48 protein-coding genes (1 of these 48 running past the window's edge) are annotated in these 45769 nt (G+C 41.7%); 21 read left to right on the top strand and 27 right to left on the bottom strand.

The genetic code is table 11. The annotated features are described in order from the left end of the window. Positions 1-258 precede the first annotated feature (258 nt). From K1F36_RS13060 to K1F36_RS13045, 4 genes are all read left to right on the top strand, one after another. On the top strand, positions 259-777 hold the full coding sequence (locus K1F36_RS13060; protein WP_220114213.1) for a DUF6702 family protein: 519 nt from the start codon (positions 259-261) through the stop codon (positions 775-777). A 61-nt stretch (positions 778-838) separates the two neighbouring features. Next, a complete protein-coding gene (locus tag K1F36_RS13055) occupies positions 839-3157 on the top strand; it encodes a M1 family metallopeptidase (RefSeq protein ID WP_220114212.1) in 2319 nt (772 codons plus the stop codon). An 80-nt stretch (positions 3158-3237) separates the two neighbouring features. Beyond that, a complete protein-coding gene (locus K1F36_RS13050) occupies positions 3238-3513 on the top strand; it encodes a Sec-independent protein translocase subunit TatA/TatB (RefSeq protein ID WP_108247198.1) in 276 nt (91 codons plus the stop codon). Positions 3514-3519: 6 nt separating this feature from the next. After that, positions 3520-4092 carry a phosphatase PAP2 family protein gene (locus K1F36_RS13045; protein WP_220114211.1) on the top strand — a complete coding sequence of 191 codons (573 nt, stop codon included), beginning with the start codon at positions 3520-3522 and terminating at the stop codon, positions 4090-4092. On the opposite strand, the gene K1F36_RS13040 is transcribed toward K1F36_RS13045, so the two are convergent. Continuing rightward, positions 4058-4699: an O-methyltransferase gene (locus tag K1F36_RS13040; RefSeq protein ID WP_220114210.1), complete on the bottom strand. Its 642-nt coding sequence runs from the start codon at positions 4697-4699 to the stop codon at positions 4058-4060. The genes K1F36_RS13045 and K1F36_RS13040 overlap by 35 nt on opposite strands. A 65-nt stretch (positions 4700-4764) precedes the next feature. Here K1F36_RS13040 and K1F36_RS13035 point away from each other — a divergent pair, with 65 nt between their 5' ends. Genes K1F36_RS13035 through K1F36_RS13025 form a run of 3 tightly spaced genes read left to right on the top strand, consistent with a single transcriptional unit; the run spans position 4765 to position 7745 of the window. After that, on the top strand, positions 4765-5229 hold the full coding sequence (locus K1F36_RS13035) for a GNAT family N-acetyltransferase (RefSeq protein ID WP_220114209.1): 465 nt from the start codon (positions 4765-4767) through the stop codon (positions 5227-5229). A 57-nt stretch (positions 5230-5286) separates the two neighbouring features. Further along, on the top strand, positions 5287-6555 hold the full coding sequence (kynU, locus tag K1F36_RS13030; RefSeq protein ID WP_220114208.1) for a kynureninase: 1269 nt from the start codon (positions 5287-5289) through the stop codon (positions 6553-6555). A gap of 41 nt (positions 6556-6596) precedes the next feature. Continuing rightward, a complete protein-coding gene (locus K1F36_RS13025) occupies positions 6597-7745 on the top strand; it encodes an MFS transporter (protein WP_220114207.1) in 1149 nt (382 codons plus the stop codon). A gap of 129 nt (positions 7746-7874) precedes the next feature. Here K1F36_RS13025 and K1F36_RS13020 read toward each other — a convergent pair whose 3' ends face one another. Both K1F36_RS13020 and K1F36_RS13015 read right to left on the bottom strand, forming a co-directional pair. Next, positions 7875-9380, bottom strand: coding sequence for a S41 family peptidase (locus K1F36_RS13020; RefSeq protein WP_220114206.1), 1506 nt, complete (start codon positions 9378-9380; stop codon positions 7875-7877). Between the two features lie 135 nt (positions 9381-9515). Then, positions 9516-10205, bottom strand: a complete 690-nt coding sequence (locus K1F36_RS13015; protein ID WP_220114205.1) for a hypothetical protein — start codon at positions 10203-10205, stop codon at positions 9516-9518. A gap of 112 nt (positions 10206-10317) precedes the next feature. On the opposite strand from K1F36_RS13015, the gene K1F36_RS13010 reads away from it, so the two are divergent. The 4 genes from K1F36_RS13010 to K1F36_RS12995 all read left to right on the top strand — a co-directional run bounded on the left by K1F36_RS13010 (position 10318) and on the right by K1F36_RS12995 (position 12593). After that, the gene (locus K1F36_RS13010) at positions 10318-10920 is read left to right on the top strand and encodes an RNA polymerase sigma factor (protein WP_313790072.1); all 603 of its coding nucleotides are present in this window, start codon (positions 10318-10320) and stop codon (positions 10918-10920) included. Further along, a complete protein-coding gene (locus K1F36_RS13005; RefSeq protein WP_108247190.1) occupies positions 10921-11109 on the top strand; it encodes a hypothetical protein in 189 nt (62 codons plus the stop codon). A gap of 34 nt (positions 11110-11143) precedes the next feature. Beyond that, positions 11144-11971 carry a mechanosensitive ion channel family protein gene (locus K1F36_RS13000; protein WP_220114204.1) on the top strand — a complete coding sequence of 276 codons (828 nt, stop codon included), beginning with the start codon at positions 11144-11146 and terminating at the stop codon, positions 11969-11971. A gap of 76 nt (positions 11972-12047) precedes the next feature. Continuing rightward, positions 12048-12593, top strand: coding sequence for a ClpP family protease (locus tag K1F36_RS12995; RefSeq protein WP_108247188.1), 546 nt, complete (start codon positions 12048-12050; stop codon positions 12591-12593). A 143-nt stretch (positions 12594-12736) separates the two neighbouring features. Here K1F36_RS12995 and K1F36_RS12990 read toward each other — a convergent pair whose 3' ends face one another. From K1F36_RS12990 to K1F36_RS12980, 3 genes are read right to left on the bottom strand one after another with little or no spacing between them, the layout of a single operon-like run. After that, positions 12737-14269 (bottom strand): cryptochrome/photolyase family protein, encoded by a 1533-nt coding sequence (locus tag K1F36_RS12990; RefSeq protein WP_220114203.1) that lies wholly within the window; start codon positions 14267-14269, stop codon positions 12737-12739. 3 nt (positions 14270-14272) lie between these two features. Further along, positions 14273-15571, bottom strand: coding sequence for a DASH family cryptochrome (locus tag K1F36_RS12985; RefSeq protein ID WP_220114202.1), 1299 nt, complete (start codon positions 15569-15571; stop codon positions 14273-14275). Then, positions 15561-15710, bottom strand: coding sequence for a DUF2256 domain-containing protein (locus K1F36_RS12980; protein WP_220114201.1), 150 nt, complete (start codon positions 15708-15710; stop codon positions 15561-15563). The genes K1F36_RS12985 and K1F36_RS12980 overlap by 11 nt, the downstream gene beginning before the upstream one ends. A gap of 140 nt (positions 15711-15850) precedes the next feature. On the opposite strand from K1F36_RS12980, the gene K1F36_RS12975 reads away from it, so the two are divergent. Continuing rightward, on the top strand, positions 15851-17200 hold the full coding sequence (locus K1F36_RS12975) for an FAD-dependent oxidoreductase (RefSeq protein ID WP_220114200.1): 1350 nt from the start codon (positions 15851-15853) through the stop codon (positions 17198-17200). An 80-nt stretch (positions 17201-17280) separates the two neighbouring features. On the opposite strand, the gene K1F36_RS12970 is transcribed toward K1F36_RS12975, so the two are convergent. Further along, entirely contained in the window at positions 17281-18060 is a 780-nt protein-coding gene (locus tag K1F36_RS12970; RefSeq protein WP_207033480.1) for a zinc ribbon domain-containing protein, read from the bottom strand. 5 nt (positions 18061-18065) lie between these two features. After that, positions 18066-19160: a Nif3-like dinuclear metal center hexameric protein gene (locus K1F36_RS12965; RefSeq protein WP_220114199.1), complete on the bottom strand. Its 1095-nt coding sequence runs from the start codon at positions 19158-19160 to the stop codon at positions 18066-18068. A 48-nt stretch (positions 19161-19208) separates the two neighbouring features. Between K1F36_RS12965 and lpxK the strand changes: the two genes are divergently transcribed. Then, positions 19209-20207, top strand: coding sequence for a tetraacyldisaccharide 4'-kinase (lpxK, locus tag K1F36_RS12960; RefSeq protein ID WP_220114198.1), 999 nt, complete (start codon positions 19209-19211; stop codon positions 20205-20207). Here the strand turns inward: lpxK and K1F36_RS12955 are convergent. The 9 genes from K1F36_RS12955 to K1F36_RS12915 form a co-directional block, all read right to left on the bottom strand. Then, positions 20204-22363 carry an ATP-binding protein gene (locus tag K1F36_RS12955; RefSeq protein WP_258539064.1) on the bottom strand — a complete coding sequence of 720 codons (2160 nt, stop codon included), beginning with the start codon at positions 22361-22363 and terminating at the stop codon, positions 20204-20206. The genes lpxK and K1F36_RS12955 overlap by 4 nt on opposite strands. Before the next feature lie 59 nt (positions 22364-22422). Then, a complete protein-coding gene (gene gap, locus K1F36_RS12950) occupies positions 22423-23433 on the bottom strand; it encodes a type I glyceraldehyde-3-phosphate dehydrogenase (protein ID WP_220114196.1) in 1011 nt (336 codons plus the stop codon). Between the two features lie 17 nt (positions 23434-23450). Then, entirely contained in the window at positions 23451-24326 is an 876-nt protein-coding gene (gene lipA / locus K1F36_RS12945; protein WP_220114195.1) for a lipoyl synthase, read from the bottom strand. A 62-nt stretch (positions 24327-24388) separates the two neighbouring features. Beyond that, entirely contained in the window at positions 24389-24949 is a 561-nt protein-coding gene (locus K1F36_RS12940; protein ID WP_220114194.1) for an RNA polymerase sigma factor, read from the bottom strand. A 27-nt stretch (positions 24950-24976) separates the two neighbouring features. Continuing rightward, positions 24977-25186: a membrane or secreted protein gene (locus K1F36_RS12935; protein ID WP_220114193.1), complete on the bottom strand. Its 210-nt coding sequence runs from the start codon at positions 25184-25186 to the stop codon at positions 24977-24979. A gap of 84 nt (positions 25187-25270) precedes the next feature. Beyond that, entirely contained in the window at positions 25271-26029 is a 759-nt protein-coding gene (locus K1F36_RS12930) for an anti-sigma factor (RefSeq protein ID WP_207033467.1), read from the bottom strand. Further along, positions 26026-26592, bottom strand: coding sequence for an RNA polymerase sigma factor (locus tag K1F36_RS12925; protein WP_207033466.1), 567 nt, complete (start codon positions 26590-26592; stop codon positions 26026-26028). The genes K1F36_RS12930 and K1F36_RS12925 overlap by 4 nt, the downstream gene beginning before the upstream one ends. 203 nt (positions 26593-26795) lie before the next feature. Beyond that, positions 26796-27812 (bottom strand): UDP-N-acetylmuramate dehydrogenase, encoded by a 1017-nt coding sequence (gene murB, locus K1F36_RS12920; protein WP_220114192.1) that lies wholly within the window; start codon positions 27810-27812, stop codon positions 26796-26798. Further along, the gene (locus tag K1F36_RS12915; protein WP_220114191.1) at positions 27809-29002 is read right to left on the bottom strand and encodes a pyridoxal phosphate-dependent aminotransferase; all 1194 of its coding nucleotides are present in this window, start codon (positions 29000-29002) and stop codon (positions 27809-27811) included. Before K1F36_RS12915 ends, murB begins: the two co-directional genes overlap by 4 nt. Positions 29003-29197: 195 nt before the next feature. Here K1F36_RS12915 and K1F36_RS12910 point away from each other — a divergent pair, with 195 nt between their 5' ends. Further along, positions 29198-30493, top strand: a complete 1296-nt coding sequence (locus tag K1F36_RS12910) for a PDZ domain-containing protein (protein WP_258539063.1) — start codon at positions 29198-29200, stop codon at positions 30491-30493. Positions 30494-30554: 61 nt separating this feature from the next. Here K1F36_RS12910 and K1F36_RS12905 read toward each other — a convergent pair whose 3' ends face one another. After that, positions 30555-30941, bottom strand: a complete 387-nt coding sequence (locus K1F36_RS12905) for a DUF1573 domain-containing protein (RefSeq protein WP_220114189.1) — start codon at positions 30939-30941, stop codon at positions 30555-30557. Between the two features lie 197 nt (positions 30942-31138). On the opposite strand from K1F36_RS12905, the gene K1F36_RS12900 reads away from it, so the two are divergent. The 5 genes from K1F36_RS12900 to K1F36_RS12880 all read left to right on the top strand — a co-directional run bounded on the left by K1F36_RS12900 (position 31139) and on the right by K1F36_RS12880 (position 38479). After that, entirely contained in the window at positions 31139-33763 is a 2625-nt protein-coding gene (locus tag K1F36_RS12900) for a valine--tRNA ligase (protein ID WP_220114188.1), read from the top strand. A gap of 104 nt (positions 33764-33867) precedes the next feature. Beyond that, on the top strand, positions 33868-35256 hold the full coding sequence (locus K1F36_RS12895; protein ID WP_220114187.1) for a Gfo/Idh/MocA family protein: 1389 nt from the start codon (positions 33868-33870) through the stop codon (positions 35254-35256). A 12-nt stretch (positions 35257-35268) separates the two neighbouring features. Continuing rightward, positions 35269-36321 (top strand): GHMP family kinase ATP-binding protein, encoded by a 1053-nt coding sequence (locus K1F36_RS12890; RefSeq protein WP_220114186.1) that lies wholly within the window; start codon positions 35269-35271, stop codon positions 36319-36321. Between the two features lie 5 nt (positions 36322-36326). Further along, on the top strand, positions 36327-37154 hold the full coding sequence (locus tag K1F36_RS12885) for a sugar phosphate nucleotidyltransferase (protein ID WP_258539062.1): 828 nt from the start codon (positions 36327-36329) through the stop codon (positions 37152-37154). Between the two features lie 56 nt (positions 37155-37210). After that, on the top strand, positions 37211-38479 hold the full coding sequence (locus K1F36_RS12880; RefSeq protein ID WP_220114185.1) for a sterol desaturase family protein: 1269 nt from the start codon (positions 37211-37213) through the stop codon (positions 38477-38479). On the opposite strand, the gene K1F36_RS12875 is transcribed toward K1F36_RS12880, so the two are convergent. From K1F36_RS12875 to rsfS, 6 genes are all read right to left on the bottom strand, one after another. Beyond that, entirely contained in the window at positions 38476-38739 is a 264-nt protein-coding gene (locus K1F36_RS12875) for an acyl-CoA-binding protein (protein ID WP_220114184.1), read from the bottom strand. The genes K1F36_RS12880 and K1F36_RS12875 overlap by 4 nt on opposite strands. Next, positions 38732-39397 (bottom strand): phosphatidylserine decarboxylase family protein, encoded by a 666-nt coding sequence (locus tag K1F36_RS12870; protein WP_220114183.1) that lies wholly within the window; start codon positions 39395-39397, stop codon positions 38732-38734. The genes K1F36_RS12875 and K1F36_RS12870 overlap by 8 nt, the downstream gene beginning before the upstream one ends. Beyond that, on the bottom strand, positions 39387-40190 hold the full coding sequence (locus K1F36_RS12865) for a phosphatidate cytidylyltransferase (protein ID WP_220114182.1): 804 nt from the start codon (positions 40188-40190) through the stop codon (positions 39387-39389). The genes K1F36_RS12870 and K1F36_RS12865 overlap by 11 nt, the downstream gene beginning before the upstream one ends. Before the next feature lie 4 nt (positions 40191-40194). After that, positions 40195-40803, bottom strand: a complete 609-nt coding sequence (locus K1F36_RS12860; RefSeq protein WP_220114181.1) for an LUD domain-containing protein — start codon at positions 40801-40803, stop codon at positions 40195-40197. A gap of 65 nt (positions 40804-40868) precedes the next feature. Then, a complete protein-coding gene (gene ftsH, locus K1F36_RS12855) occupies positions 40869-42818 on the bottom strand; it encodes an ATP-dependent zinc metalloprotease FtsH (RefSeq protein ID WP_220114180.1) in 1950 nt (649 codons plus the stop codon). Positions 42819-42824: 6 nt separating this feature from the next. Continuing rightward, positions 42825-43202, bottom strand: coding sequence for a ribosome silencing factor (gene rsfS, locus K1F36_RS12850; protein ID WP_108247160.1), 378 nt, complete (start codon positions 43200-43202; stop codon positions 42825-42827). 82 nt (positions 43203-43284) lie between these two features. Between rsfS and K1F36_RS12845 the strand changes: the two genes are divergently transcribed. Continuing rightward, the gene (locus tag K1F36_RS12845) at positions 43285-44028 is read left to right on the top strand and encodes a biotin--[acetyl-CoA-carboxylase] ligase (RefSeq protein WP_220114179.1); all 744 of its coding nucleotides are present in this window, start codon (positions 43285-43287) and stop codon (positions 44026-44028) included. Here K1F36_RS12845 and K1F36_RS12840 read toward each other — a convergent pair. Together K1F36_RS12840 and pyrE are read right to left on the bottom strand one after the other, a co-directional pair. Beyond that, the gene (locus K1F36_RS12840; RefSeq protein WP_220114178.1) at positions 44022-44420 is read right to left on the bottom strand and encodes an SRPBCC family protein; all 399 of its coding nucleotides are present in this window, start codon (positions 44418-44420) and stop codon (positions 44022-44024) included. The genes K1F36_RS12845 and K1F36_RS12840 overlap by 7 nt on opposite strands. Before the next feature lie 6 nt (positions 44421-44426). Beyond that, complete coding sequence (gene pyrE, locus K1F36_RS12835; protein ID WP_207033432.1) at positions 44427-45068, bottom strand: orotate phosphoribosyltransferase; 642 nt, start codon at positions 45066-45068, stop codon at positions 44427-44429. Positions 45069-45075: 7 nt separating this feature from the next. On the opposite strand from pyrE, the gene K1F36_RS12830 reads away from it, so the two are divergent. Further along, positions 45076-45675, top strand: a complete 600-nt coding sequence (locus K1F36_RS12830; protein ID WP_220114177.1) for an NUDIX hydrolase — start codon at positions 45076-45078, stop codon at positions 45673-45675. On the opposite strand, the gene K1F36_RS12825 is transcribed toward K1F36_RS12830, so the two are convergent. Further along, positions 45668-45769: the 3' end of a M14 family metallopeptidase gene (locus K1F36_RS12825; RefSeq protein WP_220114176.1), read on the bottom strand. 1671 nt of this gene lie beyond the right edge of the window; 102 of the gene's 1773 nt are visible here — the last part of the coding sequence; its start codon lies off the right edge, out of view; the stop codon is at positions 45668-45670. The two genes, K1F36_RS12830 and K1F36_RS12825, sit on opposite strands and share 8 nt — an antisense overlap.

Genomic DNA, 45769 nt, shown 5'->3' with positions numbered 1-45769 from the left:
GGTGACAAACTTCAAATCTTGGATATCATGATACAAAAGAGCAGGGCATACCGGGAGAGCAATAATTTGGATTGATTTTTTTAGATGTCTGATGTCTGATGTCTGATGTCTGATGTCTGATGTCTGATGTCTGATGTCTGATGTCTGATGTCTGATGTCTGATGTCCGATGTCCGATGTCCGATAAAAGTTTGGCAGGTAAATTGCAGAAAGATTTCTAAAACTGTAACATTGCTGTGCAATTAAAGCCCAATACCACATGATGACACTAAAAAAAGGAAGGATGGCATTTTTACCTTTGGTAATGTTGTTGTTGCTATCCTTTTCATCCGCCCATAAATATTATGTAAGTGTTACCAATATCGCCTATTCCAAAGATGATAGCGCGTTCCAGGTTACCAGTAGGGTCTTTATAGACGACCTCGATAAATTGCTGAAAGAACGGTATGACATTGAGGCGAAATTGGCCACGCCAAAGGAATCCAAGTTGGCGGACGAGTACATCGAAAAATATTTTAGGACAAAGTTTGCGATAGAACTGGATGGTGAGCCTGTTCAATATAATTTTTTGGGAAAACGCTACGATAACGATATGGTGATCTGTTATCTGGAAATTCCCAATGTAAAGTTATCGGAAACAAAAAGCATGACCATACAGAACGAAGTGCTTATGGATCTCTTTGATGATCAGCAGAATATAGTACATGTCAAATGGAACGGAAACAAAAAAAGTTTTATGCTGATCCGTCAGAACAACAAAGGAATGTTAAACTTATGATGTATTCTTAACAATTGGTTAAAATATGTTATTTTTCACCGCTATTAAATCAGATAAAAAAATGAACAGATTCAAGTATTGCTTAGCTTCTGTCTTGTTCCTTGTTGGAGCCGTCGTTATGGCTCAAGAAGAAGGGGACGTGAAAGAAAAGCGGGAGCCCGGTCATTACAACCAAAGTAGATTCAAACAATTGTATGAGGAGTTTTCCACTCCCAACACGTACCGTTCCGCCTCAGGTGCCCCAGGCCCTGATTATTATCAACAGCAGGCGGACTACGTAATGGACATCCAGTTGGATGACAAGAACGCGAAGATCAGTGGGGAAGAAACGATTACGTACCAGAATAATTCGCCGGACGATTTGGAGTTTCTTTGGGTGCAATTAGATCAAAACGTGCGGGCCAAAGATTCTAAGTCTCCTTTGCGGGACGGCAATGGTGTAAATATCGCCTATACGGCGGACAACTTTGCCCAGACCTATATAAGTGAGCCGTTCGATGGTGGTTTCAATATACAATCGGTTACCGATGCCAGCGGAAAGCCATTGTCTTACACCATCAACCAGACCATGATGAGGATCAATATCCCCGAACCGTTAAAAAGCGGGGAGAAAGTTTCATTCTCCATCAAATGGTGGTACAATATTCCAGACCATACTGTGGATAGGGCACGTTCCGGTTACGAGTATTTTCCAAAAGACGGGAACCGTGCTTATGTCATCGCACAGTTTTTCCCAAGAATGGCCGTTTACAGCGATGTAGAGGGATGGCAGAACCACCAGTTCTGGGGAAGCGGAGAGTTCGCGTTGCCATTTGGTAACTACGAAGTAAGCATCACTGTACCTGCAGACCACGTATTGGATGCAACAGGAGAACTTCAAAACAGAGATGAAGTGTTCTCCAAAGAAATGATGAAGCGTTACAAGCAGGCCAAAAAATCATACGATAAGCCCGTGATCATTGTAACCCAAGAAGAGGCAGAAGCAGCGGAAAAAGGGTTTTCTACCGACACCAAGACATGGAAGTTCAAAGCAGCCAATGTGAGGGATTACGCATTTGCCTCGTCCAGAAAATTTGTTTGGGACATGCAGGCCGTTAAAATAGGCAACAAAGATGTAATGGCAGTTTCCCTTTATCCAAAAGAAGGAAACCCACTTTGGGAGGAACTGTCCACCAAAGCCGTGGTGCAGACCTTGCAGACCTATTCAAAGCATACTTTTGATTACCCTTACCACAAAGCCATTTCCGTTCACGCAAAGAACCAGGGAATGGAATATCCGATGATTTGCTGGAACTACGGACGTCCGAATGAGGATGGTACGTATTCCGACAGGGTAAAATATGGAATGATCAGTGTGATCATCCACGAGGTCGGCCATAATTACTTTCCTATGATCGTTAATTCCGATGAGCGTCAATGGGGATGGATGGATGAAGGAATCAACACCTTTGCCCAATATTTGGCAGAACAGGAATTCGGTAAAAACTATCCTGAAGTGATAGCCCCCAACAGCGAATATCCATCAAGAAGAGGAAAAGCAGCGGATATTGTGCCTTATATGGCAGGAGACCAAAGTTACATTTCCCCTATCATGTCCAACCCGGAAAATGTGTATCAATTGGGTCCAAACGCCTACGGTAAACCGGCAACGGCACTTAATATCTTAAGGGAAACCGTAATGGGAGAAGAATTGTTCGATCATGCTTTCCAAACCTACGCCCAACGTTGGATGTTCAAGCATCCGACCCCAGAGGATTTCTTCCGCACCATGGAAGATGCTTCCGCAGTGGATTTGGATTGGTTCTGGAGAAGCTGGTTCTACACTACCGATTATGTAGATATCGGTGTATCCGGTGTTAAAAAATACTATGTGTCCAACAAGCCTACCAAGGAAATGGAAAAATATATGGCCGATAGAAACCTTACCGAAGCCGACCTACCACCATTGGTATATTTGGCCGAGGAAGATAGTGAGGACTTTGCTCCGGAGCTAAAAGGAAAATCCCCGACCGAGACTTCCAAAAACCTTAAGGAATTTATGATGGATAACATGACCGAAGCCGAAAGAGCCCAGGTCAAGGAGCCAAAGTATTTTTACGAGATCACTTTTGATAAGCCAGGAGGAATACCAATGCCATTGATCGTAGAGTATACCTACGCGGATGGAACTACCGAGAACATCACGTATCCACCAGAAATCTGGAGAAAGAACGATGCTGAGGTAAAACGGGTAATGGCCACCCAAAAAGAATTGGTGGGGATTGTAGTAGATCCAAAATTGGAAACTGCGGATATCGACACTACCAACAACGCTTGGCCCAAGAAAGACGAGAAGTCCGACTTTGATAAATTCAAGGAAAATATCAAAGGAGACAGGTAACATAAAAAACTATGTTAAGAGCCCCGTGATTTCACGGGGCTTTTTTTATTTTGGAATGAAGTTCTGATTATATTTGTGCCATGCAATTTCTATTTATTAGTGGAGCCGAGATTTTTTTCATCCTATTTATAGTGGTGATGGTGTTTGGTGCGGACAAGATTCCCGGTATCGCCAAGGGCCTCGGGAAAGGAATGCGTCAACTTAAGGACGCAACGGACGATATTAAACGGGAAATACAGAAAAGTGCGGATGATGTGGATACCGATTTCACAAAGAACATCCGTAAGGAAATCGACGATGTAAAGAAGAATGTGAACGAAGTTTCCGGTTCCATCAAAAGAGATCTGAACAAGTAGAATTCTATGTTGGAAAAATTGCTCAAATGGGATAGGGACACTTTTGTTTATCTCAACGCACTGGGCATAGAGGATTACGACGTTTTCTGGTCTACCGTTACCAATATTTCCACTTGGATACCATTATTTATCCTTTTTCTCCTTCTTTTTTACCTGAAGTTTTCCAAAACCGAAGCTTTGTACAAGTTTCTCACCGTGCTGGGCTTGGTGGTCTTTATCACGGCCATTACCCATATCACCAAGGTGTCGGTGGCTAGGCTAAGGCCCAATAATACGGAAGAGATCAACACCCTGATCCGTATTTTGAAAAGTCCAACGGATTATAGCTTTTTCTCTGGCCATGCCTCCAGTTCATTTTCTATAACCACATTGGTATTTCTCTTTTTAAGACATAAGGTAAAATGGGCGACCCTCTTTTTTATCTGGCCTCTATTGTTTGCCATGAGCCGTATTTACGTAGGCGTGCATTTCCCCATTGATATTATCGTTGGAATGATAGTTGGGATTTTGTCCGGATTACTTTTCTTCTGGATTTACCAACGATTTATAGCACCCTACTCAACGTCAGTCCGTCCCTAATGGGCAACAATACGGTTTCCACTCTAGGATCTTCTTTTAATTTTTGATTGTATTCGAGCAATACAGCAGTGGCCCTGTCCGATTTTTGTAACGGTTCCACCACTTTTCCGGACCACAGCACATTGTCAGAAAGAATAACACTGCCAGGTCTCGTTTTTTGGATGACAGCTTCAAAATAGGCATCGTAGTTTACCTTTTGCGCATCAATAAAAACAAGGTCAAAAGTTGGGTCAAGCTCGGGAACAATATCAAGTGCATCTCCAATATGTTGTTTGATTTGAGGGCCAAACCCGCTTCTGTCAAAATACCTGCGCTGCATTTCATGGAGTTCCTCGTTCACCTCAATGGTATGCAGTTTCCCATCTTTTTGAAGCCCTTCCGCCAAACACAAGGCCGAATAGCCCGTGTAGGTGCCAATTTCCAAAATATATTTGGGGTTGATGACCTTGGACAACATGCTTAACACCCTACCTTGAAAATGCCCGGTGATCATTCTGGGCTGCACCACCTTTAAGTGCGTTTCTCGGGTAAGTTCCTGCAATAATTTGGGCTCGTCCTCCGAACTGTTGGCAATATAACTCTCCAAAATGGGCGATAGGAAATGCATGATATATTTTTCGCAAAAATATAGAAAAGAACTACATTGACTGCTTGATAAAACAAAAGAACCTCATGACGTTACCAAAGGTAAGTATACGAACCGCCACATTGGAAGACTTGCCCAAGCTCCTCAACTTTGAACAGGAAATCATAAAGGCAGAGCGTCCTTTTGATGTTACTATAAAAGAAGGACCTATCAGTTATTACGATATTGGAGAAATGATTCAGGATACAAAAGCATGTGTTTTGGTCGCAGAGATAGATGGTGGGGTCGTGGCTTCTGGCTACGCCATTCCCAAAAGAGCAAGGCATTATCTGGACCATGAGTTTTACGCATATTTGGGTTTTATGTATACCGATGAAAATTTTCGGGGGAAGGGAATCAATGCTCAGATTGTGGATGGGCTTAAACAATGGTCCCTGGACCAAGGTTATAAGGAAATCCGATTGACGGTCTACAATGAAAACCTACCGGCAATCAAGGCTTATGAAAAAGTAGGATTTAAAAAGCACATCATCGAAATGCGTTTGGAGTAATTTTCTTTTGATCACATTACTGCTACAAATTGTATTTTTGATGAAAACCAAAATAGAATGACATTCGAGAATACGCTTGAATATGCCAAAAAGCTCGATGCTTCCGATGCATTGGCTTCCTATAGAAATGAATTCCACTATCCACAAGTCAACGGAAAGGATGTAATCTATTTTACGGGCAACTCACTTGGGCTTCAACCCAAACGTACCCAAAAGTTTGTTGATGAGGTTATGAAGGACTGGCGAGAGCTCGCTGTCGAAGGACACTTTTATGCTGATAAGCCTTGGTGGGACTATCACGAAAGACTGGCCGAGGGTTTGGGTAAGGTCGTAGGGGCAAAACCCAAGGAAATTTCGGTGATGAACACCCTAACCGTAAACCTTCATTTGTTGATGGTGTCCTTTTACCGACCCACCGAAAAACGGTTCAAGATAATCTGCGAAGAGAAGGCGTTTCCGTCCGACCAATATATGTTGCAAAGTCAGGTGCGTTATCACGGACTGAATCCCGAGGATGCCATAGTAGAAGTGAAAAAACGAGATGGGGAACATGCATGGCGTACCGGGGATATCATCCAAAAAATAAATGAAGTGGGGGATGAGCTGGCTTTGGTGTTGATGGGTGGTGTCAATTATTATAATGGGCAAGTATTGGATATGAAAACCATTACCAAAGCAGGCAAGGATGTTGGTGCCTTTGTTGGTTGGGATTTGGCCCACGGCGTTGGAAACATCAAATTGAACCTGCACGATTGGGGTGCTGATTTTGCCGCTTGGTGCAGCTATAAATACATGAACAGTGGCCCGGGGAACGCATCGGGAGTCTTTGTGCACGAAAAACACTTGGGCAAAGAGGACATCCCCCGTTTTGAAGGCTGGTGGGGAACCAAAAAAGAGACACGTTTTTTAATGAAGCCGGAGTTCGACCCTATTGAAACCGCCGACGCATGGCAACTGAGCAATCCGCCCATTTTGTCCGTAGCTCCCTATTTGGCCTCTCTGGAACTATTTGATGAAGTGGGTATGGATGCACTAATCGAAAAACAAAAGACCATTGTGGCCTATCTGGAATATGTACTCCACGAGATAGATAAGGAAGTAGATAGCACATTTGAAATTATCACTCCTGCGGACAGAGGATGTCAACTCTCCGTGTTTTTGCACGGCGAAGGGAAATCCATTTTTGACTATTTAATGAAAAAAGGTGTGATCACCGATTGGAGGGAGCCGAATGTTATCCGACTGGCACCTGCTCCATTGTACTGTTCGTATGAGGATATGTATCGTTTTGGACAAATCTTAAAAGAGGGTATACAGAGCAAATAAGAACCAATGCACTAAATGAACCGACTAAACACCACCATTAGATGAAATCCCTATGGCTTATTCTGTCCAATCCAAGATATTTTGGAGTGGCATGGGTATTTACCAGTATCAATATTTGGTTTGGGACATGGGCCATTTATATTCCCACCGTAAAGGAAAAACTGGATATAAATAAAGCAGATTTGGGCATAGCCCTGTTCTGCTTGTCGCTGGGGGTTTTCACTATTTTCCCTGTGGCTTCCAAGGTCATCAATAAATTTGGGGTCGGAAGGTCGTCATGGTACGGGGTAATATTTGCTTCGGTAACAGCAATGTTGCCGCTAATGGCTCCCAATTATTATATGCTGATGGCAGCTTTGTACCTTTTTGGGGCGAGCAATGGATTTATAGATATAGCCATAAACACTTTGGTCACCGAGATTGAAAAGGAAGACAAACAAAACTTTATGTCCGCGGCCCATGGCTTTTTTAGTTTGGGCGGTATTTTGGTAGGCCTGGGCAGTTTCCTGATTCCTGTGATTGGAAACCCTGTGTTGCACATGGGCGTTACCGTGGTGTTGGTATTTATCATCAATTTTTTTCTAAAGAAACATTATATCCAAGTGGTTGCCGCTCCAGTAGAGAAGGAGCCTTTCAGTCTAAAATTGTTCAAGCCGTTGCTTTTGCTTGGCATTATTGGGTTTGTATCCTTTGGTAGCGAAGGTGCCATTATAGATTGGAGCGCACTTTACCTCAAAGAAATGACCATGGCACCAGAGCTGCTTATTGGTGCGGGATTCTTGGCATTTTCCACAACTATGACCTTAGGTCGGTTTCTGGGCGATGGTATCAGCGCAAAAATTGGGCCCATAAGAATAGTAGGGTTGGGAGCACTAATTGCTGCTATTGGTTTTGTTTTGGTGCTGACACAAAACACTACTTGGTCCATAATTGGATTTGCTCTTAACGGTCTTGGCTTTTCGGTCATAGTACCCGAATTGTTCCGTATCGGAGGGAATGTAAAAGGGGTGGATTCTTCCCAAGGTGTTGCTTTTATAGCTGGGTTCGGGTATATCGGATTTTTGTTGGGGCCTGTTATTCTAGGGTTTATTGCAGAAAGTGCCTCTCTAAACTATAGCTTTGTCTTGTTGCTGTGTATGGCCCTTTTGGTTTTTGGGATTACATTTTTTCTGCGAAGGAGGGGGAAATAAAATCAATTGTATGTGCTCATATCAGAATTGATCAATGTTCCATAACTGTAACGAATTATTTGGCCGATTGCAGGTTATATGATTTTCTAAGTTATCAGTTTCCGGCCATACCAACTTCTTAGATGACAGTTATTTTTCCTTTATCAGGGCTCTTAACTTTTCAAGTTGTGTGTCCGATTGCCAAAGCACTTGGTTCATGTCCCTTTCTATTTTTATATCAGGTGTTGTTCCGTAACCGTCCAAAACCTTTCCATTTTTTTGAAAGGAGACCATTGTACTGATTTTCCCGAACAATTTTGAATTTGGGAGGTCGACCCAATTGCTATTGCCACTAGAACCATCCGTTGTCACCCCAACAATTTTTATATTCGGAATTCCTTTGAAATCAGAGACGAAAACAGATGCGGCACTAAAAGTTTTTTCGTTGGCCAAAATATAGATAGGCTTGTTGTAGTACAGTCCTTCAGTGGATAATTTCTCTCCATTCAACAATCCAAAATGATATTCGCTGTACTTTGCGTTATCCAATTCATACATTGGGTTGAAATTTTTCAAAAACCCAGTTACCTTTTTCTGTTCCCTGTCATTCAATTCCGAAAAAGAATATAAAAATCGGCTGTGTAGGCTTTCTTTATAATCTTTTGGCAAGGGGAGTGGCCCTCTTTGCTTGACTACATTTATAACATGAACGGAGTCAGGGTGAATCAAATATTTTGCAAACTCATATAACAAGTCCCGTGTTCCGCCACCATTGGCCCTGACATCGATAATTAGGGCTTCGCTGTCGTTTCGAATCGATTTCATAAATGAATTGACTTTCTCAAAAAGTAGGGGAGCTTCATCCTTACGTACCATTTCCGGTAATTTGATGTATGCGATTTGGTCGTCCAAACTAAATAGACCATCAATAATTTCGGGTTGGTTGAAGTCCTCGTCCTTTATAAAAAGATAGTCCCTTTCAAATTTTTCATCCCATGGTCTTTGCCGTTCTGATTTACCTATTACAGGAACGATTAAAGTTGTGTCATTTTGGAATAAATCGTCCGAAAGGGTTAATTCGATTTCTTTCGGTAGTGCTTTGTCCAATAGGATGTAATTTTTTTGTATGTCCCTAATGTCGCGAACTGCTAGGGTAAAATAGGTCTCTTTGGGGGCCTTAATATCTTCTGGCCGCGTTTTTTGCAAGAATTCATCTATGTCGAGACCATCAATCTTTTTGAGGTAGGGGAAGCGGGGATTTAGGATTTTCAAGGTTTTATCCTGATCATAATTCAGGACAACAACTTTATCGTTAACAGGTGCGTAAACAAACGGTAAGAATAAGGATTCGTTTAGGCTGTAGCCTCTAATGCCATTTAAAGCGGAATGTCTATCCCCGATTTTGGCCAAAGTGTTGGTGATAAACAAACCGAAATTTTCAAGTTGGGTGGAATCTTTTAACGATGTAAGATAATTTTCAAAATCCTTGTTGAAATCAAAACCGTTCAGATAAGCATAGGAAGACTTTTCATTTAATGTTTTGGTCAAAAATTCAACATCCTCTGTTATTTGTTTTTTGGTGAGCCAATTATCCTGTGCTTGTACATGTATGGTCACCAGACAAAATAATGGGATGATAAGGTTTTTAATTCTCATTTATAGTTTTGTTTCAAAAGTTTCATTTCCCGAAATAGGAAAATAAACGATGGAAAACATCATTTTTAAGCGCTGGGGAGAATTTTGAAAATGCTTTTTGTGAGCAAACTATGCCCACAAAATCAAAGAAAGCTATTACTCCTTGCTTACCGTAAGCCCGGTGAAATATAAGTTGGTGCCACCTTCGGGACGATTGTGCTGCTTCGATAACTGCAATCCCTGCATCTCTACATAATCTTCCCAAGTGGAGACCAAGTTGGGCTCTTCTTGGTTGGATTTTCGATAGGCCCACTCGCGAATTATATAATCGTCCTTAAAATAGAAATCATATGCATCACCGGGAGTGTAACCACCTTCGTTGGCATACACTATGGTGAGCTTTTGCATAGGCTCTTTGCTGATTGGAGCGGTGGCCTCAGCTGTATGTTCGTAGGTATAATTGCCGGAGTCCCACATCAAATTAAAAGGGGCCATCAACCAATATCTGTCATTGATAAAACCACTGTTTGTTTTTTGGGCAATACTGTCCATGGAATTTCGATTGTATGTAAGGGTGTCGGGCCCCGAAATGGCCGTTACCATGTTGCTCTTGGGTTTCCAGTCCCAACTGCGTTCAAAATGCATGGAATCTCTATCTACATTAAAGGTAAATGTGATTTCCTTCACAGCCGACCAGTTTTCAAAACCATGGGCTTCGGCAATAAGTTCCGGGACCGATTTATCGGTTTCGGCCGCTTCTTGGGTCTCCTCTTTTTGTTTTGGCTCCGTTTTACAGGATGCGAAAAATAAAATAGCGAACAATCCAACGATGTAATAGGTCTTCATATCTGATTTTTAACCAAATATAGTGTGAAAATCCGTTATTTTGCGCCCCATTTTAAAAAGCCTGACCCATAAATCTGTTTTTGAAGTGACTTTTTTAAAAAACTTGTTTCTAATACTTATAAGTAACCCCGACAAAGCGTTTTTGGAAAAGGAAGACTTATACGTACATCTTTCTGATGAGGAATTAGTAAAACAGATTGTGGCGGACAATGACCCTATGCTCTTTGGGAAGTTGTATGACCGCTATGTGAAAATGGTCTATAACAAATGTTACGGATTTGCGAAATCTGCGGACGAGGCGGAAGACTTGACCCAAGATGTCTTTCTTCAATTATTTATCAAACTTCGGACCTTTAAGGGAAAATCGAAGTTTTCTACATGGCTATATTCTTTTACCTATAATTTTTGTGTGAACTATGTAAATCGGAACAAGCAACTTAAAATTCGGGACAAATCCGTACAGGTAGAAAGTTCGGAATACAAACTTACAGAAGAGGTGCCCGATGAGAGGTTGTTTGAGATGAAAGCCGATAAACTCAAGAAATGCCTAGAAATCATCTCCGCTGAAGAGCGGTCCATTTTATTGTTAAAGTATCAGGACGGAGCCAGTATAAAGGAACTGGTAAACTTATTGGATATAGGGGAGAGCGCAGTAAAAATGCGGCTTAAAAGAGCCAAAGAAAGACTATTGGAAATCTATAATACCCTCGAATAGATGGCAAAGAAACACAAAAACCCATTCAAAGAGCTGGAGGCTTCCTTGCACGAGGCCCCACCGGAAATGAAGCAAAAAGTGATGAACGACATTGCTGCCGCAAAGTTGATCATGGACATGGCTTCATTGTTCTCGATTAATTTGGGCAGTGCTTTGCGTAAGCTTTTCCGAACAATGGGTGACAACTAATCAACTAACAGAACACTATAAATAAACAACAACTATGGAGACTATTAATGAATGGAAAAATGTGACCCTGGAGTCCCTGTCTGGCATGGGCAAAGAGATGGCGCTGGCCCTCCCAAAAATATTGGGCGCTATCATTATTTTGATTTTAGGTTGGATCGTTATCAAAATTGTACTCTTCCTTCTGAAGAAAATCCTTAAACTGGCCAAAGTGGATATGCTCAATGATAAGATCAATGGCATGGACGTCACCGGCAAAGGAGACCTCAATGTAGATATCATAAAAATTATTTTGGGGTTTGTTCGGTGGTTTTTGATTTTGGTGTTTTTGATCGTAGCTGCTGATATTTTGGATTGGAAAATCATATCCAAGGAAATTGGCAACCTCTTACATTATCTTCCTAAGTTCTTTAGCGCTTTGGCACTATTGATGCTCGGGTTCTACATCGGTAATTTTGTGAAGAAGACGGTCAAGCGTTTGTTCGATTCACTGGAATTTGGAGGTTCCAATATCGTAAGCAACTTGTTTTTCTATGTGATCGTCATCTTTATGTCCATCACCGCATTGAACCAGGCAGGTGTCGATACCACTATTATTACCAATAATATCACATTGATTCTGGGCTCTTTCCTTTTGGCATTTGCTTTGGGGGTAGGATTGGGATCCAAAGAAATTGTTGCCGATATCCTTAGGGCATTTTACACCCGAAAGACATATGTGGTAGGCGATAGAATAGTTATAGGGGATGATGAAGGAGTCATTAAATCCATAGAAAACAATAGTTTGACTTTGGAGACAAGAAGCGGAAAGTACGTTATCCCGATCAAGGATGTGGTATCGCAAAAGGTGCAGATAAAATCATAATACGGCCATTGTGAAAAACAAGTGCGGTAACTTCCTTGGAATTTGATTATTTTTGAAGTCTTACAACACGTAAAAAATGAGTTCAAAAAAAGGAAAAGTTCAGGAATTGATTCAAGAAAAACTGTTAGACGACCGCAAAGTGTTTTTGTGGGGCCAAGTAGATGATGATTCTGCAAAGCACGTAATCGACCGGTTGCTGTATTTGGATATGTTGAACAATAAGGAGATTCAATTGATTATCAATAGCCCGGGAGGATATGTAACCTCTGGTTTTGCTATTTACGATACCATTAAACAAATAAAAAGCCCTGTGTCTACCGTTTGTTCTGGTTTGGCCGCCTCTATGGGTTCCATACTTTTATCGGTGGGCGAAAAGGGCAGAAGGTTTATCCAGCCGCACGCCCGTGTCATGATTCACCAGCCAAGTGGTGGTGCAAGGGGGCAGGCCTCAAATATTGAGATTCAGGCAAGGGAAATCATCAAGACCAAGGAACTGGGCGCTAAAATTCTATCTGAGAATTGTGGACAGCCTTATGACAAGGTAATGAAAGATTTTGATCGCGATTACTGGATGAGTGCCGAAGAATCCGTTGAATATGGTATTGTGGATGGAATCTTGTAAATAAGACCATAACTCTTAAAAAGTGAAAAGTCCTTCGCAACGTATTGTGAAGGACTTTTTATATATAGGCGCCGTAGCGGAATATTTTATTTGTTAGATATACGACAAGGTAGCAGCCCACAGATTTTAAAGAATTGTTAAAATCAAAAATCGTCGGGATTTTGTATGATTTTTTCCGCTCGTTCCTTTAATTCAGAAAGTTCCTGCTGACTTTTTTTTTCCAGCAAGCTCAACATCATCGACATGCGTTGGTTGTTCTTAAAATGTGATTTCTTCTCTTCCAAAAAATTCCAGTACAATGAATTGAACGGACAGGATTTCTCTCCCGACTTAACTGTATGACTATAGGAACATTCCTTACAATAATTGCCCATCTTATTAATGTAATTGGCGCTACTCACATAAGGTTTGGTGGCTACAAGGCCCCCATCCGCAAATTGGCTCATTCCTCTGGTGTTGGTAATCTCTACCCATTCAATGGCATCTATATATACACCTAGATACCATGCATCCACTTCGTCCGGGTTTACCTGTGTCAGCAAAGCATAGTTTCCAATAACCATCAAACGTTGAATATGGTGAGCGTAGGCATTGTCCAAACTCTGGGCAATGGCATTGTGCAGACAGTTCATTTTGGTTTTCCCCGTCCAAAAGAAATCCGGGAGCGGATTATGGTTCTCCAGTTTGTTCAATTCAGCATAGTTTGGCATTTCTTTCCAATACACACCGCGCATATATTCCCGCCAACCCAATATCTGGCGGATAAATCCCTCGACTTGCGAAATATCGATATCATCTTTATGCTCGTAATAGTGTTCCACCACGGTGTTGATGACTTCTTTTGGCGACAGCATTTTACTGTTCATCGCGAAGGACAATCGGGAATGGAACAAGTATTTCTCTTGGGTATGCAATGCATCCTGATAGTCCCCGAAATAGGTCAATAGTCTCGAACAGAAAAAATCCAATAGCTCCGTACATTCTTGGTAGGAGGTGGGCCAAGGAAAGTTTTTGGCATCAATGTTCCCAAAAGTGTTTACCTCTGCACTTTTGATTTCTTCCAGTAGTTCGGTAACATCCGCGTTGAATGACAGTTCCTTTGGAATGCTAGGGGAACCGTCCCATTTTTTACGGTTGCTCTGGTCAAAATTCCATTTTCCACCTTCAGGTTGGTCGTTCTCCATCAGAATGTTGTGCTTCTTTCGCATCATCCGATAAAAACTTTCCATTAACAATTGTTTTTTGCCCTTAAAATGATTTTTTAGCTCATCCCTTTTCGTGTAGAAGTGCTCCGTGTCAAAAGCCTCCGAAGGAATGGATATGGATTTACAAATTTTCTTAAGCTGTTGGTCCAATCGGTATTCATCGGGCAATTGGTATTCAAACTTTTCAATCTTGTGTTCAGAAATGGTTTGGTCAATAAGATCGGGCAGGTTTTGGGGATTGTTTTTATCACCGATTTTAAAATATACTACGTTATGACCCTTTTTTTCCAAAGCATCCGCAAAATTTCTCATGGCACGGAAAAAACCGACCACTTTTTGGATATGATGCTTTACATAATCCGTCTCTTGCCGCATTTCGGCCATCAGGTAAATATGGTGATCGTTCTCTTGGTCCAGCCAACTGTGCGATAGATTAAGCTGGTCACCGAGGATAAGTCTGAGTGTTTTCATGAATCAAAATAAAGTAGGTTGGAGCCAAAGGCTCTGGAATTTTTTGTTCGGGTCGTAGCGTTCTGCTTGCCTTTTGGTATTAAAGATCCTGTTCCTCGGGTCGTTCCCCACGCCACTGTTGTACATCCAATTGCCCCAATTGCTATGCACATCGTAATCAATGAGCATGGCTTCAAAATAGGAGGCTCCAATACGCCAATCCTGTGTAAGATGTTTGGACCAATAACTGGCCACGTTCTGTCGGCCACGGTTGCTCATCCAACCGGTCTTTTTGAGCTCTATCATATTGGCATTGACAAAGTCATCATCCGTTTCTCCGTTGATCCAGTCACGTTTAGCGGCTTCGTTCGAATGCCAGTCATACTCCTTTTGAAGGATGCCATCAATTTTAAAAATCTGGTTGCCATGTTTTAAGGAAACGTACTTGAAGTAATCACGCCATATCAGTTCAAAAATCAACCAGTAGGTATCCTGATTTTTCTTGATTTCGTTTTCAAAGCGTTTTACCTCCCAATAAATGGTACGGGCGGAAATACTGCCATTGGCCAGCCATGGTGAAAATTTGGAACTGTAATCCGTGCCTACGAGTCCGTTTCTGGTTTTTTTGTAGTAAGCCAGTTTTTTGGTATCCCAGAAGTAATGTTGCATTCGATGTAGCGTATTGTTTTCACCACCAATAAAAGGGAAGGCCGATCTATCGTCCGTATCAAAGGAAGAAAATCCCAAGTCATGTAAACTAGGGAGATTTTTAGGGGGACCTATCCGATTTTCCTTTGGAAATACTTTCGGTTTCTCAAAACAAGGGCTTACCTGAACGTGTTTCTCGCACTTTTTGCGGAAAACCGTAAAAACCTGCGGAATCTGTGAGTAAGAATCAAAAGGAATGTCCTCGGGATGAAAAAGGAACTGGTCGAATGTTTTGTGGAGTGATACGGTCTTAGGTAAACGGTCTTGAACGTTTTGAATCACTTGGTTCTCCTCCGAAGTCCACTCATGCTGAAGAAAAATATGATTGATATTGAATTGTTCTACCAACTCGGGAATTCGGTCTTCAGGTTTTTCATGGTAAACGAGCAAGGTAATGTTGAGTTCTTCTAGATTCTTTTGAAGCTGATGTACCGTTTCCAGTAAAAATTTCGCCCTGAAACGTTCTGTTTTTTTGAAACCAAAGGAATTTAACTCGAATTGTCTGGGGTCAAAAAAATAGACGGCAACCACACGATTGGACTGTGCAGCCCTATACAACGCTTCATTGTCAAGAACACGTAGATTGTTTCCGAACCAAATAAGGCTAGTCTTCATGTTTGTTTTTATTTTTTCTGCACCGTTCACTACAATAGATTACCTGTTCCCAGTCCTTGGCCCATTTTTTCCGCCAAGTGAAGGGCCTTTTGCAAACAGGACATATTTTGGTGGGTAAATGCGGTTTCTTATGTGTCAATTTATTTTATTGTTTAATAAAAATACAAAAATATTAAACAGAATATTGAAAGAGCTTTTTGAATAATTCAGATTCCCCGGTTTAACCTACAAAATGCTTATTTTTATTCTTTTAATCAGAATTCAGCCCATTGGGCATCTATGGCACAGACTTCAAAAAATATAGCCATCATCGGTTCCGGATTGGTGGGCTCCCTTTTAGCAATTTATCTTCGAAAAAATGGACATACGGTTACCGTTTTTGATAGGAGACCGGATATTAGGACTATCAAGTTTTCAGGAAGGTCGATTAACTTGGCCATGAGCAATAGGGGCTGGCGTTCGCTCGATGAGGTTGGGATAGGAGATAAAATTAAGGATATTGCCATTCCACTGGATAAACGGGCGATGCACGTGAACGATAAGCCCATGTATTTCCAAAAATATGGTAAAGATGGAGAAGCCATTTGGTCCATATCCCGAGGTGTCCTGAATAAGCGAATGATAGACTTGGCCGAGGAAGAAGGAGCCACTTTTAGATTTAATGAAAAGGTCTGGGACGTGGATTTGCCCGAGGCTAAAATTTATACAGGAGAAACGGAAAAGAGTGAATGGAAGGAATATCAGTATGATGTGATTTTTGGATGTGATGGGGCATTTTCCCGTGTTCGTCATAAAATGCAGCGTCGTAGCAGGTTCAATTATTCCCAGAATTTCATCGATGTAGGTTACAAGGAGCTTACCATACCTGCAAATGAGGACGGAACACATAAGTTGGACAAGAACTCATTCCATATTTGGCCCCGTGGTGAATTTATGCTCATTGCCATGCCCAATATTGATGGTAGTTTTACCTGTACCTTGTTTTTACCTTTTGAAGGAGGGGTTTCTTTTGAGAGCATAAAAACAGAGAATGATGCTAGGGAGTTTTTTAAGAAGTACTTTCCTAACGTGCGCAAAGACATAGAAGACCTTACCAAAGACTTTTTTAATCACCCTACAAGTGCTATGGTGACCATGAAGTGCTACCCTTGGACCTATTGGGACAAAGTGGCGCTGGTAGGCGATTCTGCGCATGCGATAGTTCCTTTTTATGGACAAGGGATGAATGCTGGCTTTGAGGATATCTACGTGCTGAATAAGCTTATGGATAAGCATGGAGATGATTGGGATACTATTTTTTCTGAATATCAAGAAGAAAGGAAGCCAAATGCGGACGCGATTGCTGAGCTCAGTTACAGAAACTTTGTGGAGATGAGTAGTAAAACGGCCGACCCAAAATTTTTGTTACAGAAGAAAATTGAAAAGCACTTTGCTGCCAAGCATCCGGAAAAATGGGTGCCCGTATATAGCCGTGTCACTTTTTCGGATAGACCTTATTCCGAAGCATTGGCGATAGGGGATATGCAAGAAACAATTATGAAACAGGTGATGCAAATGCCCAATATTGAGGAAAAATGGGACTCTAAAGAAGTGGAGGAAAAAATATTGGCACTTTTAAATGACAGTTAAGCAGATTTAAAACGTATTTATATCAAAAGAAAAAGCCACCTAAAAAAGGTGGCTTTTTTATTAGTTTACTTTAGACCAGCTTAAAGCTTCGCAAAAAGTTTTTCCATTCTATCTTGCTCCTCTTCAGCTAAAAGTGGGTCGACCAGGATTCTTCCACTATGCTCATCGGTGATGATTTTTTTACGGGAAGCAATCTCAACCTGTACCTGTGGTGGAATGGTAAAGAAAGAACCTCCGGAAGCGCCACGCTCAACAGGAACTACGGCCAAACCGTTTTTCACGTTGTGTCGGATTCTTTTGTAAGCCTTTACCAAACGGTCTTCGATTTTTTCTTCGTACTCTTCGGATTTTTTCAAAAGAGCTTTTTCTTCTTTTTCGGTTTCGGCAAGAATGGCATCCAATTCACCTTTTTTATGTTTTAGGTGACCTTCTCTCTCAGACAATTTCTCCTTGGTCTGTGCGATAACCTCTTTTTTCTGCTCAATCTGCGCTTTGAACTCTTTTATGTTCTTTTCGGCCAACTGAATCTCCAACTCTTGGAACTCTACCTCTTTGGTCAACGAATTGAACTCGCGGCTGTTCCTAACATTTTTCTGCTGCTCGCTATATTTTTTGATAAGCGCCTTGGACTCGTCGATAAGGTTTTTCTTTGCTGTAATCTCAAAGTTAACGGTTTCAACGTCCGTTTTTAATTTGTCCAACCTTGTTTTAAGACCAAGAACTTCGTCTTCCAAGTCCTGTACTTCCAAAGGTAGTTCGCCTCTAACGTTGCGGATTTCATCCACTCTGGAGTCGATAAGCTGTAAATCGTACAGCGCCCTTAATTTGTCCTCTACAGTGCTTTCTTTCTTATTCGCCATATATTTTATAAATACTTGATGGGATTCGTTATACTCTCCGATAAAGAGACTGCAAAATTAGGAATTTTTTTCGTAAGATAATCAACCAATAAATCTTTTGTAAACTGCTCAGTTTCAAAGTGCCCGATATCGGCCACGACCAGTTGATTTTCGGCCTGGTAAAAATCGTGATATTTAAGGTCGGCTGTAACGTATATATCTGCTCCCGATTTCTTGGCAGCTCCAATGGCAAAAGCCCCGCTGCCCCCTAAAACAGCTACTTTTTTCACCTTATTTCCCAATAGTTTGGAATGGCGTACTATAGAAGCGTTCATCCGTTCTTTGGTAAAAAGAAGAAACTGTTTTTCGTCCATTTCTGTCTCAAGCTCGCCAATCATTCCCATGCCCAAATCTTGATTGGTATTCTCCAAGGTAAGTACTTCATAGGCCACTTCTTCATAAGGGTGGGCGTTAAAAAGTGCCTTTAAAATGGATTTTTCTTTTTCAAATGAGAAGATTACATTGATTTGGGTCTCCTTCTCGGAATGTATTTCACCAATTTTTCCAACGGCCGGGTTGGCTCCGTTCTCTGCTTTAAAACTCCCTATTCCATCCAAACTATAACTACAATTACTATACTTCCCAAGATTGCCGGCGCCAGCTTTGAACAGGGCCAGTTTTATATTTTCAGCATCGGCTATGGGGGCATATGTGGTCAATTTTTTTATGCTGTTGGCCCGTGGAATAAGGATTTCAGGGTTTTTAAGCCCTAAAACTTCACAAATTTTGGCATTTACCCCCATTTTGCTATTATCCAATGCAGTGTGCATGCTATAAATGGCAATGTTGTTGGCAACAGCTTTGAGTACCACACGTTCCACATAGTTGCTTCCTGTCAATTTTTTTAATCCTTTAAAAATGATAGGGTGAAAGCTTACGATAAGGTTGTACTTTTTTTCAATGGCCTCGTCTACCACATTTTCCAGAGTGTCCAAGGTTACCAGCAGGCCCTGAACTTTCATATTGGGGTCGCCGACCAATAAACCTACATTGTCAAAATCTTCTGCGTGTGCCAAAGGAGCCAGTTCCTCAAGCACTTTTGCTATTTCGTTAACGGTCATTTTAAAAATGTTAATTGGGCTAAAGATAAAATATTATATTTTCGTTCAATGCTTCAATTGCTCCGGAAAATAGCGTTCCCCATTTCGTTGATCTATGCCTTGGTGGTACATGTTCGAAACTTCTTGTTCGATACAGGTGTTTTTTCATCCAAATCGTACCGAACCCCGACCATTTGTGTGGGCAACCTAAGTGTGGGGGGAACGGGAAAAACCCCAATGACCGAATATGTATTAAGGATATTGGCGGAAAGAAACACTGCGGTGCTGAGCCGAGGATATAAGCGCAAATCGGATGGATTCTATTTGGCCGATGCCAAAAGCACTGTTCTGGAGCTGGGTGATGAACCTTATCAAATCCATAGAAAATTTCCCGAAGTTGCTGTTGCTGTGGATGCCGATAGACGTAACGGTATCGAAAAATTGGAAAAATTGGTGAACCCAGAGGTGATTGTTTTGGACGATGCATTTCAGCACAGAAAGGTAAAACCGACTTTTTCAATTTTACTGACCACCTATCAAAACTTATATGTAGACGACTGGTATTTGCCAACAGGCAGCCTCCGGGATGCCAAAAAGGAAGCCAAACGGGCAGATTTGATTATTGTCACAAAGTGTCCACAAGGTATTGATGACATAGAGAGGAACGCTATTGAGGCAAAGTTAAATCCTGAAAAACACCAAAAAGTGCTATTTGCCCATTTGGCCTACCATGATTATGTAAGTGATGGCAGCGAAGAGAAAATACCATTGAACGAATTGAAGGGCAGGCAGGTGGCTTTGGTAACGGGAATAGCTTCTCCAGGACCTTTGGTTAGCTATCTTGATGACTTGGGAGTTGATTTTAAGCATTTTGAGTTTGGAGATCACCATAATTTTAACGCATCGGAAATTGACAAATTCAAAGATTATGAACTGATTATTACTACGGAAAAGGATTTTGTTAGGCTAAAGGGTAGGGTGGATAGGCTCTACTTTTTGGAAATTGCCCACAATTTTTCCAAAAAAGATGGATTGATACTACAAAGAGCTATTGAGGATTTGTTCTAAATGGAACCTTCCATTTTGCTCCTAAAAATATTTTCACCAATTTTTTGATAAAATACTTCAGGTTTAAAAGGTTTGGTGACCACATCGTTACAGCCAGCATCATAGAAACTGTCCAGGCTGTCGTCCAAAGAAATAGCCGTTAGTGCTATAATTGGGATAACCGTATCAAACTTACGGATTTGGCGAGTTGCCTCTTCTCCGCTTATACCGGGCATGTGAATGTCCATCAGAATGGCATCGTAGGTATTATTTTTTGCCATATCAATGGCTTCGTTACCATTGTTGGCAATGTCGCAGGTAATCTCTTTTTTGGTGAGCATTTTTTTGGTGATCACCTGATTTATTTTGTTGTCCTCTACTACGAGCACGTGCAGCCCTTTGAACTGAAATTCATCAAGGTTGAGCTCGAATGCAATTTCATCCCCTTCTTTGCTCTCATAATCCAAGTCCATCTCAAAGTAGAAAGAACTACCGTGGTCCAGTTCACTTTCTAGATGAATGGTGCTTCCAAATAGCCCCAAGAGACTTTTTACAATTGTTAGGCCAAGGCCCGTTCCACCGTATTCCCTATTGATTTGGATGGACCCCTGCTCAAAACTTTCGAATATATTTTTTTGTTGGTCTTCCGAAATACCGATTCCGTTGTCCCGTACTTCAAAATAAATTTTTACTTGGTCTTCTTCTTTTTTAAGCATTTTGGCTATGACCTCGACCCTGCCGTTTTTGGTGAATTTAAGAGCGTTACCGACCAAATTCATGAAGATTTGTGAAAGCTTAATCGGGTCTCCCATCAACTTTTTAGGAATTGTGGGGTCGTAGTCCAGAATAAGTTCTGTTTTTTTCTCGTGGGCATTTTGTTGTAGGGATTCTACAACATCATCCAATACTTTATGTAGCTTGAACTCGATGTTCAGAGGTTCCAGCTTTTCTGCATCAATTTTATTTATCTGTAGAATATCGTTGATGAAATTGAGTAGGTATTCCCCAGAAAACTTTAAAGATTTTAGGTGTTCTTTTTGGTGTTCTGATGGATTCTCCTCCAACAATAGGTGGGTGAGCCCGGTTACAGCGTACAACGGTGTTCGCAGTTCGTGCGTTACTGTTGACAAGAAGTTGGTTTTCGCCTCCATGGCCGATACAGCAGCATCACGCGCCAATTCTAGCTCTTTGTTCTTTGTGTAGAGCAGGTCGTTGGTCTTTAATTTTATTTGGTTGTTTCGGAACAAGGAAACTGCCAATAAAGAGATTATGGTCAAAAAAGCCGAAGTCAATATTGCCGTGATCTCTGAACGGTTTTTGGATTCGCTCAACTCTTCATTTATTGCCTGTAGTTTGTTGAGCTCGTTCATTTGGTGTTCAAATCGTACTTTCTCTGCCGTATTTGCATCAAGCTTTGCTTTCTCCACATTGAATATGGAATCCTTCATTTTGGAAAGTCCCTTTGCGTACAATAATGACTCCGAGTAGTTGCCGTTTGCTTCGTAGATATTGGACAATTGCTCGTAAGCATTTTTGATTTCTTTGGAAAAGCCATGTTTTTCTGCTAGCTCCAGCGCAGCTTTGGAATGGACGATTCCTTCTTCCAAGTCGTTAAGGGTAACGCTTATTTTTGCCAATTGGAGATTGGCCCTGGTTGCTAGATAGGCCCTTTCCTTGTCATCAGAATTGACGATAAGTGCATGAAGGTTCTTTATGGCATCATTGTATTTTTCTATATTGGTGTAGATGTAAGCTTCTTGCAACAAAATATTGTTGGTAAGGTTCCTGTTGTTGCTTAGCTTTCTTGATTCTTCCAGCTGTTTGAGGGCCTGAAAATTGTTTCCTTCGGAATATCTAAGGGATGCATCCAGATATAGGTGAAAGGCTTGCCCAAAGGAATAAGAGGTGTCCTTTAATAATATACTGGCACGGTCCCAATAAAAAATTGCCGTTTCATAATCGCCCTCTTCCAGAAAGAGTCTGGCGTATTGGTGATACGTATCCAACAATAGTTTGGAATCTTCATTCCTTTCTGCAATATTGGCGGCTTGGCTCAGCGTTTCAAGGGCTTTGTCCACGTTGTTCTCGTGGCGGTACCTCATAAAATCATTAAAAATCTCCTTGACATTGGATGCTGAATTGCCGTCGTTTTGGGCAATAGTTGTTTGTATGCACAATATTAAGCATAGTAGAAACTGCCATTTAAGGCTTGGCCTTTTGTTTGATAAGGTTGCGATCAAACGTAATTTTTCTTTATCAGCAAAGCTATTAAATCAATAATTCTGGAACAATATCCAGTTTCGTTATCGTACCACCCGATAATCTTTACCATTTTACCGATTACGGAGGTCATCAATGAATCAAACGTACAAGAGTAACAACTATTGTTTATGTCGATAGAAACAATAGGGTCTTCGGTGTAATTAAGAATTCCTTTAAGGTTGTTTTCCGCTTGCCTTTTAAAGGTAGCATTTATTTTTTCAATCGAGGTTTCCCGTATCACGTTGAACGTAATATCGGTCAATGACCCGTTTGGCACAGGCACTCGGATGCCACATCCACCAATGACATTTGATAGTTCTGGAAAAATACTGGTCAATGCCTTTGCCGCTCCGGTAGTGGTGGGGATTATGGATTGCCCGGCAGCTCGGGACCTACGAAGGTCTCTGTGGGGACTATCGTGAAGGCTTTGGTCGGAGGTGTAGGAGTGAACAGTTGTGATGTACGCTTGTTCTATGCCGCACAGTTCGTTGATAACTTTGATCATGGGCGCAGCATTGTTGGTAGTGCAGGACGCGTTGGAAATGATTTGGTCGTCCTTGTCCAGGATATCCTCGTTTACGCCCAATACCACCATTTTTATAGAGTCGTCCAACGGCGGAACGGAAAGTATTACTTTTTTGGCCCCATTTTTTATGTGTAGGTCCAAGTCCGTTTTTGTCTTAAATTTTCCAGTGGATTCGACCACGATATCCACCCCATGGGATTTCCAATCTATTTCTTTTGGATGATTGTGATTGAGTATCGGTATTTTGTTGTCATCTACAAGAATATGTCCATTTTGATGCGATACATCAAAGGGCAACACACCATGGATACTGTCATATTTTAGCAGATGGGCCAAGGTTTCGGCATTGGCCAAATCGTTAATGGCCACAACATTGATGTTCGGATGGTTGAGCAAAAGTCTAAAAAGGGTTCTACCTATACGACCGAAGCCATTTATACCAACAGTGATGTTTTTCATGATGATGGGGTGCCGTACTAGTGTATGTGCTTATGTGCTTTGTAGGATGAACGGACCAAAGCTCCACTTTCTACATGTCTAAAGCCCATTTCCAGTCCTAATTCCTCATATTTTTTAAATTGTTCCGGAAGGATAAATTGTTTTACCGGGAGGTGTTTTTTTGAAGGCTGGAGGTACTGCCCAATAGTGATAACATCCACATTCGCTTTTCGTAGGTCTTCCATAGTGGCGATAACTTCGCTCTCTTCTTCGCCCAAGCCCAACATGATGCCCGATTTGGTCCTGTTTGCTCCGTTTTTCTTTAGATAGTCCAATACTTCCAGACTTCTTTCGTACTTGGCTTGTATTCTAACCTCTCGTGTCAGCCTCTTTACGGTTTCCATGTTATGGGAAATCACTTCAGGGGCTACGTTCAATATTCTGTCCAAATGGTTGGGGATTCCTTGGAAATCAGGAATCAATGTTTCCATTGTTGTTTCTGGATTCATGCGCCTTACGGCTTTTACCGTTTCTGCCCAGATAATGGACCCCATATCTTTTAGGTCGTCACGGTCCACAGAGGTGAGCACGGCATGTTTAATGTTCATGATCTTTATGGAGCGGGCCACTTTTTCCGGCTCCGCCCAATCCACAGTTTCCGGGCGTCCTGTTTTTACACCACAGAACCCACAGGAACGGGTGCAGATATTTCCCAAAATCATGAATGTAGCGGTACCTTCGCCCCAACATTCACCCATGTTTGGGCAGCTGCCGGAGGTGCAAATGGTATGTAGATCGTACTTGTCCACAAGCCCCCTGAGCTGGGTGTATTTTTTGCCCGTTGGAAGCTTAACCCTTAGCCACTTTGGCTTTCCTTTGGGTGGTATTACGTTTTCTGCTACGCTTGTGCTCATAGAACAAATTTAGAAGTACAAAGATACGAAACTGGGAAAGAAACTGTGTGACTTGGAAGGAGTCACTTTTTTTTGATGATTTCTGCCAAAAGTTTTTTGGCGCGGAGCAATTTCACCTTTATGTTATTGACGGGCTCATTGAGTTCTTTGGCTATGTCGGCATAGCTCATTTCTTGAAAATAGCGCAGGTTGATCACTTTCTGATAGTGGGGTTTCATCTTTTTGATATCCTGCAAGAGGTTGGCCAGATTTTGTTCCGTAATCAAACGGTCCTCTACCGTGGGAGTTTCGTCCAAAACTTTTTTTACCTCGTCTGCGCGGGATTCCATTTCGTTCATTAGACTTCTTTTGCGTTTTCTGAGAAGGTCTACATGAAGGTTTTTGGATATGGTGATGAGCCAAGTTTTGAACTCATAGTTTTCGTCGTAGGTATCGATTTTATCGAATGCTTTGGAAAAAGTCCTTATGGTAATGTCCTCGGCATCGTTTTCATTTTTGGTGCGAAGCATTTGAAAACCGTACACATCGTTCCAAAAAGTGTCAACGAGGTTACTAAAGGCAATTTGGTTTCCCTCTTTTGCCCTTTGTATAATCTCCTTGATGGAATCGTCGGTTTTTTCCAAATAATAAGGCTTGCCTAAAAATTAATTTTATTGGGTATTTGTAACGTTATCTTTCTTGCAATCTTGTTCTTCCGGTAGTTTTCCGCAAAAACCACAAGCTTCCCCGTCCTTGTTCAAAAAGGGACTTTGACTTGCACATGTTCCGGCAAACTCACCATTCTTTTTCCCCCAGATTTTGATGGCGATTCCTGCAAATGCAAGTGCTAACAATCCAATGGTGACCAATACTAACTTCATAAAATCCAACTTTTGTACAAAGGTACAAAATACCTTGTTAAAGGTCGGAATGTTTAAGGTTTCTTTACCGTAAAACCTATTTTATTAGTAATTGATATTGGCTACGATATTGTCTACAGATGGAATATTGTTTCCGCCCTTTGGTTCAATGGTGATATATCCCACAGCATTGTCAGCGTAGGGTAGGGCAAGAAGTTTGTCTTTTTCATCAAAATCTTTGATTACACCCAGGTTTACCAATTCTCCATTGACCTCTGCCCACATTTGGAAGCATTTGTCTTCGGGAAGTTCCGGAACGTTGCTCACATTGATGTACGACAGTTTTTTAACAGGGTTTATGTATGCAATGGCCTTGAGTTCCTTTGCCTCACGTTCACCTCTTACCTGATATTTTTTGGTAGCAGGATTGTTAAGAACGATGAACTGGTTTCTCATGTCGGCCAATTGGTCCTTCATGTTATCCTCCAAATACTTGATTTGGTTGGTTACGAGGGTATTTTCTTCCTGTAATGTTTTGTTCTGGTTCCAAAAGAAAAGGGAGGAGCCGGCGAAAATCATGATGGCGATACTGGCGGCAACGGCATATCTCATATATCTTTTGCTTACCATGGTTTCTTTTCGTGCACTGGCAATTATAATGTCCTTTAAGCCTTCTGGAGTTTTTTTGGCATACATATTGGCAAAAGTCTCCAAGTTTTTCTGGAGCACTTCATAGGTCTCCCGCACTTCGGGGTACATGGCAATATATCTTTCCGCTTTTTGGGATTCTTCCTTGGTGGTGTCTCCTAAAAGGTATTTCTCTAAAATGTCGGACTCTAAAAATATTTTTACTTTTTCTTTCATGACAACAAATTTAAGATTAAGAGCAGGGACATTGTTGTTCCGTAAATCTTTCCAAGTTCCCTAAGTCCTATTTTTAACCGGGATTTTATGGTTCCCAAAGGAATGTCCAATTCATCACTTGCCTCCTGCTGCGTCATTCCTTCAAAAAATAGGGCCTCTAAAACAATTCTGTACTTATCTTCGATTTTGTCCAAGTTTTCTTGGATGTCCAGATGTTCCGGGTTAATGGCCTTGACTCCAAGATTATATACGTCTGAAACGTCGATTTGGATTTCTTTATCCGATTTATTATTGACGCTACGCAATTTATCTATGGCAGTATTCCTAACAATCCTGAACAACCATGTAAAAAGTTTTGCCTTGGAAGCATCGTAGGTGTCGGCTTTTTTCCAGATTTTGATAAAACTTTCCTGTAGCACATCTTGGGCCAAATCCTCATCTTTTACCACCTTAAAGGCAACCCCGAAGAGCGTATCCCCATAATTTTCATAAAGTAGGGAAATAGCTTTGTCGTCTTTTTCCTCAAGGAGTGAAACAATATGTCTCTCTATCAATGTGCTCATTAATGATGCTTTTGGTAAAATTTTTTATGGGACCAAAATCTAAAATAGGATTTATCTCGTATATAAAACAAAGCTAAGACAGAAAAAGCTTTTTTGTCTTGTGAATTTTGAATAGAAATAAGGGGCTTCAAAGCCCTGACGACATACATAAATTTGGTTAGTTTGGTTTGGTATAACCCTCGTTATTGACTTCAATGCGGGGGTTATTTTATTATGTTCACTTCTGGTTGAATCTTTATCTTGAAGGTTTTTTGCACTTCGTCTTGAATTTTTTTGCTTAGGTCAAGAATCTCTTTACCCGTGGCACTTCCGTGGTTAACCAAAACAAGGGCCTGTTTTTCGTGCACACCTGCGTCACCAAAGCGTTTTCCCTTAAAACCACATTGCTCTACCAACCAACCGGCGGGAATCTTAAATTGATTATCGTCCATTTCATAAAAAGGCGCATTGGGGTATTTTTTGATGAACTTATCAAACGCTTTTTGAGAAATCACGGGATTTTTAAAAAAGCTTCCGCTATTGCCTATTTCCTTAGGGTTGGGCAGTTTGCTTCTGCGTATGGCAATGACGGCGTCGGAAATATCCCTGATTGTCGGATGTACAATGCCCTTCTCCTTCAATTCGTTCTCAATGGAACCATAGCCTGTGTGAAGCACATGGTCTTTCTTGGTCAACTTGAGTACTATCGAAGTGATGATGTATTTATCCTTTGCTCTGTTCTTGAAAATGGATTCCCTGTACCCGAACTCGCATGCTTCGTTATCAAAACCCTCTAGCTCCCCGGTTTTGACGTCCATGGCTGCGCAACTCACAAAAACATCCTTTAGTTCAACTCCATAAGCACCAATATTTTGGATGGGTGCCGTGCCAACGTTGCCCGGGATGAGCGAAAGATTCTCGAGTCCGCCAAATCCTTGTTCCAGACTCCACATAACAAGTTCGTGCCAATTCTCACCGGCCATTGCCTTCACCTCTACAAAATTCTCGTTTTCTTCAACAATGGAGATGCCCTTTAGTTTTAGGTGTACCACCAAAGCATCTATATCTTTGGTAAGTAGCATGTTGCTTCCTCCGCTGATGATGAACTTTTTGGGATATGCTTTGAGCTCCAGTACTTTTTGAAGCTGGACAAGACCTGTTATTTCAACAAAGAACCGTGCCTTAACGTCAATGCCGAAGGTATTATAGTTTTTTAAGGATATGTTTTCCTGTATGTTCACTGGGCGTTGTACTCTCTTAAAGCCTTACCTAAAATATGGACTGCCTTTACAAGTTGCTCTTTTTTCAGCACATAGGCAATTCTAATCTGATTTTTTCCCAAGCCAGGTGTTGCATAAAAACCGGCAGCGGGAGCTACCATCACCGTATTTCCTTCTACCTCAAAACTTTCCAACAACCATTGCGCAAAATGGTCCGCATTCTCAATGGGAAGCTCGACAACACAATAAAAGGCACCTTGTGGGGTAGCAACCTTTACACCTTCCAATTTATTGAGCTCGGTAATCAAAAGGTTTCTTCGGGAAACATATTCGTCGATTACATCATCAAAATAGGATTGTGGAGTTTCCAAAGCGGCCTCGCTGGCAATTTGGGCAAAGGTTGGGGGTGACAATCTCGCTTGCGCAAATTTTAGTGCAGTACCAATAACTTCTTTGTTTTTTGAAATCATACAACCGATACGGGCGCCGCACATGCTGTACCTTTTGGATACGGAATCAACCACAATGGCATACTCTTCCAATCCCTCGACCTGAAGAATTGAATAGTGTTCCCTGCCGTCATAAGTAAATTCGCGGTATACCTCATCGGCCACTAGGAAAAGATTGTACTTTTTGACCAAATCCGCCAACTGATGAATTTCTTCCCTACTATAAAGGTATCCCGTTGGGTTTCCAGGGTTACAAATTAGAATGGCCTTCGTTTTTGGAGTGATAAGGTCTTCAAACTTGGAAATGGGGGGAAGTGCAAAGTTATTTTCAATAGATGAAGCAATGGGTTTTACCTTAACACCTGCAGCTGTGGCAAAGCCATTGTAATTTGCATAAAATGGTTCGGGTATGATAATTTCATCATCATTGTCCATAATGGTTCCCAAGGTAAAGGACAATGCCTCGGAACCGCCCGTGGTCACTATAATATCTTCAGCATCAACAAAAATATCCTGTTTTGCATAGTAATCCGAAATTTTTTTACGGTACTCCTCAGAACCTTGGGTCATGCTGTACTCAAGAACCTCAATGGTGTGGTTGCGAACCGCATCCAAAGCCACTTTTGGGGTTTTAATATCGGGTTGTCCAATATTTAGGTGGATTACATGGGTTCCTCGTTTTTTGGCAGCCTCTGCGTAGGGCACCAATTTTCGGATGGGTGATGCGGGCATTTGAGTCCCTTTCTTTGAAATGCTTGGCATGAACTAAAGTTTTGGCAAAAATGAGAAAACCTAATATCGAAAACAACAAGATTGAACATAAATTAATTGTTATTGGAAATGTTAAAATATGATAGAGTTAAAACCTTATTTTGTATATTTCTTAGTGAAGAGGTGATTATTTTATGTATGTTGATGAGAAAGGGTTTTATTTTTATACTTCTTTTAATTGTGCCAATGATTATTTTGGCGCAGGGTTTTGAATTGCCCAAGGATAAGAAATTCCAGCGAATCAACTTTGAACTCATAAATAACCTCATCATCATTCCTGTGGAGATTAACGGGGTTGAACTGACCTTTATACTCGATTCCGGTGTAAGCAAACCTATTCTTTTCAATCTGTCAGAATCAGATTCCATACCCATCAACAATGTTTCAGAAGTCACCATACGTGGTCTGGGAGATGGTAAGCCTATGAAAGCCCTGAGTTCCAAAAGGAATATATTTAGGTTGGGCCAAGCGATAAATTTTGCCCAAGATCTATATGTGGTGATGGATCGTGGAATCGATTTTTCAACAACATTGGGAATTCCCGTGCATGGCATAATGGGCTATGACCTATTCCGTGATTTTATTGTTGAAGTGAACTATAGCGCTGGAAAACTGAAACTGCACAATCCCGAACTTTACACATATAAGGAGAGGAGAAACAGACAAACCATTCCTTTGTTGGTAGAAAAAAGAAAAGCTTATGTTGAGGGAACGGTATTGATGAAGGATACAGCCAATATTAATGTGAAGTTACTTGTGGATACGGGCAGTAGCGATGCACTTTGGTTGTTTCCAGAACCGGAAAAGGGATTGGAAATACCCGAAAAAAATTATGAGGACCATCTGGGAAGAGGGTTGAGCGGCGATATTTTTGGAAAACGGAGTAAAATCAATGGAGTCCAGATAGGTGATTTTAAACTGGATGAGGCCAAGGTAGCTTTTCCTTATAGAGAGTCTTTTCAGGGGATTGATAGCTTGAATGGCCGAAACGGTAGTTTGGGGGGAGAGGTGCTCAAACGTTTCAACATGGTTTTTGATTATGGCAGAGGTCTGGTCACCCTAAAAAAGAACGGTAATTTTAATGAACCCTTTCAGTATAACTTGGCAGGAATCGATTTGCAACACAATGGCTTAAGATACATTGCAGAGAGTATTGCGGATGTTAATGGGCTTGTCAAGGAAGACAATGGCGATACGTTTGGTAACGTTCAAATTTTGTTGGAGAACAAGACCAGGTTGAGTTTGGTCCCAGAAATTGTGGTGTCCGGTATCCGTGCCGGTAGTCCTGCTGCAGAGGCTGGTTTACGTGAAGGAGACGTTATATTGGCCGTAAACGGGAAAAAGGTCCACAAATACAAACTTCAGGAAATTCTTAAAATGATAAACGAACGTGAAGGAAAGCGGATAAAAGTGCTTATAGAAAGATATAATACAGACCTGCTTTTCACCTTTGTCCTTAAAAAGATGTTCGACGACGATTAAAAGAAAGGCCCCAAAATCAATTGATTTTAGGGCCTTCAAAAAAATAATTCTCTTCTTCTTCTTACTTTGCTCCAGGATTTTTAACGGTACCCTTGATTTTGAGTACTTTCGTTGGAGTGTCAGCATTTGAGGTTACAGTAATGGCCTTTCTGATAGGGCCAACTCTGTTTGTGTCATATTTTACTTCGATTTTACCAACTTTTCCAGGCATAATCGGTTCTTCTGGTTTTTTAGGAATAGTACATCCACAGCTAGATTTAACACTACTGATTACCAAAGGAGCATCACCTGTATTGGTAAATTCAAATATACGAATACCATCGCTACCTCTTTCAATTTCTCCGTAATCAATGGTCTCGCTCTTAAATTCGATTTTAGCGGTTTCTTGAGCGTATACCCCTAAGGATAAAAGCCCTATAAACAGCATCAGTACAGTTTTTTTCATCATTTTTGGTTTTTGGGTGAATTTCAAATGTAGATGTTTTGATACCTGCATCCAAAATTCTTTTGTTATAGAATAACGTTACTTATTTTTGTTTCGTATTTCTGAATTGGTCCTAAGCTGAAGAATAGCGTAAAATTAACATTTTGCTTTCCTTTCAAAAAAACCAATCACAGTCTTATTAACAAAAACTATACCGAAAAATGGAAATTCCATCAAAATATGACCCAAAAAGGGTTGAAGAACACTGGTATGCCTACTGGTCGGAACACGATTATTTTAGTTCCAAACCAGACGAAAGGGAGCCTTACACCATAGTAATTCCCCCGCCAAACGTAACAGGCGTGCTCCATATGGGGCATATGCTCAACAATACCATTCAAGATGTTCTTATCCGAAGAGCGAGGCTCTTGGGGAAAAACGCTTGTTGGGTCCCTGGAATGGACCACGCATCCATAGCCACCGAGGCCAAAGTAGTGGCCAAGCTTAAGGCAGATGGTATCGACAAGTCCAAATTATCCCGTGATGAATTTCTAAAACACGCTTGGGATTGGACCAATGAGTATGGGGGAGTAATTCTTCAACAATTGAAAAAACTCGGCTGTTCCTGCGATTGGGACCGCACCAAGTTTACGATGGATGACGATATGTCAGCCTCGGTAATAAAAGTTTTTGTCGATTTATATAACAAAGGTTTGATTTACAGGGGATACCGAATGGTAAACTGGGACCCCGAGGCAAAGACCACACTTTCTGATGAAGAAGTAATTTATGAAGAGCGACAAGGAAATTTATATTATCTCTCGTATGCCATTGAAGGTTCAGACGAAAAAGTGACCATAGCCACTACACGTCCGGAGACCATTTTGGGCGATACCGCGATTTGTATCAACCCAAATGATGAAAGATATCATCATTTAAGGGGGAAAAAGGTAATTGTGCCAATTTCTGGCAGGGTTATTCCTATTATAGAAGATGAATATGTCGATGTTGAATTTGGTACAGGTTGCTTAAAAGTTACCCCTGCACACGACGAGAACGATAAAAATCTTGGAGAAAAGCATGATCTTGAAGTAATCGATATTTTCAACGAGGATGCGACCCTTAATTCTTTTGGCCTTCATTATGAAGGAAAAGACCGTTTTGTGGTACGCAAGGAAATTTCCAAAGAACTAGAGGAAAAGGGTTTTTTGGTAAAAATAGAACAGCATACCAACAAAGTTGGTACATCTGAAAGGACTAAGGCCGTAATCGAGCCGAGACTTTCGGACCAGTGGTTCTTGAAAATGGAAAACCTGTCAAAACCTGCTTTGGATGGGGTTTTGGAAACCAAGGACGTTAAACTATACCCATCAAAGTTCGACAATACCTATCGCCACTGGATGGAAAACATCCGTGATTGGAACATTTCCCGTCAATTATGGTGGGGGCAACAAATACCGGCCTACTACTACGGCGATGGTAAAGAAGATTTTGTGGTGGCCGAAACTGCCGAAGAAGCATTGGAACTGGCAAAGGCCAAAAAACCGGAAGTGCAACTATCGGACTTACGCCAAGACCCGGATGTTCTAGATACTTGGTTCTCCTCGTGGTTATGGCCCATCAGCGTGTTTGGAGGTATCTTGGAACCGGAAAACGACGAGGTAAACTATTATTACCCGACCAACGATTTGGTGACCGGACCCGACATTTTGTTCTTCTGGGTGGCCAGAATGATCATGGCAGGATACGAATACCGAGGAAAACGACCTTTTGACAATGTTTACCTCACAGGATTGGTACGTGACAAGCAACGTAGGAAAATGTCCAAATCCTTGGGCAACTCGCCCGATGCCCTGCAACTGATATCCGATTTTGGGGGCGATGGGGTTCGTGTGGGACTATTGTTGAGTTCGGCAGCAGGGAACGACTTGCTGTTCGATGAAGCTCTTTGCCAGCAAGGAGCCAACTTTGCCAATAAAATTTGGAACGCTTTCCGTTTGGTACAAGGATGGGAAGTGGCCGATATTTCGCAGCCTGAAGCGGCACAAAAAGGAATCGAGTGGTACAAGGCCAAGTTTAATCAAACCTTGGTAGAGATTGAGGACCATTTCTCCAAATATCGTATTTCCGATGCGTTGATGGCTACCTATAAATTGGTTTGGGACGATTTCTGTTCTTGGTTATTGGAAATCGTAAAGCCCGAGTATCAAAAACCCATTGACCAAAGAACGTATAATGAGGTATTGGGTCTTTTTGAAGAAAACCTGAAGCTGTTGCATCCATTCATGCCATTTTTAACAGAAGAAGTTTGGCAGCATATCGCCGAACGTACTCCAGAGGATGCTTTGATTGTTTCCCAATGGCCAGAAGCAAAAGAAGTGGATTCAGCCTTGATTGCCGATTTTGAATTTGCTTCCGAAGTGATTTCAGGAATCAGAACCATCAGAAAGGAGAAAAACATTCCTCAAAAAGATGCTTTGGAACTTTTTGTGTTGAATGCCGAAGGGGTGGGCTCGCAAATGGATGCCATTATCCTGAAATTGGGTAACCTATCAAAAATGGAAACGATAGATACCAGTTTGGACGGAGCCCTGACCTTTAGGGTAAAAAGCAATGAGTACTTTATTCCGATAAGTGGCGCCATTGATGTTGAGGCGGAAATTGCCAAAATCACGGAGGAACTCAATTACACCAAAGGATTTTTGAAATCTGTTGAAAAAAAATTGAGCAACGAGCGTTTTGTAAATAACGCACCCGAACAAGTGGTGGAAATGGAACGTAAAAAAGCTGCCGATGCCGAAGCCAAAATCGAAACTTTGGAAAAGAGTTTGGCTAGTTTGAGGTAATTTTTGAATACGCAGTATATAGATATGGAAAAGGGGAGCTTGCTTCCCTTTTCTTATTATTTTTCATACTTTGACATAGAAAAGAACCAACAACTCAAATACCCATGAAAAACCTTAATAGAAGAAGTTTTATTCAAAAGACTTCGTTGACCGCCGCAGCTGTTTCCATAGCCCCGACCTATTTAAGAGCCAATTCCGAGAGACCTATCTCATCGACCTATATGGGTGGCTTTGCTGCCCAAAAATTGGAAAAGGTCCGTGCCGCCTTTATTGGAGTGGGAGCTAGGGGAGGCACACATGCCAAGTTCTTTGCTGCTTTGGAAGGGACCGAGGTAGTCGCTATCTGTGATCTTTATGAGGATATGGTCAAAGAGAAGACACGTTGGGTTAAAGAGGCAGCAGGAGAAAACCGCCATAAAAACATAGCCCAATACTGGGGAGACGAGGATGAGTGGAGGACCATGCTCAAGGAAGTAAAGCCCGATGTGGTGTTTATTGCCACCAATTGGGCCAACCATGCGCCAATGGCCATCGGAGCCATGGAACACGGTGCCCATGCTTTTGTTGAGGTACCTATGGCCACTACCATTCAGGATATGTGGGACATTGTGGATGCCAGTGAGCGTACCCAAAAGCATTGCATGATGCTGGAAAACGTGAACTATAGTCGCGATGAGCTTATGTTTCTCAATATGTGCCGACAAGGCTTGATCGGGGAAATTTTACATGGTGAGGCAGCCTATATCCACGAATTACGTTGGCAGATGGAAGAGCAGGAGAGGGGGACGGGGTCATGGCGAACACCTCATTATGCCAAGCGTAACGGAAATTTATATCCCACGCATGGTTTGGGACCCGTTGCCCAATACATGAACTTGGCACGGCAAGAGGATACCTTTGGTAGTTTGGTTTCTTTCTCAACGCCATCGAGAGGGAGGGAGCTCTACGCTGAAAAAAATTATCCCGCCGACCATAAATGGAACCAGTTGGATTTTAAAGGCGGCGATTTAAATACATCCATCATCAAAACCACTTTGGGAAAAACCATCATGGTACAATGGGACGAAACCAGTCCAAGACCCTATTCCCGGTTGAACTTGGTACAGGGAACCAAAGGGATTCTGGCAGGGTTCCCGACCCGCGTGGCCTTAGAAGGCGGCGTGGAAGGAATTACGAAAGACCATCATTCTTGGGTTCAAGGGGAGCAACTTGAAAAATTATATGAGAAGTACGATCACCCGCTTTACAAACGACTGAATGAAGCCGCAAAGGGCAGCGGACATGGTGGTATGGACGGAATCATGGTGTACCGTATAGTGGAATGCTTGCAAAAGGGGCTTCCGCTCGACCAAAATGTTTATGAAGGGTGTCTATGGAGCGCCGTATCTCCATTGAGCGAACGGTCCGTGGCAAGTAATGGAGCACCGCAACCTTTCCCCGATTTTACGAGAGGCAACTGGAAGGATACCGAACCGTTGCAAATTATTAGTTAGTAGAAAATATTCATGATTGAAATAAAAGTACCCGCCCGAATCTGTTTTTATGGCGACCATCAAGATTATTTGGGACTTCCTGTGATTGCAGGAACCATTGACCGATTCATCAATTTAAGGGCAACGCCCAATTCCAATAAGCAATATCTGTTGAAATTGTTGGACCTGAACGAAGAAACATCCATTTCGTTGGATGATGATTTGAAGGCGATTCAGCCCGATGATTATTTTAGGTCGGTGATGTCCGTGCTGAAAAAGGAGGGTTTTCAATTTGACCAAGGTTATGATATCGAAATCTCGGGAAATATTCCCGTAAACGCTGGACTCTCCAGTTCTTCCGCACTGGTGGTCGCATGGATTCGTTTTTTGGTGGCTACGCAAGATAAATCAGACGACATCAGCAATTATCAAATCGGAAGATGGGCCTACGAAGCCGAAGTGCTTTTTTTTGATCAGCCCGGAGGATTGATGGACCAATATACCATCGCCCAGAAAGGATTGATCTATATCGATACCCAAAGTGGGGAAAGTACCCGGTTAAGTGCTGATATGGGAAAGCTGTTGGTTGCTGAATCGGGCGTGCCCAAGAAAACTTTGGAAGTATTAAAAAACGCTAGGGTGTATCAACAACGGGCGGTGGATGCCGTTAAAAAGGTCCATTCCGAATTTGAACTGGAGCAAGCAAGCTTGGCGGATTACGAAGCATATTTTGATTTGGTGCCAGAGGAGCTTCAAGGCTATTGGTATGCCGCTGTTTACAATTATCATATCACTCTTGAAGCTAAAAAAGAGTTGTTGACAGCTAATCCTGATGCTCAGGTTTTGGGAGATTTAATGAACCGACACCAAATCATCCTTCAAAACCAAATCCAGAATACCCCTCTGGAAATGGTAGAAATGATGGATGCCGCAAGGGAAGCTGGGGCCGTGGGAGCCAAAATAATCGGTTCGGGCGGAGGTGGCTGTATGGTAGCCATGGTTACGGACGATATAGCCGAAAAGGTGAAACAAGCATTTTTGGACAAAGGTGCCAAGGCCGTCTACGAGGTAGAATTAACAAGTTGATAAAAATGGAGAATATAAGTTTGATCATCATGGTAGGTGGTGCATCATCACGAATGAAGCGGAGTTTGAAGGAACGGGATGACCAGGTTATGGACCACATCCCGCATAAGAGTTTGATTCCCGTTGGAAAAAATGGTAGACCATTTTTGTACTATCTGGTTCAAAATGCTGTGGAGGCAGGGTATAAAAGATTGTACTTGATCACAAGTCCCGAAAATACAGCGTTTCAAAATTTGATAGATCAAGGAGGGCTTCCAGATGGATTGGAGATATTTTTGGCAATCCAGACGGTGCCGGAAGGACGAACAAAGCCATTGGGCACTGCGGATGCGCTTCAGCAATGTTTGGACCAGTACCCTGAATTAAAACAGGGCACCTTCACGGTTTGTAATGGCGATAATCTATACTCCGTTGGTGCTTTGGGAGATTTAAGAAGTGATAGAAATGCTCCTCACGCGCTCATCAGTTACGGAAGCTCAGGTTTCGATTATACCGAGGAGCGGATTGCCAAGTTTGCCGTGATGGATATTTCCGAAGATGGGTTTTTACAACAAATCGTTGAAAAACCAAATGTGGAAGATGTCCCTAAATATAAGGATGCATCCGGACAGCTCAGGGTAAGCATGAACATTTTTAGTTTTTCGGGGAAAGAGATTTATCCATACTTAAAAAACTGCCCTATAGATGCTGTTCGCGACGAAAAGGAACTGCCCAAAGCGGTCGCTGTTTTGGTGGAGCAAGAACCGCGAAGCGTGCTTTGTATACCCCGCTCCGAGCACATTCCTGATCTAACGGATGCTAATGATATTCAGTTATTTAAAAATTTAGATTAACTTAAAGGCATATAACCCCATTCTTGCATCGAGCAAAATTTTAAATTTTTCTTGATATGGAATCATATGCAACGGCATTGTTATATGCCACCCCTTTTTTTATCGGCTTGGTATTGATTGAGATTCTTTATGGCCGATTTGTAAAAGATCAGAAACACAATCTTATGGATACCGTGAGCAGCCTCAGCTCTGGTTTGACCAATGTGGTAAAGGATTCCTTGGGATTGGTGCTGATTTTGATCAGTTATCCTTTTTTATTGGAGCATTTGGCGCTTATCGAGATCAAGGCTACGTGGTTGGTATGGGTGGTGGCCTTTATTGCTCTCGACTTTGCGGGGTATTGGAACCATAGGTTAAGTCATCATATCAACTTTTTTTGGAACCAGCACGTGATTCATCATAGCAGTGAAGAGTTCAATTTGGCCTGTGCACTTCGGCAACCTATCTCTAATTTACTGGGCTATTATGCGCTTTTATTGATTCCGGCCGCGTTGGTCGGTGTGCCGCACAAAGTGATTGCGGTTTTAGCCCCCATTCATTTATTTGCGCAGTTTTGGTACCATACCCAGCACATTGGGAAAATGGGCTTTTTGGAATATGTCATCGTTACCCCTTCGCAGCATAGGGTGCACCATGCCATCAACAAGGAGTATATTGATAAGAACCTTGGACAGATTTTTTGTGTGTGGGATAGAATCTTCGGAACCTTTCAGGAAGAACTGGATGAGGTTCCACCGCAATACGGTGTTCTGAAACCAGCAAATACATGGAACCCGATTATCATCAATTTTCAACATCTATGGCGATTGATTCAAGATGCTTGGCGGACCAAAAATTATCGGGACAAATTCAGGATTTGGTTTATGCCTACGGGTTGGCGTCCAGAGGATGTTAAAGAAAAATATCCCATTTCTATAATCAAGAATGTATACAATTTCAGGAAATATCAACCTGAAGCTTCTGCTGCGCTAAAAGCATATTCCCTTTTTCAATTGGTCGTAACCACCTTTTTGATGTTGTTTATGTTCTATAGCTATGCAGCGATTGGGTTTGACGGTCTGCTGCTGTTCGGAGCCTTTATTTTTGTTGGAATCTATGGATACACTACTTTGATGGACCGTAAAATTTATGCAGTTTGGATTGAAGTGATCAGGGGAGTAGGTGGATTGACCTTGATTTATTTTACAAACGATTGGTTTGGATTCAATTCAGACTTTTCGATAGGAAGCTATCTTGTTGCCCTTTATTTTTTAATAACGATTTTTGGAGGTGTTTACTTTACTTACTTTGAAAAGTCGTTTGCCACTCCGGACTTGGCTTCTTAGAGCGTTTTTAGCTCTTTGTCCACTAATTCCACGTATTTCTCCATAGCCTCTTCCCTGCTTATTCTTTTGGCCTGGAAAAGGGCATTTGCTTTAAAGGCATTGATGAGGGGTGTCCTGCTTCCCGGATTGTCAAAGTTTTTGTTGGCAATCTTAAAATAGGCGTAGAGCTTTAAGAGTAGGTCTGCGGGTAGGGGATCGGTATAGTCATTAACAAAGTTAACGGCGTCTTCGAATCTTTTATGTAGGTCCTTGTTAATCATCCAACGGTCTTACGGAAGCAATACAAGTGTGCGCTCCAACTACTTTTTGATTGAGCTTAACGGTAATATCGCAGTCCAAAGGAAGCAGTAAATCAACACGGGAACCAAATTTTATGAAGCCCGCATCCTCGCCTTGGGTTACTTGTTCACCTTCCTCAGCGTAGTTTACAATTCTACGGGCCATTGCACCGGCAATTTGTCGGTAACCTATTTCACCAAATTTTGGGGTGTGGAGTATAACTGTGGTTCGTTCGTTCTCCGTACTGGATTTTGGGTGCCAGGCCACCAAATATTTCCCGGGATGATATTTGGAGTACGTTACCGTTCCACTGGCGGGATATCGGGTAACGTGTACATTGGTGGGGGACATGAATATGGATACCTGTTTTCTTTTTTCCTTGAAATATTCAGGTTCATCCACTTCTTCAATGACCACTACCTTCCCGTCAACGGGGGCCAATATTTCATCAAAACTACGGGTGACACGTCTTTTGGGATTTCTGAAAAACTGGAGAATGGCAATGAGGAAAATCAATGCGGCAACCTGAAGCGAAAAACGGGCCCACTCCAAATTAACGTAGTAATGTGCCGCCAGAACGGCTGCAACCACGATAAAGAAAGTGATGATGATAATTTTTTGACCCTCTTTATGAAACATAGGAGAAAATATTTAAAATCAAATAAGCAAAAGGCGCAGCGAACACTAGGCTATCCAAACGATCCCAAATTCCACCATGTCCCGGTAATATGGCGCCACTGTCCTTAACCCCGGCCATTCGTTTGAACTTGGATTCCAATAAATCTCCCAAACTCCCTGCTACAACTATTAAACAGGCCATTGCCATCCACTCGGTAATCGACAATCTTGTTTCGTACCATGATAAAAAGTAAGCGGCCACCAATGCAAAAATAAGACCTCCTACAGAACCTTCAATGGTTTTTTTTGGAGAAACTGAAGGAAAAAGTTTAGTTCGGCCGAAAGTACGTCCTGTTAAATAGGCAAAAGTATCATTGACCCATATCAAAATAAAGATGCCCATGATAAGAAATTGGGCAAAATCATCATGCTTATATGGAATCATGGTCAAAAAAATACAGCCTCCACCGATGTAAAATAAACCAATGATGAATTTTTGGAACGTGCTAAATTTTTTGGGCCTTTTAGAGAACAGGAACATGAGCAATGCAATGTCCACCGTGATGGTACAGAGCATTAGAAGGTTTATGGTGGTCGAGTCATTGGTAAGGTATATAAAAACCCACCAAAGTGCCAAATAGGCCATGAATATATGGTAGCCCTTCAGGTTTACAATGCGCTTGTATTCATAAAGGCATGCCAGCCCAAATGTCATAAATAAAAAGTCGAAGGCATCCGAGCTTAGAAAAACAGCACCCAGTAGAAGCAACACGTAAATCACCCCGGTTATGGAGCGTCTTAAAATTTCTCTCATGTACTTAGAAATCTTCTAGGAGCAAAAGATATACATTTTTTGATGCACTTCCGTAAGAAAGGAAATCATCTTTGTTTTCCGCTGTGGGCTGAAAGTGTTTTAATGTGGTAATATTGTTGGGAATGTTCTTTTGATAGCGTTCCTTGATGATCTTAAGGGCTTCGCTTATGGAATCCACTAACTGACTCGTTGTGGCAAAAACCACCAAATTGGATGGCAGTTCGTCCAATTTCTTTTCCTTGATCTGATTGGAACAGACCAATATGGAGCCGTTGTGGGCCACAAGATGTTCGCAGGTGGTAAAGAAGATGTTGCTTTCCTTGCGATTGTCCGTGAACTGTAGCTTCTCAGAGGCAAACTTTGTTTCCAGCCTGGGATCTAAAGAATAGAAAAGATGGTTTTGCCAATCGTTTTCCGAAATAATGCTTTTAAGGGCATCGGAAACCTCGGCAAAATCTTCACAGTAGATGAACTTTCCACCGTTTTTCTTAAAGTAGATGGTGAATTTTTCATCCACGGGAATTTTTAAATCGGGCATATGGTCACCACGGGTTTCCGCAGTTTCCTTGGAAACCTTTTTTCCTCCTCCGAAAAGTTTTTTAAAAACTCCCATTTATGGCATGTGTTCTTTTCTACTGAATCAATATAATTCTTTTGATTAGAATTTTTTGAATGATTTTATTCTGTGGGCTCCAGTTTTTCCTCTTCCTTTTCAAAAGGTCTTCGGCCAAAAATCTTTTCCAAATCGTCCTTAAAGATAACTTCTTTGTCCAAAAGTCTTTCGGCAAGTTCTGTCAGCTTGTCTTTGTTGTCTGCCAACAATTTAATGGCGCGCTGATATTGCTCTTCTATCATTTTGGATATTTCCTGATCAATTTTTTGTGCCGTCTGCTCGCTGTATGGCTTGGTAAACCCATACTCGTTCTGTCCTGATGAATCATAATAGGTAATGTTCCCCAATTGGTCGTTAAGTCCGTAAATAGTGACCATGGCACGAGCCTGTTTGGTTACTTTTTCCAAATCGCTCAAGGCGCCGGTAGAAATTCTATCGAACATGACTTTCTCAGCGGCTCTACCTCCCATGGTGGCGCACATTTCGTCCAACATTTGCTCAGGACGAACAATCAAGCGTTCTTCGGGTAAATACCAAGCTGCTCCCAAGGATTGTCCTCTTGGAACGATGGTGACTTTCACTAAAGGTGCCGCATGCTCCAGCATCCAGCTTACGGTCGCGTGACCAGCTTCGTGGAACGCGATGGTCTTCTTTTCGTCCGGAGTGATGATTTTGTTCTTCTTCTCCAATCCACCAACAATTCTATCGACTGCATCCAAGAAATCTTGCTTGTTTACTGCTTTTTTCTCTTTTCTGGCGGCAATAAGAGCAGCTTCGTTACAGACGTTGGCAATGTCGGCACCGGAGAAACCTGGTGTCTGTTTGGCCAAGAAATCCAAGTCCAAAGTTTCTGCTGTTTTTATCGGACGAAGGTGTACTTCAAATATTTCTTTTCTTTCGTTGAGATCAGGAAGGTCAACATAAATTTGACGGTCAAAACGGCCTGCACGCATCAATGCTTTGTCCAGTACGTCAGCACGGTTGGTGGCGGCCAGAACAATTACGTTGGTATTGGTGCCAAAACCGTCCATTTCTGTCAATAGCTGGTTCAATGTATTTTCACGTTCGTCATTGGAACCTGTAAAGTTGTTCTTGCCCCTTGCACGTCCGATGGCATCGATTTCATCAATAAATATGATGGCTGGGGATTTGTCCTTCGCTTGTTTGAACAAATCACGAACCCTGGAAGCTCCCACACCTACGAACATTTCAACAAAATCCGAACCTGATAAGGAGAAGAAGGGCACTTTTGCCTCACCTGCCACGGCTTTTGCCAATAGGGTTTTACCGGTTCCTGGAGGGCCCACCAAAAGGGCTCCTTTAGGTATTTTTCCCCCAAGAGAGGTGTATTTGTCGGGATTCTTAAGGAATTCTACAATTTCTTGAACTTCTTCTTTGGCTCCCTCCAATCCTGCAACATCTTTAAAAGAAGTGCGGGTGTCTGTTTTTTCGTCGAACAATTTGGCTTTGGATTTTCCTATGTTGAAAATCTGACCTCCAGCACCTCCACCGGCACCACCTGACATTCTGCGCATTAGGTAGATCCAGATACCTATTATCAAGGCAAATGGCAATAGGGTTAGGAATATTTCCCCAAGAACATTGGACTCTGTGTCAAACTCGACAATGGTGTCTAGGTTGTTCTCTTTCTTTATTTCGGTGATTTCATTCTGGAAAATCTGTAAATCTCCGTAATCCAAAACATATTGAGGAACCAGACCGCTTGATGGAAGAAGGGGCTTTTCGGCCACTCCTTTGTGTACGTCTTTTTTCAGGGCCTCTTCGGTTAGATAAACCTTTGCCTGACGTGTGTTCGTAATTATGACGATCTTGGAGATGTCACCATTACGTAAGAATTCCTGTAATTCAGAAGTTGTGGTTTTTTCGGTGCTTGAAAAACTGCTTCCACCAAAAAATTGGAAGCCAATAATCAATGCGATGACCACACCATATATCCACCACGAGCTAAATCGTGGTTTTTTGGGAGCATTATTCGGGTTGTTTTCTTTTGCCATTTTTTCTTAAGAATTGTAACTGCTTTCCACCATAGTGACCTTGGCATCTCCCCAAAGTCCCTCAATATCGTAAAATTCCCTAATGTGTTTTTGAAATACATGTACCACAACGTTTACATAATCCATCAGCACCCATTCGGCGTTCTCGGAGCCCTCGACATGCCATGGCTTGTCTTGTATGGCCTTGCTCACCTTTTTTTGGACGGAGGATACTATTGCGTTAACATGCGTGTTGGAAGTACCGTTACAGATGATGAAGTAGTCGCAAACTGTATTTTCGATTTCCCTAAGGTCCAGTAGATTTATGTCAACTCCTTTAACGTCTTCTATTCCTTCCAGGATCAAGGCAATCAATTCATCTGCGCTAGCTTTCTTTTTCTGCATTCAAAAAGTTTAGTTTTTACAAAGTTATGTTTTTTTTGTTTTCTTAGCCCTAGTTTTTAACAAATCGTAAAGGCTTGTCATATTGGGAAAACATTTTCAAATACTCAAACTTGATGCCACGGACTCCACAAATCAATATTTAAAGGATTTGTTGCGTTCCGAGAATCCTATGGATTATACAGTTGTTGTTACCGAGCGACAACTTAAAGGAAGGGGGCAAATGGGAACGGTCTGGCAGTCAGAGGGAGGTAAGAACCTTACATTTAGTGTGTTGAGGAGGTTTGATGCACTGAGCGTCAAGCATCAATTTGTGTTGAATATTGCCGTTTCCTTGGCTGTTTTGGACACGTTGACGGAGCTTTCCATTCCCGATGTGACGGTAAAATGGCCCAACGACATTATGTCAGGTTCCAAGAAAATTTGTGGCATTTTAATAGAAAATGTACTTAGGGGAGAGTATGTGGGTCAATCCATTATAGGAATTGGTTTGAATGTGAACCAAACTGATTTTACGAATTTCGAGAAGGCTTCTTCATTAAAGCAGATTGTGGGCCGCAATTTTGATTTGGACGAACTTTTATATGGGGTGCTTCACAGACTTCAACATCATATGGAAAGGATTGAATCCAAAAGCGTGAAACAGTTATTGCCTTCTTATGAGAAGTTACTTTTTAGGAAGGATAAGCCTTCTACATTTAGCGACCCCCATGGAAATAGGTTCATGGGTTTTATCCGAATGGTTTCACCAACTGGTAAACTGATTATTGAACTGGAAGACCAGGTTCTCAAAGAATTCGATTTAAAAGAGGTGACCTTGCTCTACTGACCTATTTTGTCCATGTTGTTGGACAATGTACCCATAAAGTTGGTGATGGGTGCTTTGATCATCATGGCCATCATGGCATTGAACTGTCCCTCGAAACTAAGTGCTACTTCACTTTCGTTGTCTCCGAGCGATGCAATGTCGGCGGTAAGGGTAAAAGGTAGTTTGTCACTTGCTGCGCCCAAGACCACCTTATTATACGGGTTTTGTTCTTTTAGCCTAAGTACAATTTCGGGCATACCTTTTAGGGCGAATTTGAAAGTGTTCTCGTCCAACACTTCAAACTTGTCTATATTCTCGGGCATTAAAGTTTCAAAGTTTTTGATATCTGTCAAGAACTCAAATACTTCTTTGTCGCTTTTGGCTACTTTCTTTTTTGAGGCTTCAATGTGCATAGTAAATTATTGTTTCCATTCTTGTGGATTGGATCTCCACTCAAGAAGTGTCTTTAATTGTGATTCTTTGATGTAATTGGTTTCAGAGGCCTGTTCGATCAAGTGCTCGTAATCCGATAGGGTATGGAGTTCAATACCTTCTTTTTCGAAGTTTTCGGTGGATACGGGAAAACCATACGTGAAGATGGCGATCATTCCTTTTATATCGGCATTTTGTTCCTTGAGAGCTTGCACGGCATTAAGGCTGCTATTGCCGGTGCTTATCAAATCCTCTATCACAACAACGCTCTGTCCGGCTTCAAAATATCCTTCGATTTGATTTTGTCTGCCATGTTCTTTGGGTTTTGGCCTTATGTAAACAAAGGGCAGTCCCAGTGCTTCTGCTACCAAAATACCTATTCCAATAGCCCCCGTGGCCACTCCGGCGATCACATCTGGCTTGCCGTAAAGGTTCTCTACTTGCTTGGCAATTTCTTCCCGAACAAAATTCCGAACCTGCGGATAGGACAACATAATCCTGTTGTCGCAATAAATAGGAGATTTCCAACCCGAAGCCCATGTAAAAGGATTTTCAGGTTCCAACTTAATTGCATTAATTTGTAATAACAGCTCAGCTGTTTTTTTTGCGATTTGTTTATCTAAAACCATTGCGCAAATGTATGAAGTTTTTGTTAATGAGGCTCCACTGATTTTAACAAACGAGCGCCCCCAGGATTCCAATGGTAATTTGTTTTCTTTGGATGGTGATTCCATTGTTGAGGCCATAAAACTTTTGTCCAAAAAGAAAGTAAAAAAGGCATACCTCTATCATCCTGATGAGAAGAAGATCCTAAAACTTTTTATGCACAAAATTCCGGTGGTAGTCGCTGGCGGAGGATTTGTGATCAATAGAAAGGGGAAGGTCCTTTTTATCTACAGGAACGGAAAATGGGACCTGCCCAAGGGCAAGGTAGATAAGGGCGAATCCATTGAAAATGCCGCAATTCGTGAAGTTGAAGAGGAAACAGGTGTCAAGAATCTGGAAATTGACAGGTTCCTTCATACTACTTACCATATTTTTAAACGGAACGGGGAGTACCGACTAAAACAGACGCACTGGTTTATTATGTCCACTGATTATACCGGAAAGTTAGTGGCCGAAAAGTCAGAAGGTATCAAAAAGGTAAAGTGGAAAGGTTCGCGAAAGACCAAAAAGGCCTTAAAAAACTCTTATCATAATATAAAGATATTGTTCGAGGATTGGCCTTTTAATTAGGGAGCAGACCTGCTGCTTCGCTTCCTTTGGCAACTCGGTATATCGGGTATGTCATGTACGCTTCCTCAAAATGTTCGGAGCGTTCAAAAATCCA

Source organism: Flagellimonas abyssi (genome assembly GCF_019457905.1).
Classification (GTDB): domain Bacteria; phylum Bacteroidota; class Bacteroidia; order Flavobacteriales; family Flavobacteriaceae; genus Flagellimonas; species Flagellimonas abyssi.
Note: the sequence above shows the minus strand (reverse complement) of the source record. Positions and strands in the feature narration are given on the sequence as shown.

Coding starts and splice junctions, on each gene's coding strand:
- K1F36_RS13060 (WP_220114213.1), top strand. CDS start 259: ATGATGACACTAAAAAAAGGAAGGATGGCATTTTTACCTTTGGTAATG.
- K1F36_RS13055 (WP_220114212.1), top strand. CDS start 839: ATGAACAGATTCAAGTATTGCTTAGCTTCTGTCTTGTTCCTTGTTGGA.
- K1F36_RS13050 (WP_108247198.1), top strand. CDS start 3,238: ATGCAATTTCTATTTATTAGTGGAGCCGAGATTTTTTTCATCCTATTT.
- K1F36_RS13045 (WP_220114211.1), top strand. CDS start 3,520: ATGTTGGAAAAATTGCTCAAATGGGATAGGGACACTTTTGTTTATCTC.
- K1F36_RS13040 (WP_220114210.1), bottom strand. CDS start 4,699: ATGCATTTCCTATCGCCCATTTTGGAGAGTTATATTGCCAACAGTTCG.
- K1F36_RS13035 (WP_220114209.1), top strand. CDS start 4,765: ATGACGTTACCAAAGGTAAGTATACGAACCGCCACATTGGAAGACTTG.
- kynU (WP_220114208.1), top strand. CDS start 5,287: ATGACATTCGAGAATACGCTTGAATATGCCAAAAAGCTCGATGCTTCC.
- K1F36_RS13025 (WP_220114207.1), top strand. CDS start 6,597: ATGAAATCCCTATGGCTTATTCTGTCCAATCCAAGATATTTTGGAGTG.
- K1F36_RS13020 (WP_220114206.1), bottom strand. CDS start 9,380: ATGAGAATTAAAAACCTTATCATCCCATTATTTTGTCTGGTGACCATA.
- K1F36_RS13015 (WP_220114205.1), bottom strand. CDS start 10,205: ATGAAGACCTATTACATCGTTGGATTGTTCGCTATTTTATTTTTCGCA.
- K1F36_RS13005 (WP_108247190.1), top strand. CDS start 10,921: ATGGCAAAGAAACACAAAAACCCATTCAAAGAGCTGGAGGCTTCCTTG.
- K1F36_RS13000 (WP_220114204.1), top strand. CDS start 11,144: ATGGAGACTATTAATGAATGGAAAAATGTGACCCTGGAGTCCCTGTCT.
- K1F36_RS12995 (WP_108247188.1), top strand. CDS start 12,048: ATGAGTTCAAAAAAAGGAAAAGTTCAGGAATTGATTCAAGAAAAACTG.
- K1F36_RS12990 (WP_220114203.1), bottom strand. CDS start 14,269: ATGAAAACACTCAGACTTATCCTCGGTGACCAGCTTAATCTATCGCAC.
- K1F36_RS12985 (WP_220114202.1), bottom strand. CDS start 15,571: ATGAAGACTAGCCTTATTTGGTTCGGAAACAATCTACGTGTTCTTGAC.
- K1F36_RS12975 (WP_220114200.1), top strand. CDS start 15,851: ATGGCACAGACTTCAAAAAATATAGCCATCATCGGTTCCGGATTGGTG.
- K1F36_RS12970 (WP_207033480.1), bottom strand. CDS start 18,060: ATGGCGAATAAGAAAGAAAGCACTGTAGAGGACAAATTAAGGGCGCTG.
- K1F36_RS12965 (WP_220114199.1), bottom strand. CDS start 19,160: ATGACCGTTAACGAAATAGCAAAAGTGCTTGAGGAACTGGCTCCTTTG.
- lpxK (WP_220114198.1), top strand. CDS start 19,209: ATGCTTCAATTGCTCCGGAAAATAGCGTTCCCCATTTCGTTGATCTAT.
- gap (WP_220114196.1), bottom strand. CDS start 23,433: ATGAAAAACATCACTGTTGGTATAAATGGCTTCGGTCGTATAGGTAGA.
- lipA (WP_220114195.1), bottom strand. CDS start 24,326: ATGAGCACAAGCGTAGCAGAAAACGTAATACCACCCAAAGGAAAGCCA.
- K1F36_RS12935 (WP_220114193.1), bottom strand. CDS start 25,186: ATGAAGTTAGTATTGGTCACCATTGGATTGTTAGCACTTGCATTTGCA.
- K1F36_RS12930 (WP_207033467.1), bottom strand. CDS start 26,029: ATGAAAGAAAAAGTAAAAATATTTTTAGAGTCCGACATTTTAGAGAAA.
- K1F36_RS12925 (WP_207033466.1), bottom strand. CDS start 26,592: ATGAGCACATTGATAGAGAGACATATTGTTTCACTCCTTGAGGAAAAA.
- K1F36_RS12915 (WP_220114191.1), bottom strand. CDS start 29,002: ATGCCAAGCATTTCAAAGAAAGGGACTCAAATGCCCGCATCACCCATC.
- K1F36_RS12910 (WP_258539063.1), top strand. CDS start 29,198: ATGATTATTTTGGCGCAGGGTTTTGAATTGCCCAAGGATAAGAAATTC.
- K1F36_RS12905 (WP_220114189.1), bottom strand. CDS start 30,941: ATGATGAAAAAAACTGTACTGATGCTGTTTATAGGGCTTTTATCCTTA.
- K1F36_RS12900 (WP_220114188.1), top strand. CDS start 31,139: ATGGAAATTCCATCAAAATATGACCCAAAAAGGGTTGAAGAACACTGG.
- K1F36_RS12895 (WP_220114187.1), top strand. CDS start 33,868: ATGAAAAACCTTAATAGAAGAAGTTTTATTCAAAAGACTTCGTTGACC.
- K1F36_RS12890 (WP_220114186.1), top strand. CDS start 35,269: ATGATTGAAATAAAAGTACCCGCCCGAATCTGTTTTTATGGCGACCAT.
- K1F36_RS12885 (WP_258539062.1), top strand. CDS start 36,327: ATGGAGAATATAAGTTTGATCATCATGGTAGGTGGTGCATCATCACGA.
- K1F36_RS12880 (WP_220114185.1), top strand. CDS start 37,211: ATGGAATCATATGCAACGGCATTGTTATATGCCACCCCTTTTTTTATC.
- K1F36_RS12875 (WP_220114184.1), bottom strand. CDS start 38,739: ATGATTAACAAGGACCTACATAAAAGATTCGAAGACGCCGTTAACTTT.
- K1F36_RS12870 (WP_220114183.1), bottom strand. CDS start 39,397: ATGTTTCATAAAGAGGGTCAAAAAATTATCATCATCACTTTCTTTATC.
- K1F36_RS12865 (WP_220114182.1), bottom strand. CDS start 40,190: ATGAGAGAAATTTTAAGACGCTCCATAACCGGGGTGATTTACGTGTTG.
- K1F36_RS12860 (WP_220114181.1), bottom strand. CDS start 40,803: ATGGGAGTTTTTAAAAAACTTTTCGGAGGAGGAAAAAAGGTTTCCAAG.
- ftsH (WP_220114180.1), bottom strand. CDS start 42,818: ATGGCAAAAGAAAACAACCCGAATAATGCTCCCAAAAAACCACGATTT.
- rsfS (WP_108247160.1), bottom strand. CDS start 43,202: ATGCAGAAAAAGAAAGCTAGCGCAGATGAATTGATTGCCTTGATCCTG.
- K1F36_RS12840 (WP_220114178.1), bottom strand. CDS start 44,420: ATGCACATTGAAGCCTCAAAAAAGAAAGTAGCCAAAAGCGACAAAGAA.
- pyrE (WP_207033432.1), bottom strand. CDS start 45,068: ATGGTTTTAGATAAACAAATCGCAAAAAAAACAGCTGAGCTGTTATTA.
- K1F36_RS12830 (WP_220114177.1), top strand. CDS start 45,076: ATGTATGAAGTTTTTGTTAATGAGGCTCCACTGATTTTAACAAACGAG.